At 70.4% G+C, this 56,630-nt stretch carries 53 protein-coding genes (2 of these 53 only partly in view); 37 read left to right on the top strand and 16 right to left on the bottom strand.

Annotated elements, in window-relative coordinates; translation table 11 throughout:
• The 3 genes from ASE68_RS20735 to ASE68_RS10365 form a co-directional block, all read left to right on the top strand.
• A protein-coding gene (locus ASE68_RS20735; RefSeq protein WP_235480819.1) for a hypothetical protein crosses the window boundary here: on the top strand, window positions 1–171 show its 3' portion. 540 nt of this gene lie to the left of the window's left edge; 171 of the gene's 711 nt are visible here — the last part of the coding sequence; the start codon falls outside the window, past its left edge; the stop codon is at window positions 169–171.
• Complete coding sequence (locus tag ASE68_RS20730; protein WP_235480818.1) at window positions 159–1,031, top strand: hypothetical protein; 873 nt, start codon at window positions 159–161, stop codon at window positions 1,029–1,031. Before ASE68_RS20735 ends, ASE68_RS20730 begins: the two co-directional genes overlap by 13 nt.
• Before the next feature lie 77 nt (window positions 1,032–1,108).
• Window positions 1,109–1,711, top strand: a complete 603-nt coding sequence (locus tag ASE68_RS10365) for a dihydrofolate reductase family protein (protein ID WP_235480817.1) — start codon at window positions 1,109–1,111, stop codon at window positions 1,709–1,711.
• 71 nt (window positions 1,712–1,782) lie between these two features.
• Here the strand turns inward: ASE68_RS10365 and ASE68_RS10360 are convergent, their stop codons facing one another.
• On the bottom strand, window positions 1,783–1,983 hold the full coding sequence (locus ASE68_RS10360) for a hypothetical protein (RefSeq protein WP_055858047.1): 201 nt from the start codon (window positions 1,981–1,983) through the stop codon (window positions 1,783–1,785).
• An 81-nt stretch (window positions 1,984–2,064) separates the two neighbouring features.
• On the bottom strand, window positions 2,065–2,892 hold the full coding sequence (locus ASE68_RS10355; protein ID WP_055858044.1) for a LuxR C-terminal-related transcriptional regulator: 828 nt from the start codon (window positions 2,890–2,892) through the stop codon (window positions 2,065–2,067).
• Between the two features lie 101 nt (window positions 2,893–2,993).
• On the opposite strand from ASE68_RS10355, the gene hxlB reads away from it, so the two are divergent.
• Both hxlB and hxlA read left to right on the top strand, forming a co-directional pair.
• Window positions 2,994–3,572: a 6-phospho-3-hexuloisomerase gene (gene hxlB / locus ASE68_RS10350; protein ID WP_055858042.1), complete on the top strand. Its 579-nt coding sequence runs from the start codon at window positions 2,994–2,996 to the stop codon at window positions 3,570–3,572.
• A 61-nt stretch (window positions 3,573–3,633) separates the two neighbouring features.
• On the top strand, window positions 3,634–4,257 hold the full coding sequence (hxlA, locus tag ASE68_RS10345; RefSeq protein WP_055858039.1) for a 3-hexulose-6-phosphate synthase: 624 nt from the start codon (window positions 3,634–3,636) through the stop codon (window positions 4,255–4,257).
• A 51-nt stretch (window positions 4,258–4,308) separates the two neighbouring features.
• Here the strand turns inward: hxlA and ASE68_RS10340 are convergent, their stop codons facing one another.
• Window positions 4,309–5,229 (bottom strand): LysR family transcriptional regulator, encoded by a 921-nt coding sequence (locus tag ASE68_RS10340; protein ID WP_055858036.1) that lies wholly within the window; start codon window positions 5,227–5,229, stop codon window positions 4,309–4,311.
• A gap of 92 nt (window positions 5,230–5,321) precedes the next feature.
• Window positions 5,322–6,389: a LacI family DNA-binding transcriptional regulator gene (locus tag ASE68_RS10335; RefSeq protein WP_082462354.1), complete on the bottom strand. Its 1,068-nt coding sequence runs from the start codon at window positions 6,387–6,389 to the stop codon at window positions 5,322–5,324.
• Window positions 6,390–6,579: 190 nt separating this feature from the next.
• Between ASE68_RS10335 and ASE68_RS10330 the strand changes: the two genes are divergently transcribed.
• The 5 genes from ASE68_RS10330 (at window position 6,580) to ASE68_RS10310 (ending at window position 14,647) form a co-directional block, all read left to right on the top strand.
• Window positions 6,580–7,887, top strand: a complete 1,308-nt coding sequence (locus ASE68_RS10330; protein WP_055858034.1) for an ABC transporter substrate-binding protein — start codon at window positions 6,580–6,582, stop codon at window positions 7,885–7,887.
• A gap of 72 nt (window positions 7,888–7,959) precedes the next feature.
• On the top strand, window positions 7,960–8,844 hold the full coding sequence (locus ASE68_RS10325; protein ID WP_055858032.1) for a carbohydrate ABC transporter permease: 885 nt from the start codon (window positions 7,960–7,962) through the stop codon (window positions 8,842–8,844).
• A 3-nt stretch (window positions 8,845–8,847) separates the two neighbouring features.
• On the top strand, window positions 8,848–9,714 hold the full coding sequence (locus ASE68_RS10320; RefSeq protein ID WP_055858030.1) for a carbohydrate ABC transporter permease: 867 nt from the start codon (window positions 8,848–8,850) through the stop codon (window positions 9,712–9,714).
• Window positions 9,711–12,362 carry a family 78 glycoside hydrolase catalytic domain gene (locus ASE68_RS10315; protein WP_082462163.1) on the top strand — a complete coding sequence of 884 codons (2,652 nt, stop codon included), beginning with the start codon at window positions 9,711–9,713 and terminating at the stop codon, window positions 12,360–12,362. The genes ASE68_RS10320 and ASE68_RS10315 overlap by 4 nt, the downstream gene beginning before the upstream one ends.
• Complete coding sequence (locus ASE68_RS10310; RefSeq protein WP_055858027.1) at window positions 12,359–14,647, top strand: glycoside hydrolase family 3 C-terminal domain-containing protein; 2,289 nt, start codon at window positions 12,359–12,361, stop codon at window positions 14,645–14,647. The genes ASE68_RS10315 and ASE68_RS10310 overlap by 4 nt, the downstream gene beginning before the upstream one ends.
• On the opposite strand, the gene ASE68_RS10305 is transcribed toward ASE68_RS10310, so the two are convergent.
• Window positions 14,559–15,452 carry an IclR family transcriptional regulator gene (locus tag ASE68_RS10305; RefSeq protein ID WP_082462352.1) on the bottom strand — a complete coding sequence of 298 codons (894 nt, stop codon included), beginning with the start codon at window positions 15,450–15,452 and terminating at the stop codon, window positions 14,559–14,561. The genes ASE68_RS10310 and ASE68_RS10305 overlap by 89 nt on opposite strands.
• Window positions 15,453–15,572: 120 nt before the next feature.
• On the opposite strand from ASE68_RS10305, the gene ASE68_RS10300 reads away from it, so the two are divergent.
• From ASE68_RS10300 to ASE68_RS10290, 3 genes are all read left to right on the top strand, one after another.
• Entirely contained in the window at window positions 15,573–16,544 is a 972-nt protein-coding gene (locus tag ASE68_RS10300; RefSeq protein WP_055858024.1) for a PDR/VanB family oxidoreductase, read from the top strand.
• Window positions 16,545–16,660: 116 nt separating this feature from the next.
• Window positions 16,661–17,875 (top strand): cytochrome P450, encoded by a 1,215-nt coding sequence (locus tag ASE68_RS10295; protein ID WP_055858022.1) that lies wholly within the window; start codon window positions 16,661–16,663, stop codon window positions 17,873–17,875.
• A 108-nt stretch (window positions 17,876–17,983) separates the two neighbouring features.
• On the top strand, window positions 17,984–19,228 hold the full coding sequence (locus ASE68_RS10290) for an MFS transporter (RefSeq protein WP_055858020.1): 1,245 nt from the start codon (window positions 17,984–17,986) through the stop codon (window positions 19,226–19,228).
• 92 nt (window positions 19,229–19,320) lie between these two features.
• On the opposite strand, the gene ASE68_RS10285 is transcribed toward ASE68_RS10290, so the two are convergent.
• Complete coding sequence (locus ASE68_RS10285; RefSeq protein ID WP_055858017.1) at window positions 19,321–20,355, bottom strand: VOC family protein; 1,035 nt, start codon at window positions 20,353–20,355, stop codon at window positions 19,321–19,323.
• 264 nt (window positions 20,356–20,619) lie between these two features.
• Between ASE68_RS10285 and ASE68_RS10280 the strand changes: the two genes are divergently transcribed.
• From ASE68_RS10280 to ASE68_RS10205, 16 genes are all read left to right on the top strand, one after another.
• Window positions 20,620–21,612, top strand: a complete 993-nt coding sequence (locus tag ASE68_RS10280; RefSeq protein ID WP_235480814.1) for a fumarylacetoacetate hydrolase family protein — start codon at window positions 20,620–20,622, stop codon at window positions 21,610–21,612.
• Entirely contained in the window at window positions 21,609–22,640 is a 1,032-nt protein-coding gene (locus ASE68_RS10275; RefSeq protein WP_055858016.1) for a cyclase family protein, read from the top strand. The genes ASE68_RS10280 and ASE68_RS10275 overlap by 4 nt, the downstream gene beginning before the upstream one ends.
• 97 nt (window positions 22,641–22,737) lie before the next feature.
• Complete coding sequence (locus ASE68_RS10270) at window positions 22,738–23,871, top strand: FAD-dependent monooxygenase (protein WP_055861115.1); 1,134 nt, start codon at window positions 22,738–22,740, stop codon at window positions 23,869–23,871.
• Entirely contained in the window at window positions 23,868–24,896 is a 1,029-nt protein-coding gene (locus ASE68_RS10265; protein ID WP_055858015.1) for an amidohydrolase family protein, read from the top strand. The genes ASE68_RS10270 and ASE68_RS10265 overlap by 4 nt, the downstream gene beginning before the upstream one ends.
• The gene (locus ASE68_RS10260) at window positions 24,893–25,939 is read left to right on the top strand and encodes a fumarylacetoacetate hydrolase family protein (protein ID WP_055858014.1); all 1,047 of its coding nucleotides are present in this window, start codon (window positions 24,893–24,895) and stop codon (window positions 25,937–25,939) included. Before ASE68_RS10265 ends, ASE68_RS10260 begins: the two co-directional genes overlap by 4 nt.
• Before the next feature lie 52 nt (window positions 25,940–25,991).
• Window positions 25,992–27,224, top strand: coding sequence for an MFS transporter (locus ASE68_RS10255; RefSeq protein WP_055858013.1), 1,233 nt, complete (start codon window positions 25,992–25,994; stop codon window positions 27,222–27,224).
• A 177-nt stretch (window positions 27,225–27,401) separates the two neighbouring features.
• Window positions 27,402–28,358 carry a LysR family transcriptional regulator gene (locus ASE68_RS10250; protein ID WP_055858012.1) on the top strand — a complete coding sequence of 319 codons (957 nt, stop codon included), beginning with the start codon at window positions 27,402–27,404 and terminating at the stop codon, window positions 28,356–28,358.
• Window positions 28,345–29,097 carry an IclR family transcriptional regulator gene (locus tag ASE68_RS10245; RefSeq protein ID WP_055861112.1) on the top strand — a complete coding sequence of 251 codons (753 nt, stop codon included), beginning with the start codon at window positions 28,345–28,347 and terminating at the stop codon, window positions 29,095–29,097. Before ASE68_RS10250 ends, ASE68_RS10245 begins: the two co-directional genes overlap by 14 nt.
• 127 nt (window positions 29,098–29,224) lie before the next feature.
• Entirely contained in the window at window positions 29,225–30,406 is a 1,182-nt protein-coding gene (locus tag ASE68_RS10240) for a 4-hydroxybenzoate 3-monooxygenase (RefSeq protein WP_055861108.1), read from the top strand.
• Window positions 30,407–30,408: 2 nt separating this feature from the next.
• Window positions 30,409–31,206, top strand: coding sequence for a protocatechuate 3,4-dioxygenase subunit beta (gene pcaH, locus ASE68_RS10235; RefSeq protein WP_055858010.1), 798 nt, complete (start codon window positions 30,409–30,411; stop codon window positions 31,204–31,206).
• Window positions 31,199–31,810 carry a protocatechuate 3,4-dioxygenase subunit alpha gene (gene pcaG, locus ASE68_RS10230; RefSeq protein ID WP_082462160.1) on the top strand — a complete coding sequence of 204 codons (612 nt, stop codon included), beginning with the start codon at window positions 31,199–31,201 and terminating at the stop codon, window positions 31,808–31,810. Before pcaH ends, pcaG begins: the two co-directional genes overlap by 8 nt.
• A 13-nt stretch (window positions 31,811–31,823) precedes the next feature.
• Window positions 31,824–33,005: a lyase family protein gene (locus ASE68_RS10225; RefSeq protein WP_055858008.1), complete on the top strand. Its 1,182-nt coding sequence runs from the start codon at window positions 31,824–31,826 to the stop codon at window positions 33,003–33,005.
• A complete protein-coding gene (gene pcaC / locus ASE68_RS20890) occupies window positions 33,002–34,246 on the top strand; it encodes a 4-carboxymuconolactone decarboxylase (protein WP_055858006.1) in 1,245 nt (414 codons plus the stop codon). The genes ASE68_RS10225 and pcaC overlap by 4 nt, the downstream gene beginning before the upstream one ends.
• Before the next feature lie 12 nt (window positions 34,247–34,258).
• Entirely contained in the window at window positions 34,259–35,074 is an 816-nt protein-coding gene (locus ASE68_RS10215; RefSeq protein ID WP_055858004.1) for a CoA transferase subunit A, read from the top strand.
• Complete coding sequence (locus ASE68_RS10210) at window positions 35,074–35,733, top strand: CoA transferase subunit B (RefSeq protein WP_055858002.1); 660 nt, start codon at window positions 35,074–35,076, stop codon at window positions 35,731–35,733. The genes ASE68_RS10215 and ASE68_RS10210 overlap by 1 nt, the downstream gene beginning before the upstream one ends.
• Window positions 35,730–36,941 carry an acetyl-CoA C-acetyltransferase gene (locus ASE68_RS10205; protein WP_200921695.1) on the top strand — a complete coding sequence of 404 codons (1,212 nt, stop codon included), beginning with the start codon at window positions 35,730–35,732 and terminating at the stop codon, window positions 36,939–36,941. The genes ASE68_RS10210 and ASE68_RS10205 overlap by 4 nt, the downstream gene beginning before the upstream one ends.
• A gap of 34 nt (window positions 36,942–36,975) precedes the next feature.
• Here the strand turns inward: ASE68_RS10205 and ASE68_RS10200 are convergent, their stop codons facing one another.
• Together ASE68_RS10200 and ASE68_RS10195 are read right to left on the bottom strand one after the other, a co-directional pair.
• Window positions 36,976–37,995: a diacylglycerol kinase family protein gene (locus ASE68_RS10200; protein WP_055857999.1), complete on the bottom strand. Its 1,020-nt coding sequence runs from the start codon at window positions 37,993–37,995 to the stop codon at window positions 36,976–36,978.
• Between the two features lie 110 nt (window positions 37,996–38,105).
• Window positions 38,106–39,242, bottom strand: a complete 1,137-nt coding sequence (locus ASE68_RS10195; protein ID WP_082462159.1) for a LacI family DNA-binding transcriptional regulator — start codon at window positions 39,240–39,242, stop codon at window positions 38,106–38,108.
• On the opposite strand from ASE68_RS10195, the gene ASE68_RS10190 reads away from it, so the two are divergent.
• The 5 genes from ASE68_RS10190 to ASE68_RS10170 all read left to right on the top strand — a co-directional run bounded on the left by ASE68_RS10190 (window position 39,229) and on the right by ASE68_RS10170 (window position 47,495).
• Window positions 39,229–41,619 (top strand): glycoside hydrolase family 2 TIM barrel-domain containing protein, encoded by a 2,391-nt coding sequence (locus ASE68_RS10190; RefSeq protein WP_235480813.1) that lies wholly within the window; start codon window positions 39,229–39,231, stop codon window positions 41,617–41,619. The two genes, ASE68_RS10195 and ASE68_RS10190, sit on opposite strands and share 14 nt — an antisense overlap.
• 54 nt (window positions 41,620–41,673) lie before the next feature.
• On the top strand, window positions 41,674–43,017 hold the full coding sequence (locus ASE68_RS10185; RefSeq protein WP_055857992.1) for an MFS transporter: 1,344 nt from the start codon (window positions 41,674–41,676) through the stop codon (window positions 43,015–43,017).
• Window positions 43,018–43,093: 76 nt separating this feature from the next.
• Complete coding sequence (locus ASE68_RS10180) at window positions 43,094–45,175, top strand: hypothetical protein (protein WP_055857990.1); 2,082 nt, start codon at window positions 43,094–43,096, stop codon at window positions 45,173–45,175.
• Window positions 45,166–46,422: a glycoside hydrolase family 1 protein gene (locus ASE68_RS10175; RefSeq protein ID WP_055857988.1), complete on the top strand. Its 1,257-nt coding sequence runs from the start codon at window positions 45,166–45,168 to the stop codon at window positions 46,420–46,422. Before ASE68_RS10180 ends, ASE68_RS10175 begins: the two co-directional genes overlap by 10 nt.
• Window positions 46,419–47,495, top strand: coding sequence for a family 43 glycosylhydrolase (locus ASE68_RS10170; protein WP_055857986.1), 1,077 nt, complete (start codon window positions 46,419–46,421; stop codon window positions 47,493–47,495). Before ASE68_RS10175 ends, ASE68_RS10170 begins: the two co-directional genes overlap by 4 nt.
• Before the next feature lie 41 nt (window positions 47,496–47,536).
• Here ASE68_RS10170 and ASE68_RS10165 read toward each other — a convergent pair whose 3' ends face one another.
• Window positions 47,537–48,490, bottom strand: coding sequence for a YncE family protein (locus tag ASE68_RS10165; RefSeq protein WP_055857984.1), 954 nt, complete (start codon window positions 48,488–48,490; stop codon window positions 47,537–47,539).
• Between the two features lie 188 nt (window positions 48,491–48,678).
• Complete coding sequence (locus ASE68_RS10160) at window positions 48,679–48,849, bottom strand: hypothetical protein (RefSeq protein WP_157421600.1); 171 nt, start codon at window positions 48,847–48,849, stop codon at window positions 48,679–48,681.
• Between the two features lie 149 nt (window positions 48,850–48,998).
• On the opposite strand from ASE68_RS10160, the gene ASE68_RS10155 reads away from it, so the two are divergent.
• A complete protein-coding gene (locus ASE68_RS10155) occupies window positions 48,999–49,184 on the top strand; it encodes a hypothetical protein (protein WP_055857980.1) in 186 nt (61 codons plus the stop codon).
• A gap of 42 nt (window positions 49,185–49,226) precedes the next feature.
• On the opposite strand, the gene ASE68_RS10150 is transcribed toward ASE68_RS10155, so the two are convergent.
• The 4 genes from ASE68_RS10150 to ASE68_RS10135 form a co-directional block, all read right to left on the bottom strand.
• Window positions 49,227–49,859, bottom strand: coding sequence for a YceI family protein (locus ASE68_RS10150; RefSeq protein ID WP_369800074.1), 633 nt, complete (start codon window positions 49,857–49,859; stop codon window positions 49,227–49,229).
• Between the two features lie 104 nt (window positions 49,860–49,963).
• Entirely contained in the window at window positions 49,964–51,421 is a 1,458-nt protein-coding gene (locus ASE68_RS10145; protein ID WP_055857976.1) for a flotillin family protein, read from the bottom strand.
• 103 nt (window positions 51,422–51,524) lie between these two features.
• The gene (locus tag ASE68_RS10140) at window positions 51,525–51,995 is read right to left on the bottom strand and encodes an NfeD family protein (RefSeq protein WP_055857974.1); all 471 of its coding nucleotides are present in this window, start codon (window positions 51,993–51,995) and stop codon (window positions 51,525–51,527) included.
• Window positions 51,996–52,140: 145 nt separating this feature from the next.
• Entirely contained in the window at window positions 52,141–52,902 is a 762-nt protein-coding gene (locus ASE68_RS10135) for a hypothetical protein (protein WP_055857972.1), read from the bottom strand.
• A 91-nt stretch (window positions 52,903–52,993) separates the two neighbouring features.
• Here ASE68_RS10135 and ASE68_RS10130 point away from each other — a divergent pair, with 91 nt between their 5' ends.
• The gene (locus tag ASE68_RS10130; protein ID WP_055857970.1) at window positions 52,994–54,838 is read left to right on the top strand and encodes a bifunctional 3'-5' exonuclease/DNA polymerase; all 1,845 of its coding nucleotides are present in this window, start codon (window positions 52,994–52,996) and stop codon (window positions 54,836–54,838) included.
• On the opposite strand, the gene ASE68_RS10125 is transcribed toward ASE68_RS10130, so the two are convergent.
• The gene (locus ASE68_RS10125; RefSeq protein ID WP_055857967.1) at window positions 54,817–55,530 is read right to left on the bottom strand and encodes a PadR family transcriptional regulator; all 714 of its coding nucleotides are present in this window, start codon (window positions 55,528–55,530) and stop codon (window positions 54,817–54,819) included. The two genes, ASE68_RS10130 and ASE68_RS10125, sit on opposite strands and share 22 nt — an antisense overlap.
• A gap of 217 nt (window positions 55,531–55,747) precedes the next feature.
• Between ASE68_RS10125 and ASE68_RS10120 the strand changes: the two genes are divergently transcribed.
• Window positions 55,748–56,269, top strand: coding sequence for a DUF3145 domain-containing protein (locus ASE68_RS10120; protein WP_055857965.1), 522 nt, complete (start codon window positions 55,748–55,750; stop codon window positions 56,267–56,269).
• 157 nt (window positions 56,270–56,426) lie between these two features.
• On the opposite strand, the gene ASE68_RS10115 is transcribed toward ASE68_RS10120, so the two are convergent.
• Window positions 56,427–56,630 carry the final stretch of a beta-ketoacyl synthase gene (locus tag ASE68_RS10115; RefSeq protein WP_055857963.1) on the bottom strand. Its footprint extends 1,032 nt past the window's final position, so 204 of the gene's 1,236 nt are visible here — the last part of the coding sequence; its start codon lies beyond the right edge, outside the window; it ends in the stop codon at window positions 56,427–56,429.

Below are 56,630 nucleotides of genomic sequence, written 5' to 3'. Positions count from 1 at the left end.
CTGATCCTGCTCGGGCCGATCATCATCGGGTTGCAGCGACTGCTGAGCGACAACTTCGACACCCTCCCGCAGATCGGCTCGGTCATCGGATGGACGCCGCTCGGGGCGATCTGGGCGGTTCCGGCCGACGTGGCGGCCGGCGAGTTCGGTCGTGCCGGGTGGAGTTCCTGATCGGCGTCGCGACGCTCGTCGTGTTCGCGATCGTCTGGCGCTGGAGCCTCGCCAAGGCGTTGGAGACACCTGCGCGCTCGACGCCGGCGAAGGCCTCGAACCGAGGGCTCGGGTTCTTCGGCGTCTTCCCCGGAACCCCGGCCGGTGCCGTCGCGGCGAGGGCGCTGACGTATTGGATCCGCGACCCCAGGTACGCGCAGTCGCTGATCACGCTGCCGCTCGTGCCGGTGTTCGTGCTCTTCTACTCCGGCACGAACGGCGACCTGACGCCGCTCAACTCGGTCGGTCCGATCATCGCCGTGCTGCTCTCGATGTCGATCTACACGGATGTCTCGTACGACAACACCGCGTTCGCGCTGCACCTGCAGAAGGGCGTGAGCGGACGCGACGACCGGATCGGCCGGGTGGTCGCGCTCGCGGTCTTCGCCGTGCCGCTGTCGTTGCTGACCGTGCTCGGCACGGTCTGGCTGACCGGCGCATGGACCGCGCTTCCCGGGCTGCTCGGCATCACCATCGGCGTGCTCCTCAGCGGATTCGCGCTGTCATCGCTGGTCTCGGGCATGTTCATCTTCGCCGTGCCCGCGCCGGGGGAGAGCCCGTTCAAGTCGAAGCCCGGAGGCGGCATGAGCCTGATGCTGTCGCTGCTCGTGACGTGGAGCATCCTCGCGATCCTCGTGCTGCCCGAGCTCGTCTTCGCGATCATCGGCTTCACGACCGGCCAGGTCGTCTACGGCTGGATCTCGCTCGTGCTCGGCATCGTGCTCGGAACGGTGCTGCTCGTCGTCGGCATCCGCGTCGGCGGGCGCACGCTCGATCGTCGGGGTCCCGAGCTCCTCGCGCAGTTGCAGCGGCAGAAGTAGCGGCGAGGCATCCGCTCGCCCCTGCCGGGAGTGCGATCGCACGGCGACGGTAGTATGCCGAGCATCGAACCGCCGACGTGCTCGCCGAGAGCACCGTGAGGAGCGTCATGGGCAAGGTCGCGTGGGGATTCACCTGTTCGATCGACGGCTTCATCGCCGGACCGGGACATGACATGAGCTGGTTGTCCGCCGGGGAACCGCTGGCCGAGGGCACCACGGAGCGCATGGCGCACGCCGTGGCGGTGATCATCTCGGGCAGGAGCGGCTACGACGCGGCGAAGGCGCAGCAGGGCGAGCGCGATGAGCTGACCTCCGAGGCGTACGGCGGCGCGTGGTCGGGGACCGAGTTCATCCTCACCCACCGGCCCGACGAGATCGCGGACGACCCGTCCATCGTCGCCCTGGACTGCGACGTCGTGGAGGCGGTGCGCCGCGCCAAGGAGATCGCCGGCGACCGGGATGTGCAGATCATCAGCGCCGACATCGCCCGTCAGGCTCTCGAACACGACCTCATCGACGAACTGCAGGTCTTCGTGGCCCCGGTGTTCCTCGGCGACGGCACTCGCATCTTCGACGTCCCGGGTGGGCGACGGTACGACTGGGAGCTCGTCGACATCTCCGAAGACGCGGAACGAAGCTTCGGGCGCACCTATCGGCCGAAGGGCGCTCGCAGGGACTGAAGGTCGTCTCGACCGCAGGCTCGCACGCGGCGCGTCGGCCGGCTTCGACTCGGAACCGCCTCGCGGCCTGCTCAGGACCCGGCGTCGACGAGGGTCGCGAACAATTCGTACACCATGTACGCCGGCCAGACGATGCCCTGGAAGAACGCCCCGATGAACTCCCAGAACGCATCGGCACGCTGGAAGAAGAACACCCAGGCGCCGATGATGCCGAGCCCGTAGATCGCACCCCCGCCGGCGAAGCAGCCGGCGTTCGAACTCCTGTCGGTCATCTGGACCTCCCGCGGCACACGATACGCCCGACAGCGCGCATCCGGCATCCGGCATCCGATTCGCCGAGCCGAGTGCGCAGGCTATCGTGCGAGCGCGGCCAGCTCGGATCGGCTGCGGGCGCCCGCCTTGCGCAGCAGGTTGGAGACGTGGAACTTCACGGTGTTCGTGCTGATGCCGAGCTGCGTCGCGATGGACTGGTTGCGTTCGCCCGCGACGAGGAGACGGAGCACCTCGCGCTCACGGGTCGAGAGCGGCACGGCATCGGCGAGCGGCTCCGGCTCGACGGGGGGATCGAGCGGGAGCCGGATGTCGAGCGAGGTGCCCCAGCCCGGCGTCGAGGAGACCGCCAGCGCACCGTCGAGGGCCGAGACCCGCTCGGCGATCGGACGCAGGCTGTCGTCGTGCGCGGTGAGTTCGCCCTTTCCGTCGTCGCGGATGCCGATCAGCAGGTTCAGCCCGTCGCAGTCCCACTGGATGCGCACGCGTCGCGTCTCACCCTGGTCGACGAACGCGAGCACCGCGCTGCGGACGATGGCCCGGGCCGCGTGCGCCACCTCGCCCGGCAACGCGCGGCCGGTCGCGGGGGGTTCCACGAACTGGACCTCGAGGTCGCCGTACCTGACCAGTGGATGAAGGTCGACCTTGAGCCGCGCGAACGCGCCGACGACCGGCTCCAGCAGGCTGCTCCGCTGCTGATCACTGGCCATGCGCAGGCCGACGAGGGCGGTCGTGGCGATCTCGGCGGCCATCGTTCGGGCGCCCCGGTCGTCGAGCCGGCTCGAGCGCAGGATCGCCAGGAGCGATTCGAGCGTGATGGCATGCCGATCCGCCTGCTCCGCGACCATGCTCGCGTGCTCCAATGCGAGAAGGCGGGATGCCGGTGAGGGGAGGTCCGTGTCGGGATTCATGTGGCTCAACCTACCCGTCATCAGAAAGCCGTCCTTTCGGGTAGGCGTCACTGCTCCGACGGGTGGGGGATCCCGAGGTGCTGCGCACCGACGATGGGGAGATGGATCTCACCGAGGCCGGCGTCGGCTCGTCCCTGGAGCGCGTGCGGCGTGAACTCGACACCCTCGTCGAGGGCATCATCCTCGACGATCCTCTTGCGCTGGAGGCCTTCGCGGCCCTCATCACCGCGTCGCCGCGAGTCTTCGTGCTGGGAGCCGGCCGTTCCGGACTCGCGTTGCGGATGACCGCGATGCGGCTGATGCACCTCGGCATGGATGTGCACGTGGTCGGCGAGGTGACGACGCCGGGGATCGGATCCGGCGACCTGCTCCTCACCGCCAGCGGCTCGGGCACCACGGCCGGAATCGTGCGCGCCGCGCAGACGGCGGTCTCATCTGGTGCACGCGTCGCCGCGATCACGACAGCACCGGAATCGCCGCTGGCCGAGCTGGCCACCCGGATCATCGTCCTTCCGGCCGCCGGCAAGCTCGATCGCACCCGGGCAGCCTCCTCCCAGTACGCCGGAAGCCTGTTCGAACAGGCGGTCGTGATCCTGGGGGATGCGATCTTCGACGCGCTCTGGGTGCGCTCCGGCGCGACCGCCGACGAGCTCTGGCCGAGACACGCGAACCTCGAGTGACGAACGAACCTCGAGTGACGAACAGGCCACCGACCACCACCCAACCCACAGAAGGAAACCGATGAAACTGCAGTTCGCCATGGACACCCTGACCACCGAGGCCGCTCTGGAACTCGCCGCCGCCGCGGCGCCGCATGTCGACATCCTCGAGCTCGGTACGCCGTTGATCAAGAGCGCGGGCCTCTCCGCCATCACCGCCGTGAAGTCGGCGCATCCCGACAAGGTCGTGTTCGCCGACCTGAAGACCATGGACGCCGGCGAGCTCGAGGCCGACATCGCCTTCGCCGCAGGCGCGGACCTCGTGACCGTGCTCGGGTCGGCCGGGGACAGCACCATCGTGGGGGCGGTCAAGGCCGCGAAGAAGCACGGCAAGGGCATCGTCGTCGACCTGATCGGCGTGGCGGACAAGCCCGCGCGGGCGAAGGAGGTCGTGGCACTCGGGGTCGAGTTCGTCGAGATGCACGCCGGGTTGGACGAGCAGGCCGAGGCGGGCTTCACGTTCTCGACCCTGCTCAGGGACGGGGAGGCATCCGGCGTCCCGTTCTCGGTCGCCGGCGGCATCAACGCCACCACCATCGCCGCCGTGCAGCAGTCGGGTGCTCGGGTCGCGGTTGCCGGAGGTGCGATCTACGGTGCTCCCGACGTGGGCGCGGCGGCAGCCGAACTACGCGCTGCGATCGTCTAGGTCGGTTCGAGCGAGGGGGAGTCCCTCAATGGACGGACTCCCCATTCCGCATCACACGCTGCCGGCCAGGTCGGCGGCGACGGTCTCGACCATCGCCCGCAACCACCGGTGCCCGGCATCCTCGTCATGCGTCGGGCTCCACCAGAACGCCTGCCGGATCAGTGGGAGCTCGAGCGGCGACGCGACCACCGTCACGTCCGGTCGGTCCATGAAGCGGGCCGCGAGGGATCCGGGCACGAACGCGACCCGATCGGTGCCCGCGACCATGTCGGGCAGGGTGAGGAAGCTTCGCGTGACGACCTCGGTCCGCGGGTACACGCCGAGCGTGTGGAGCTGACGTGTCGCGCTCGTCACAGCGGTGCGACCGCTGTACGTGACCGCCCATGGGCGGACGCCGAGCGCGTCGACGGTCAGCTCCGCGGCATCGGCGCCATCCTCTGGTGCCGAGACGATGCAGGCCCAGGGGTCGACGAACAGGTCGAGGTGCTCGGCATGCTCGAAGTAGCCGTGCGGCAGGAAGAGGCCATCGATCTCTCGAAGGGAGTCCGGCGCATTGTCGACGACGTCGTCCTGGACGTGTTCGAACCGCAACTGGGTGTCGGGCGCGGCCGCCGCGACGGCCCTGGCGAGCGGCGCACCGAAGACGGCGGCGACGTAGTCGGAGCAGACCAGCCTGAACTCGCGATGGCTCTCGGCGGGGCGGAATTCCGCCTGCGTGCCGAAGAGCTTGATGAGCGTGTTGGTCGCACCGCTGACCTCCGCGAGGAGTTCGGCCCCGAGGGTGCTGAGCACGTAGTGGTTGCCGGAACGGACCAGCAGTTCGTCGTTGAAGTGTCGGCGGAGCCGCGCGAGCGCAGCCGAGAGCGCAGGCTGGCTCATGAAGAGGCGTTCAGCCGCCCGGCTGACACCGCGCTCCTCGAGCAGCGCCTGCAGCGGAACGAGCAGGTTGAGATCGATCGAGGCGAGTTGCATCGGCCCGCGAGGACGTTCACCGCCGGCCTCGGTTCCGGCCGGTCGCCCTGTTCCATCCGTCACCATCGACGTGGTCCCTTCGTCGGCTCGACCTAACGCCCTGTGCTCCGTCGTACCACGAGCGAGGGTTCGAGTCGAACCGCACGATGCTCGTGGTCTCCGGAATCGATGTCATCGAGCAGCAGGCCGACCCCCGCGTAGCCGAGTTCGGTGCCCGGCTGGCTGATCGTGGAGATCGGGATCGGCGCATCCCATGCGGCCTGGTTGTTGTCGTACCCGATCACGCCGACGGATGCCGGCACCGAGAGCCCCGCGGTCTCGGTGAACGCCTGCACGATGCCGGCGGCGAGCAGGTCGGATGCGGCAACGACGCCGTCGATCTCGCCCGACGCGACCCGGGGCGCGAGACGTCGGCCGACCTGCCATCCGTCGGCCCGATTGATGCCGTCGGGCGAGAGCTCGTCGACGGGGCGCACGCCGGCGGCCGCGAGGGTGCGCCGGAAGCCCTCTCGTCGCTCGGCGACCGGCTGCAACGCGTTCGGACCGCCGACGAACACCAGCCTGGAACGTCCGGTGTCAAGGAGGTGCTGCGTCGCCAGGCGGCCGCCGGCTTCGTTGTCGAAGTACGCGCTGCAGAACGCCGCGGCGTCGGCATGGAAGTTGAGCAGCGTGAGGACGGTGGCGCGAGCGCGCCGAGTCGACAGGGCACGGTAGTGCGTCTCGTCGTTCAGGGTCAGCAGGGTGCCGAGCACGCGGGATTCGGTGAAGAGCTCGACGTAGCGGTCTTCGCGCTCGAGCCGGCCGTCGGCGTTCGCCACGAGCAACGACAGGCCACGCTCCTCGGCCGCCTGCTCCGCGCCGCGGGCGATGTCGACGAAGAGCGAGTTGCCGAGGTCGGAGAGGACCAGTCCGATCGACCTCGTGCGGCCGGCCGCGAGCGAGCGCGCGGCCCCGTTCGGCACGTAGCCGAGCATCGAGATGGCCCGCTCGACGCGGTCGATCGTCTCGGCGGCGACGCGTTCGCGGTGGTTCAGGACGTTCGACACGGTCGACTGGGAGACACCCGCGAGGGAGGCGACATCGGCGATGCCCGCGGTGCCGGTGCTCGTCGCGCCGGATGGCCTCTGGCCGCCGTGGCTCGTCGTCGAGGTGATCGTCATGAGCACAGCGTACGCGATCGTTGCAGCGTTCCAAACCGCGCGATGTCGGGGCTATCCATGCCCGTGATAGGAGGTATCAGGATGCCCATGCCCGAAATCACGCCTTCTCCGAGGCGGCGCCCTCGACATCCGCTTAGCATCCTCTTGCAGCGCTACAACTCGATGGCGCGGCCGCATTCAAGGAGGAACTGTGACCACAGCACGCAACCGAGCGCGACGATTCGTACCGCTCATCGCAGGACTGGGAGCCACCGCGCTCCTGCTGACCGCCTGTTCGGGCGACAGCGGCGGCGGCGAGACCACGGCGCCGACCGACCTCACGTACTTGTCGTTCGCCGAGAACACGAGCATCCAGGACACGCTGACCTCGCTCAGCACCGGCAGCTGCTCGACGGAGAACGAGGCGCTCCCGCTCGACATCACCACCCAGCCGCAGGCCAGCTACGACCAGCAGCTCCAGCTGCTCGCCGGCCAGAACGCCCTCCCGGTGCTCTTCGCCAGCGGCAACTCGCCGCAGGTCGCCAAGGACCTCAACGACGGCGGCAAGCTCGTCGATGTCGACGCGGCCCTCGAGGAGCTCGACCAGACCGACGCGATCATCCCCGCAGCCCGCTCCACCATCGAGGCCCTCTACGGCGGAGACGTCTACGTGCTCCCGACCGAGTTCAACGTCGAGGGCATCTGGTACAACAAGCAGCTCTTCGCCGAGAACGGCATCGACGAGCCGACCACCTGGGACGAGCTCACCGACGCTGCGGCGAAGCTGAGCGCGGCGGGCGTCACGGCGTTCTCCGCAGACGGTCAGGACGGCTGGCCGCTCACGCGTCTCGTGGGCAACTACCTGTTCCGCACCATCGGCCCGGATGCCCTGCAGAAGGTCATCGACGGCGAGGCCTCGCTCACCGACCCCGAATACGTCGAAGCGGCGGCGGCGGTCGCCGACCTCGGCAAGGCAGGCTACTTCGGCCCGTCGGTCGGCTCGATCGACTACATGACCGCGGTCAACCAGTTCCTCACGGGTGAAGCCGGCATGTTCTACATGGGCAGCTGGATCCTCGCGAACTTCAACGACCCCGCGCAGAACCAGATCGGTGCCGAGAACATCGGGTTCATGCCGTTCCCCGAGGTCGAGGGCGGCGCAGGCAGCCGTGACCAGCTCGCCGCCAACGTCGGCGTGCCGCTCGCGCTCTCCAAGGCGAGCTACTCCGACGACGTCTCCGCATGGCTCGGCTGCTTCGCCGAGAACTTCGGCTCGACCTCGCTCGGCGAGCAGGGCGTCATCACCGGCTTCGCCGTGAACGAGCCCGTCGAAGACCTGCCGCCGCTCACGCAGGCCGTGCAGGAGCGCATCGACGAGACGACCCAGAGCGTGCTCTGGTTCGAGGCGCTGTTCAACGCGAAGGCGGCCACGACGAGCCAGACCAACGCGTCGCAGCTGGTCACCGGTGCGATCACGCCCGAGAAGTTCATGGAGATGGTCCAGGCGGACCTGAAGTAACACCCCACCCGAAGAGGCCGAGGGTCGCGCCCCGCGCGACCCTCGGCCCACATCTCGACCGAAAGCAACTCTGTGAACCGCGTACTCGGCGACTGGCGCGCCATCCTTGTCCTGCTGGGCCCCGCCCTGCTCGTCTACACCCTCGTGATGCTGGTGCCGATCTTCTGGTCGCTCGGCTACACGGTGTTCGAGGGCAACCCGATCACGGGCTTCGAATTCGTCGGTCTCAACAACTTCGCAACCTTGTTCACGGACCCGAAGATCGCCGATGCCCTCGTCTTCACCCTCAAGTACGCGGTCGTCCTGACCATCGCGCAGGTCGGCTTCGGCTACCTGCTCGCCCTCATCTACGTGTTCTGGCTCCGCAAGGCGTCGAGCCTCATCCGCACCCTCGCGTTCTTCCCCGTCGTGCTGCCGACCGTCGCCGTGGCGCTGCTCTTCCAGGAGCTGTTCAAGATCGCCCCGCAGAACGGCCTCGTCAACGACCTGCTGAACCTCGTCGGCATCCAGTCGGTCGACTGGTTCGCGTCGCCCGACACCGCGTTCCTCGTGCTCATCCTCATGGACCTCTGGCGCTCGATGGGCTTCTACGCCGTGCTGCTCTACGCCGGCCTGGTCGACATCCCCGACGACCTGTTCGAGTCCGCGCGCCTCGACGGTGCATCCGGCTGGCGCCTCGTTCGGCACATCGTGATCCCGCTGTCGCTGCCCGTGCTGCTCTCCTCGATCATCTTCAGCGTCAACGGCACCCTCAAGGTCTTCGACTCGGTGCTCGCGCTCACCAACGGCGGTCCGGGCAACACGACCACGCCGCTCACGCTGTACATGTACCAGACGTCCTTCACATACGGCGAGTACGGGTACGGAAGCTCGATCGCGTTGCTGCTGACGATCATCTGCCTGCTCGTCACGATCTTCATCTTCCGTTCCTCGCGCCGCGATCTGACCAAGGGCTGAACCATGACCGCCACCTTCACCGATCGCTCGCCCCGCTTCATCCGGATCGTGCGACGCATCCCCGTCTGGATCATCGTCGGCATCCTCCTCGTCGTCGTGGTCTACCCGCTCTTCTGGCTGCTCACCGGCTCGCTGAAGACGCAGGAGGAGTTCCTGAACAACCCGACCTGGGCGCTGCCGGAGGACTGGACCAACTTCGACAACTACGTCGAGGCGTGGACCACCGGCAACCTCGCGGTCTACATCCGCAACAGCGTGCTCGCGGTCGTCCCGGCACTCTTCCTCACGATCGTCTTCGGCGTCGCGGCCGGCTTCGCGCTCGAGGTCATGGTCTGGAAGGGCCGTGGGCCGGTGCTGCTGGCATTCCTCGCGGGCATCATGATCCCGGGCCAGATGATCCTGCTCCCGCTCTTCACCATCTACTTCCGTGCCGGCCTCACCGGGACGCTCTGGCCGCTCATCATCACGTACACGGCGATCGGCCTACCGTTGACCGTGTTCATGATGGCCACCTACTTCCGCAGCGTTCCGCGTGAGATCTTCGAGGCCGCGACCCTCGACGGGGCCAACATCTTCCGGATGTTCTGGACCATCGGGTTCCCGCTCGTGCGGAACGCGATCTTCACCGTCGCCCTGGTGCAGTTCTTCTTCATCTGGAACGACCTGCTCATCGCCCTGACGTTCACGACCCGCGACGACCTGCGCACCATCCAGGTCGGTCTCCTGAACTTCACCGGGCAGTTCGGCCAGATCCAGTACGGACCCACGTTCGCGGCGATCGCCGTCAACGTCATCGGCACGCTCGCGATCTACCTCTTCCTCAACCAGCGCGTGATGAAGGGCCTCACGGCCGGCTCGGTGAAGGGATGACCGGGGTCGAGGGCCTCCGGCTCGAGCACGACGCCCCGACGCTCGGCATCGGCGTCGCGGCCCCGCGCCTGAGCTGGGCCGTCGGCGGTGAGCTCGCGCAGCGCGCGTACGAAGCCGAGGTGAGCTTCGTCGGCAGTGACGAGTCGACGACGATCTTCGTCGATTCCGCCGACACGCTCTTCCAACCATGGCCCGCGCGCCCGCTCCGGTCCCGCGAAGCCGCCGAGGTGCGCGTTCGCACCCATCTCGTCGGAGTCGAGGTACCCACCGCGTGGAGCCGGCCGGTTCGCGTCGAGGCCGGCCTTCTCGATGCCGCTGACTGGGTGGTCGAATGGGTCTCCCCGTCGCTGCATACGCCGCAAGACGGCGCACGACCGGCGACGCTTCTCCGTGCGGAGCTCGAGCTCGTCGGCCGGGTGCGCCGGGCACGGGTGTACGTGACGGCCCACGGGGTCTACGACCTCGAGGTGAACGGCACCGCGGCATCCGACGAGGTGCTCGCGCCCGGATGGTCCAGCTACCGTCACCGCCTCCGCTATCGCACGGTCGACATCACCGAGAGGTTGGCCGACGGGCGGAATGCGATCGGCGCGTGGCTCGCTGACGGCTGGTACCGCGGCCGGCTCGGGTTCAACGGCGGTCTCTGGGACAACTACGGCACGGATGTCTCGCTCCTGCTGCAGTTGGAGGTCGAGGACGATCTCGGTGCACGCGTCGTGCCGTTGCACTGGACGCAGTCGCCGGCGCCCATCGTCGCCACCGGGCTCTACGAGGGCGAACGCCACGACGCTCGCCTCGAGCAGGCCGGTTGGTCGGCACCCGGGTTCGACGCAGAGGAATGGAGCGCCACCGACATCCTGCCTCGACGCCGCTTCACCGCTGAACTCGAAGCTCCGACCGGCCCGCCGGTCCGCGTGATCGAGGCGATCCATCCGGTCGCCGCGGAACGACGCGACGACGGCCGCCTCCTGCTCGACTTCGGCCAGAACATCGCGGGCAAGCTCCGCCTCACCGTTGCGGGCCTGCCGGGGGAGTCCGTGACGCTTCGGCACGCGGAGGTGCTCGACGGGGGAGAGCTCGCTCTCCGCCCGCTCCGCTCGGCCACGTCCGAGGACGAGTATGTGTTCGCCACCGACGAGCCCGTGACCTGGACTCCGAGGTTCACGCTGCACGGATTCCGGTACGCCGAGATCACCGGATGGCCGGCCGACGCCGGCACCGACGGGATCGAGGCCCTCGTGGTCCACTCCGACATGCGCCGAACGGGCTGGTTCGAGACCGACCACGACCTGCTCGACCGCTTCCACGAGAACGTGGTCTGGAGCATGCGCGACAACTTCGTCGACCTGCCCACCGACTGCCCCCAGCGCGACGAACGGCTCGGCTGGAGCGGCGACATCCAGGTCTTCGCCCCCACCGCAGCACATCTGTTCGACGCCACCGGCGTGCTCGAGAACTGGCTCAGGGACCTCGCCGCCGAGCAGCGGGAGACCGGGTCGGTGCTCAACTTCCATCCCTGGATCGACTGCGGCTTCCCGGTGGACCCCGCTGCGGCTTGGGGCGATGCGGCGGTCATCGTGCCGTGGACGCTCTACCGCCGGACCGGGGACCTCGAACTCCTGCGCACGCATTTCGAGAGCATGGGGGCGTGGGTCGACCAGGTCTTCGCGCTCACGCACGAGACCGGCCATTGGAACGAGGGCTTCCAGCTCGGCGACTGGCTCGATCCCGCTGCGCCGCCCGAGCGCCCGGGCGACTCTCGAACCGACGCCACCCTGGTCGCGACGGCCTACCACGCGCGGACTGCGCGGCTGGTGCTGGCCGCCGCAGAACTGCTCGGCGATACGGCCGCCGCGGCGCGCTACGCCCGCATCGCCGACCTCGCGACGACGGCGTTCCGCACGAACTACGTCGCGCCCTCGGGCAGGGTCGTCAGCGACACGGTGACCGCCCTGTCGGTGGCGATCGCCTTCGAACTGCTCGAGGGCGACCAGTACCGCGAGGCGGGTGAGCGCCTCGCCGAACTCGTGGCCGAGGGCGACCACCTGATCGCCACCGGATTCGTCGGCACGCCGATCGTGTGCGATGCCCTCGCCTCGACCGGCCACCTCGACGACGCCTACCACCTGCTCCTCCGCACGGAGGCGCCGTCCTGGCTCTACGCGGTCACCATGGGCGCGACCACGGTCTGGGAGCGATGGGACAGCATGCTGCCCGACGGCAGCATCAACCCCGGCGAGATGACCTCGTTCAACCACTACGCCCTCGGGGCGGTGGCGGACTTCCTCCACCGGGTCGTCGGGGGACTGGCCGAAGTCGAGCCAGGCTATCGACGGGTGCGCATCGCACCGCGACCCGGCGGCGGTCTCGGACGCGCTTCGGTGCGCCACGACAGCCCGTTCGGCACGATCTCGTGCGAGTGGGCCCGGGAAGGCGGACGGATGATCGTCGACGTCCTGATCCCGGTCGGGGTCACGGCCGAGGTGGTCCTTCCGGATGGGACCGACCGCGTCGAGATCGTGGGGGCCGGCGCCCACCGGTTCGAGTTCGCCCATCGGGCACCCGAGGAGGACCCTTCGCGACCGCGAAGATGGAACATCCACAACCCCGAAGAGCGCGCACAGATGATCCTGGAGGGTTCGCGATGAACTCCGACGAGTTGGCGGACGCGAGGCCGACCGCAGGGGCGCTCGCCGCCGACCTCCTTCTCGAAGAGGCGGCGAGCCTGCTTTCGGGTGCCGACTTCGCATCGACGAAGGCCCTGCCGGAGCGCGGCATCCGCGCCGTGATGATGACCGACGGGTCCAACGGCGTCGCGATGAACCTGCCGGACTGGTCGGGCAAGGTGCCGGCCACCTGCTTCCCGACGTCGTCGGCGATGGCGTCGACGTGGGACCCCGAGCTCGTCGAGCGAGTCGCAGGCGCGATCGCCGACGAGGCGCGTGCCGCCGGTGCCGACGTGCTGTTGAGCCCCGGCATGAACCTCAAGCGTTCCCCCCTCGGCGGCCGCAACTTCGAGTACTTCTCCGAAGACCCCCTGCTCACGGCCCGCCTCGCAGCGGCGTTCGTCCGCGGTGTGCAGGCCGCGGGTGTCGGGGCTTGCGTCAAGCACTTCGTCGCGAACAACCAGGAGACCGACCGGATGCGCGTGAGCGCCGAGGTCTCCGAACGCGCCCTGCGGGAGCTCTATCTCGCCGCCTTCGAAGCGGTCGTCACCGAGGCGAAGCCCTGGCTCGTGATGGCGTCCTACAACCGGGTCAACGGCTCCTACGTGAGCGAAGACCGACGCCTGCTCACCGGCATCCTGCGCGACGAATGGGGCTTCGACGGGGTCGTGGTCTCCGACTGGGGCGCGGTCGAGGACCGGGTCCGTGCGGTCAGCGCCGGTCTCGACCTCGAGATGCCGTCGACCTCAGGGGCATCCGACGCGCAGGTCGTCGAGGCGGTGCGAGCGGGCGTGCTCGACGAGTCCGTCGTGCGTCGGTCCGCCGAACGGGTCATCGCACTCGGCGAACGGGTCTCGGCGCGAGTCGACGCGCGCCCGGTCGACCGCGAACGTGCCGCCGCGCTCGCCGTCGAGGCGGCGCGGAAGGCCGCCGTGCTCGTCAGGAACGAGCACGAGACGCTGCCCCTGGGCGGCGCCGCTCGGGTCGGCGTCATCGGCGCCCTCGCCGACGAGCCTCGGATCCAGGGCGCTGGAAGCGCCGGCGTCAATGCTCCCGCGGCCGGTTCGATCGTCGAGGCGCTCCGCCCGCTCGTCGGCGCCGTGGATCACGCGCCCGGGTACCTGCCCGATGCCGTGACGACGAGCGATGAACTGCTCGCCGAGGCGGTCCGCGTCGCCGCGGCATCCGACGTCGCCGTGGTCGTCGTCGGACTGCCCGAGACGGCGGAATCGGAGGGCTACGACCGCACCACGATCGACTTGCCCGAGGCGCAGGTCCGCCTGATCAGCCGGGTCGCCCTGGCTGCTCCGCGCACGGTGGTCGTCGTGATCGCCGGCGGCGTGGTCTCCCTCGAGCCATGGCGACCCTCCGTCGACGCGATCCTCCTCGCGGGCCTTGCGGGACAGGGCGTCTCCACCGCGCTCGCAGACCTGCTCGTCGGGGCTGCAGCCCCCTCCGGGCGGCTCGCGGAGACGATGCCCCTCGCACTCGCGGACACCCCGAGCTACCTGAGCTTTCCCGGCGAAGGCGGCCGCAGCGTGTACGGCGAGGGCGTCTTCGTCGGATACCGCGGTCACGACGTCGCCGGGTCGCCGGTCGCGTACCCCTTCGGCCACGGCCTGACCTACACGACCTTCGAATTCGAGGATGCGATGGTCACGCCCGACGGCTCCGGATGGGTGGCGACCGCGACCGTTCGCAACACCGGCGAGCGGGCCGGTCGTGCCGTGGTGCAGGTGTACGTCTCACCGCCGGCGTCGCCGGTGCGCCGACCCGTTCACAAGCTCGCCGCGTTCGCGGCCGTTGAACTCGAGCCGGGGGCGACCGGATCCGTTTCGGTTCGCGTCGACCGTCGTTCCGTGGAGCGATGGGATGAGGTGGGCGGCGGATGGGTCGTCGACGGGGGCGCACACGGGTTCGACTTCGCGGCGTCGTCACGCGACATCCGCCGCACCGTGCTCGTCGAGATCGCCGGAACGGAGGTCGCCGCGCCGCTCACCCGGCACTCGACCCTGGTCGAATGGCTCGACCACCCCGTCGCCGGCGTGCTGCTGCTCGACGAGCTTCGCACGGCGGATCCGACCGGCGCGACGATCGGCATGCTGACGAATCCGACGGCGGTGCTCATGATCGGCGGGCTTCCGATCCACCGGCTCGCGGTCGACGCCGGCAACGCCCTCAGCGAGGAGTTGCTCGAGCGGGTACGGTCCGCGACCGTCGGTTCGTCGGACCGGCCAGGTACTGCATCGACTCGTCCGACGAGCTGACGAGCGCGCGGTAGCGTCCGCCGGGGCTCGCCTCGGGGTGGGTCTGCGGCAGCGCTGCCGCGCGGAGTGCTGCCGAGATGCGCTCGGCGGCCGACTGCAGCGACTCGACGAGCGGCATCCATGGTGCGTCGTCGTTCGGCACGACCGCGCCGACGGACGCGACGGTCTCGCCGGCTGCGCCCGTGACCGGCACCGCGATGCCGCGGGCGCTCGGGTGGATGTACCCGTCGGCGACGGCGAAGCGCTGCGTGCGAACGCGGTGGAGGACACGGCGCAGCTCCGCGGCATCCACGATGGTTGCGTCGGTGAGGGAGCGCAGGGGGCCGGCCAGCACCTCGTCGCGGGTGGCGGCATCGGCGTCGGCCAGCAGCACGAGGCCCGCGGCCGAGGCATGCAGGGGGAGGCGTCCGCCGATGATCGTCGCGTTCACGACGGCGTCGCGGCTCGACAGCCGTTCGAGGAAGAGCACGTCGCCGCCGCTCAGGATGCCGAGCTGCACGTGCTGTCCGAGCGCGCCATGCACCGCTTGGAGATGCGGCATGGCGATCTCGCGCAGTCCCAGGGCGCCCGGCGTCCGACAGGCGAGCTCCCAGAGGCGCACCCCGAGGCGATAGCTGCGGTCGGCGCCGCGTTCGACGAGCCGCTGCTCCTCGAGGTCGGCGAGCAGCGCGTGCGTGGTGCCGATCGGCAGCCCGCTGCGTCTCGAGAGTTCGGAGAGGCTGAGGAACGGGGAGTCGATGCTGAACGCGTCGAGCAGCTGCAGCTGGCGACTCAGCGTCGATCGGCCTGCGGATGCGCGTGCCATCATGCCTCCTTCGTGCGTCGAGCCTAGTTGGTTTTCGATTGATTCGAAATCGCCCACAATCGAGCTCGCACCCGACCTACCGTGTCCCTACCGATCGTCGACGAAGACAGGGAGGCAGCGATGACGCTGATCGAGACCGGGGACGACGTGCTGGTGGTCGCCGCGAAGACGAAGGTCGCCGACGGTGTCGTCTCCCTCGTGCTGCAACGTCGCGATGGAGGTCGCCTCCCCGACTGGACCCCCGGTGCACATCTCGACCTCGTGCTGCCCGATGGCACCACTCGCCAGTACTCCCTGCACGGCGACCCCCGTGAGGCCTCCATCTACCGCATCGCCGTCCTCCGCGAGGCCGGCGGCAGCGGTGGATCGCGCTACGTCCATGACGAGCTCCGTGAGGGCGACGCGGTCGGGTTCGGCGGCCCGCGCAACAACTTCCGCCTGACCCCCGCACCCGCGTTCGCGTTCGTCGCCGGTGGCATCGGCATCACGCCGTTGCTCCCGATGCTGCGCGCGGCGACGCTGCTCGGCTCCGACTGGCGGCTGCTCTACATCGGCCGCTCGCGTGCCCGGATGGCCTTCCTCGACGAACTCGCGCGGTACGGCGAGCGGGTCACGATTCGTGCCTCCGACGAGCACGGGCCCACCGACATCCGTTCATGGCTCGAGACGGGGCCGGATGCCGCAGCGATGCCGCAGACGAAGGTCTACGCGTGCGGTCCCGCACGCCTGACCGAGGCCGTCTCGCAGCTCGCCGCCGAGCGGAGGCCCGGATGGACCAGGGTCGAGCGCTTCGCGGCGGCCGACCGAGGTGAGCCGGCACGCACGACGCCGTTCGAGGTGGAGGTCGCCGGCTCCGGGCGGAGCATCCGCGTGGCGCCGGGTGTTGCGGTCGCCGACGCGCTGCGGAGCGCCGGTTTCGACCTGCTCACGTCGTGCTCGCGCGGCGTCTGCGGCACGTGCGAGACGAGCATCGTGGCCGGCGTGCCCGACCACCGCGACTCGATCCTCGACGACGCGGAGCGCGCAGACGGCACCTGCTTCTTCCCGTGCGTCTCGAGGGCGAAGAGCGACCGCCTCGTGATCTCCCTCTGACGCGCCGCGCCTCCGATGGTCGACCGGGACGACTGGCCGACCCGACGACCGACCACCGCGACATCCGACCCGACGACCGACCCACCGCGACATCCGCCTCGACGAAGAGAGCCCTGATGACCACCCGTACGCCACCGCCCGCCACGGCGATTCCCACCACCGACGAGGACCCGTTCAGCCGGGAGGTCCTCGCCGACCCGCTTCCCTTCCAGCATCGTCTTCGCGAAGCGGGGGAGGTGGTGCTCCTCGAGCGCTACGGCGTCTACGCGATGGGTCGTTACGAGACCGTGCGCGAGGCGCTCCTCGACTGGCAGGGGTTCGAGTCCTCGGCCGGCGTCGGCATCACCGACTTCCGAAGCGAGGCGCCGTGGCGGCCGCCGAGCCTGCTCCTCGAGGCCGACCCTCCGCATCACGATGCGCCGCGGTCGGTGCTCGAGAAGATCCTGGGCCCGCGCGAACTCCGGGAGCTGGCTCCCCGCTGGCAGGCCGACGCGGATGAGCTCGTCGACGAGGTGCTCGCGCGAGGCACGGAGTTCGACGCCGTCGAGGCGTTCGCAGAGGCCTTCCCGCTCCGCGTGTTCCCCGACGCCGTCGGGATCCCCGCCGAGGGCCGGGAACACCTGCTGCCCTACGGCGACCACCTGTTCAACAGCTTCGGGCCCGAGAACTTCCTCGTGCGGCACGGAGCGCCGCAGATCGGCGAGCACTCGGCCTGGGTGAACGAGCAGTGCGCGCGCGATCGCCTCAGTCCCGGCGGCTTCGGTTCTGCGATCTGGGCCGCCGCCGACCGCGGCGACCTGACCGCCGACCAGGCCCCGCTCATCGTGCGGTCGCTGCTCTCGGCCGGCGTTGACACCACGGTGCACGCCATCGGCGCGGTGCTCCACGCGTTCGCGACGCATCCGGACGCGTGGGCGCAGCTCCGCGCCCAGCCGGCGCTGGCGCGCGTGGCCTTCGACGAGGCGATCAGGCTCGAGGCGCCCGTGCAGACGTTCTTCCGGACGACCACGCGGGACATCGAACTCGGGGGAGTGCGGATCCCGGCCCGCCGCAAGATCCTGATGTTCCTGGGTTCGGCCAACTCCGACCCGAGGCGTTGGGAGGCCCCCGAGCGGTTCGACCTCTCCCGCGACCCCTCCGGCCACGTCGGGTTCGGCATGGGCATCCACCAGTGCGTCGGCCAGCACGTCGCGCGGCTCGAAGCGGTGTCCCTCATCACAGCGCTGGCGCGACGGGTCGCGTCGGTCCAGCTCATCGGAACCCCGGAGCGCCACCTGAACAATACGCTCCGGGCGTGGAAGCGCATGCCGATGCGCGTCGTGCTCGCATGAGCGACGACCGTGGAGCGGAGGTCGACGGGACTCCCGCCGAGTACGAGGCGCCGGCCGGATGAGTCAGGCGATCTCCGTCCTGGAGCGCACCCGCGCCGGTGCGACGTGATGGGCCACCGCGCCGCTGAACGACGAACGGACCCCACTCACCGTCGTGCAGGAGCCTCGCAGGCCGCCCCGCTCCTCGCGGGCAGTTGCATGCCGGTTCTGGGATCCGTGCTGATCACCCCGGTGCTGCCGCAGCTCTCGGAGCACTTCGGGGACGTGCCGGCTTCGGAGGTCCTCGTTCCCATGATCGTGGCCCTCCCGGCCCTGATGATCGCGGTCTTCGCGCCGTTCGCCGGGCAGATCGTCGATCGATTCGGCCGGAAGCCGCTCCTGTTCTGGGCGCTGATCGCCTACGCCGTGGTGGGAACGGTGCCCGCCTGGGTCGACGACTTGTCCGTGATCCTCGCCACGCGCGTGCTCGTCGGGATCTGCGAGGCGGCCATCATGACGGCCTGCACGACGCTGCTCGTGGACTACTTCCCCGGGGAGCGACGTCGCAACCGGTACCTCGCGCTGCAGACCGTGGTGACGACGCTCGCGGCGACGGCGTTCATCCTGCTCGGCGGTGCGCTCGGCTGGGCGGGCTGGCAGACGCCGTTCTGGGTGTACGCGGTGAGCCTGATCATCGCCTCGGTCATGTCGACGCTCCTCTGGGAGCCCACGGATGCCGATGCGGACGCCCGCATGATCGACGCCCACTCGACGACCCCCGGACGCTTCCGCGTCCGCGGCCGGATCCCGTGGGAACGGATCGGGGTTCCGCTCCTGGTCAGCGTCTTCGGCGGATTCACGTTCTACGTGATGGTGCTCGAGGTCGGCTATCTCGTGGTCGGAACCGGAGTCGCCGTCGACGACACGCACGTGATCGGCTGGGTCGCAGCGGTGTGTTCGCTCGCGACCGTCCTCGGCGGGCTGTCGTTCCCTCGCGTGTCCCGGTTGCCGCGGGGCGTCGTCCTTCCTGCGGCGTTCGTCATCCAGGCCGTGGGCATGCTGGTCGTCTGGCTCGTCCCGTCGGGCGGGGTCATCGTCGGAGCCGTCCTGGCGTCGTTCGGATCCGGGCTGCTCCTCCCGGGGCTGATCACCTGGGTCGTCGCCGCGGCGAACTTCGGCGATCGCGGTCGCATCACGGGCCTGTGGACCGCCGCCTTCTTCTTCGGCCAGTTCCTCACACCGGTCGGCATGGCCGCGTTGACGACGGGCGTCGGTTCGTTGACCGCTGCGGTCGGACTCGTGGGCATCGGCGCCGTCGTGATCGCCTTCGCGGTCGCCGCCGCCCTGCTCCCGTCGGCGTCCGAACCCGCCTGACCCCGGTTCGCCTCGTGCAACGGACGAGGCCGCCCGAGCCCGGTCTCCCGGGTCGGGCGGCCTCGCAGCGCCGGCGACGGATCAGCCGTGGATCAGCCGCGGCCCTGCTTCGCGTACGGGTTCGCGAGCGCGTCGGCGATGATCGCCTCGGCCGTGTCGGGGTGCAGGCCCTCCTCCGTGGCCGACGGGGCGGCATCCGGCGGGAAGGACTCGGTCATCGACATCGGCATGGCGCCGTTGCGATAGAGGTTGTTGGAGCCCTGCGAGGGCTTCCAGTCGTTCGGCTCCCAGTCCGGCACGTAGTTGCGGTAGCCGCCGGTGTTGACCTCGACGCGCATGCCGCTCGGGTCGCGGAAGTAGAGGAAGTTCTGCTCGCCGATGCCGTGGATCGAGGGGCCGTACTCCATGGCGACGCCGTTCTCCATGAGCACGTCGGCGGCCTGGAGCAGGTCTTCGCGGGTGTCCACCCAGTATGCGTAGTGGTTCACGCGGCCGGTGCGCTGCGACGTGTCGAGCACGACGCCGAGGTCGTGCGACTTCTCGTTGGTCGTGATGACGCCGAAGACGGTGACGGGTGCTTCGTCGAGCACCGTGTACGCCATGATGCGGAAACCGAGCACGTCGCGGTACCACTCGGCGAATCCACGCACGTCGCGCGCTGCGACGGTCACGTGGTCGAGCGATCGCGGACCGACGGCGTGGCGCGTGCGGCGCTCGGGGCGGTCGGGGAAGACCGAGGCGAACTCGCCCTCGCCCTGGTACTTGTCGACGTCCCAGAACAGCTTCATGGTGTGGCCGTACGGGCCCGTGAACGTGTACGAGCGTCCGTGGCCGAAGCCCGAGTCGTGCCAGACGCCCGTGATGCCGGCAGCCTCGATGCGGCGGGCGGCCTCATCGAGGGCCTCGTCGCTCGTGGTGCGCCAGGCCATCTCGACGAGCGCCGGCTCGGCGCCGTGCGAGATCACGAGGCTGTAGTCGTAGTAGTCGCCCCACGAGCGCAGGTAGGTCTTGCCGCCTTCGCTCGCGATCGCGCGGACACCCACGAGCCGCTCGTAGAAGGAGACGGATGCCGCGGGGTCGGGCGCCGCGATCTCGACATGCGCGAGGTGGGAGAGGAGTTTGATCATCGTTGATCCTTCGGTCGTTCGGTTGGGTCGAGCGCGCGGGGCGCCACACGACCACACTGCGTGGCATCGAGGTATCCGGGAAGGTGAATCTGCGGATACCACGCATCGACGGCATTGATACTCCAGCTGGACACCCGCCAGCGACGCGACTATCAGGCGGAGTGATGCGACGTATCAGTGATCTCCGCTTTGCTGATGCGCGCAGACGCTATTGGATCGAGCACACCGGATGCACCGAAGCATCCGGCGAACGGAGATCCACACGTGACGACGTCGTCAGGCCTGACCGCCCCCTTCGCGCTCGCCCGATTCGCATCCGACACCGGCCCCGTGCCCGGACTCGTCGTCGGCGATCGCATCCGCCCGCTCTCCTCATCGGAGCTCGGCGCACCCTCCCTCAATGACTTCCTCGCGCAGGGCGATGCCGCATGGGACCGACTGGCCGTGCTCGCCACGACCGCCGACGGCAGCACGGATGCCTCGTGGGTCCCGCTCGGGAGCGTCACCCTGCTCGCCCCCGTCGAGCCCCGCCAGGTGCTCCAGACCGGTGCGAACTACCGCACGCACGTCATCGACCTGGTCGTCGCCGGCCGCGCGAAGCAGGACCCGCGCCCCATCGAGGAGCTGCGCGAGTGGGCGGCCGACCTCATGGACCGCCGGGCACGCGAGGGCATCCCGTACTTCTTCATCGGCCTGCCCGCATGCGTGGTCGGCGCAGACGAGATCCTCGAACTGCCCGCCTACAGCGACCAGCACGACTGGGAACTCGAGCTCGCGGTCGTCATCGGCGCGCCGGCGTTCCGCGTCGCCCGTGAGGACGCGCTCGAGCACGTCGCCGGCTACACGATCGTCAACGACGTCACGACGCGCGACCTCGTGTTCCGCCAGGACATGAAAGACATCGGCACCGACTGGTACCGGGCCAAGAACGCGCCCGGCTTCCTGCCGACCGGTCCGTTCCTGGTCCCGGCACGCCACGTCGCCGACCCCGGCACCCTGCACCTCACGCTCACCGTCAACGGCGAGACGATGCAGGATGCCGAGACCTCCGACCTCCTCTTCGGCATCCCCGCGCTCATCGCCGCCGCATCCGAGACGATGCCGCTCCTGCCGGGCGACCTGCTCCTGACCGGCAGCCCCGCCGGCAACGGCGTCGTCCACGGGCGGATGCTGCGCGACGGCGACGTGATGGTCGGCACGATCGAGGGCCTCGGATCGCAGGTCGTGCGTACCGCAGCAGCACGGGTGCCGGCATGAGCACGACCACCGGGAACCCGCGTGCGCTCACCGAGGACCCGGCCGAGCTGGACCGCGGCGAGCCCTTGACGCACATCGCGGCGGCCGCCGAGGCCTACCGCAACTGGGGTCGATGGGGCGAGGACGACCGTCTCGGCACCCTCAACTTCATCGACGACGATGCCAGGGCCCGGGCCGCCGCACTCGTGCAGCGCGGGGCATCCTTCTCTCTGTCGCAGCCGTTCGACATGAACGGCCCGCAGCAGGGATGGCGCCGCCGCACGAACCCCGTGCACACCATGCTCGACACGGGCACCGATGCCGAGTTCGTCGGCCAGGGGTTCCCGCACGGTCTCGGCGGCGCGGACGACGTCATCGCGATGCCGCTGCAGTGCTCGACCCAGTGGGACGGCCTCGGCCACATCTTCGATCGCGGCGTGGCCTGGAACGGCCGCCCGGCCGGCCGGGTGGTCACGAGCGAGGGCGACCTCGTCACGGGCATCGAGCACGCGGCATCCGCCATCGTCGGCCGCGGCGTGCTGCTCGACGTGGGCCGATTCCTCGGGCCGCGACTGGGCGGGCCGGGCACCGACGAGCTGCCCGACGGCTATGCGATCACCGTCGACGACCTGGAGGCGTGCATCGCCGCGCAGGGACCGACGTCTCGCGTCGGCCGCGGCGACCTCCTGCTCGTGCGCACCGGTCGCTACACCCGCGCACGGCGGGAGGGGTGGAACGGCTACGCCGGAGGCCCGAGCGCCGGGCTCTCGTTCACGACCGCCGGCTGGATCCACCGCACCGAAGTGGCCGCCGTCGCGACCGACACGTGGGGGTTCGAGGTGCGGCCCAACGAGTTCGACGAGGCGTTCCAGCCGCTCCACCAGATCGTGATCCCGAACATCGGCCTGACCGTGGGGGAGATGTGGGACCTCGACGCCCTCGCCGAGGACTGCGCCGCCGACGGCCGCTACGAGTTCCTCCTCACCGCCCCGCCGCTGCCGATCACCGGCGCGGTCGGATCGCCCGTGAACCCCATCGCCCTCAAGTAGTCCGCACAACCCCCGCCCGACCGCGCACGGCCCGCGCCGCCCGCGCACCAACCCGCAGCACGACCGAGCACCACCGCAGAACCACAAGGAGTCAATGATGACCGCAGTCTCTCGAGTCGCCATCGCCGGGGGAGGGGTCGCCGGCATCGCCGCCGCGATCCTCCTCGCCGAGGGTGGCGTGCACGTCGACGTGTTCGAGCAGAAGCCCGACCCGGGGGCGCTCGGCTCCGGCATCACGTTGCAGGGCAACGCCCTGCGCATCTTCGGCCGTCTCGGCATCTGGCCCGCCGTGCAGGAGGAGTCCTACTCGTTCGACGTGCTCGGCATCCGCGCGCCCGGACCCGAGGCCCCGGTGCTCGCGCAGATCCCCGACCAGCGCACCGGCGGCGACGACTTCCCGGCCACCGCGGGCATGTACCGACCGGACCTCGCCCGTATCCTGACCGAACGCGCCCGTGAGGTCGGGGCGGGCATCCACCTCGGGGCGACCGTCACCTCGTTCGAGCAGGACGACGACGGCGTCGACGTCGCGCTCTCCGACGGCAGCACCGGTCGATACGACCTGCTGATCGGCGCCGACGGCCTGCACTCGACGATCCGGTCGATGCTCGGCATCCAGACCCAGCCCCACCGGACCGGCATGGGCATCTGGCGCGCGTTCGTGCCCCGCCCCGATTCGGTCACGCACACCGACCTCTACTACGGCGGCCCCGCCTTCATCGCCGGCTACTGCCCGACCGGCGAGGACACGATGTACGCCTACCTCGTCGAGGCGGCGCAGGACCACGGCGACCTCGATGAGAACGAGCGCATCGAACTCATGCGCGACCTGTCGCAGGGGTACGGCGGGCCGTGGAATGAGATCCGATCCTCGCTGACCGCATCCGCTCGCGTGAACTACACCTGGTTCACCGCTCATCTCGTGCCGGATGCCTGGAACCGCGGTCGTGTGGTCATCATCGGCGACGCCGCCCACAGCTGCCCGCCCACGATCGCCCAGGGTGCCGCGCAGGCAGCGGAGGACGCCCTCGTGCTCGCCGAGCTGCTCCTGGATCGTGATGCCGTCGACGCCGCGCTGTGGGCCGAGTTCCACGCCCGACGGCTGCCGCGCGCCAAGGCCGTCGTCGACGCATCCGTGCAGGTGGGGCAGTGGATGCTCGAGCACGATCGCGACGCCGACGTGCCGGGCCTCATGTACCGCATCGGCTCCCTCGTGAGCGAGCCGGCATGAGCGCGAACGATCCCGTCGTCGACGTGCACGCGCACGTGCTGCTGCCGGCGCTGCAGGCCGTCGTGCAGGCCGGTGACCCAGAGGGATTCGCGGCCGCGGCCGACCTCGAGACCCGGCGCAACGGACCCGAATCGCAGGCCGCATCCGGTGCGATGATCCGCGAGCGATTCGCGAAGCTGACCGATCTCGGGGCCCGTCTCGCCGCGATGGACGCCACGGGCGTCGACGTGCAGGTCGTCTCGCCGTCGCCCTCCCACTACTACCCGTGGGCGGATGCCGAGCTCGCCGATCGGGTCGCGCGGGCGGCGTCGCTGGCGACCGCCGAGCTCGTGGCCTCCGCGCCCGAGCGCCTCCTCGGGCTCGGACTCGTGCCGTTGCAGCATCCGTCGCTGCTCGTCGGTGCGCTCGAGTACGCCGTGCTCGACCTCGGACTCGTCGGCGTCGAGATCTCGTCGGGCGCCGGCGACGTCGAGCTGTCCGACGAGCGGCTGGAGCCGTTCTGGTCGCGGGCGGAGGAGCTCGACGCGGTCGTCTTCCTGCACCCGTTCGGCTGCACGCTCGACGAGCGGCTCGACCGCTACTACCTCGCCAACACGGTCGGCCAGCCCACCGAGAACGCGGTCGCGCTCTCGCATCTGATCTTCTCGGGCGTGCTCGACCGGCATCCGCGCCTGCGGATCGTGGCCGCGCACGGCGGCGGATACCTGCCCGCGTACATCGGCCGCAGCGACCACGCGTGGCGGGCCCGGCCCGAGGTGCACGGATGCCGCGAGCTGCCGTCGAGCTACCTGCGACGACTCTGGTTCGACTCGCTCGTGCACGATGCGACGGGCCTCCGCATCCTCGTGGACGCGGCCGGGGCCGACCGGGTCGTGCTCGGCAGCGACTTCCCGTTCGACATGGGCGTCGAAGATCCCGTCGCGAGCGTCCGCGAGGCGGGACTCGACGCGTCGACCGAGCAGGGGATCCTGTCCGGCAACATCCGGTCGCTCATCCCGGCCCTGGACCGGGCGGTGACCCGATGAGGATCGCCCGTTGGGAGCACGACGGCACCGTCGGCGAGGGGTTCGTCGTCGGCGATCAGGTCGTGCGATTCCCAGATCAGCTCACGGTCGCCGACGTGCTGCACATGGGCCTCGCCGAGGTTCCGTGGATCGCGGATGCCGCGGCCGGTGCCGCCGAGTCCGAACCGGCGAGGCGTCTCCCGCTTGCGGACGTGCGGCTCCTGCCGCCGGTCGTACCGCCGAGCGTCCGCGACTTCGTCGCATTCGAGGAGCACGTCGAGGGCGTCGTGCGCTCGGTGTCCGGCGGGCAGGGCGTGGATGCCGAATGGTACGAGTTCCCGACCTTCTACTTCACGAATCCGCACTCGCTCATCGCCACCGGCGACACGGTGCGGCCGCCGCAGACCGAGCGGCTCGACTTCGAGCTCGAGGTCGCCGCCGTTATCGGGGGAGTCCACGGCAGCGACGGCACGACCCGCGATGGCACGAACCTCGACCCCGCCGAGGCCGGCGACCACATCTTCGGCTACACGATCTTCAACGACTGGTCGGCCCGCGACATCCAGGGCCGAGAGATGAAGGTGCGGCTCGGCCCGTGCAAGGGCAAGGACTTCGCCACGACCCTCGGCCCGTGGATCGTCACCGCCGACGAGTTCGCCGACCGCCACGACGACGAGGGGTTCCTGCCGATCGGCATGGAGGTGCTCGTCAACGGCGTGCGGATCGGCCACGACCTGCTCTCGAACATGGGCTGGCCGTTCGCGGAACTCGTCGCGTACGCCTCGCGCAACTCCCGCGTCGCACCCGGCGACGTGCTCGGCTCCGGCACGGCCGGCAACGGCGGATGCCTCGGCGAGCTGTGGGGCCGCGCAGGCGAGCTCCTCCCGCCGCCGCTCGTCGAGGGCGACGAGGTCGTCATGCGCGTCGAGGGCATCGGCGAGATCCGCAACCTCGTCGGTGCCGCCGTCCCGGCCCCGCACATCGGACCCGCCCGCACCCGCCCCCGCTCCAGACCGGCCACGCCGGTCGCCACCGCGTTCGCCGCGCCGGCCGTCACACGCTGAACAGGCCCAACGCACGCACCACCCCCAACCCACCACCGTTCGAGGAGATTCAATGACGAATACCCGCCAGGCGACGCAGCCCGTCGCCGCCCGCACCGCCGGTTTCTGGCAGGCGGTGCTGTTGCTCGCCGGCAGCTGCATGCCCGTGCTCGGATCGGTGCTCATCACGCCGATCCTGCCCCAGCTCTCCGAGGTGTTCGGCGACCAGCCGGGCTCCGAGGTGCTCGTGCCCATGATCGTCGCGATCCCGGCGCTCATCATCGCGATCTTCGCGCCGTTCGCCGGCCAGATCGTCGACCGCCTCGGCCGCAAGAACCTGCTCCTGGTCACGATGTTCGCCTACGCGCTCGTCGGCACCGCCCCGGCCTGGCTCGAGGACCTGCAGCTGATCCTCTTCAGCCGCGTGCTCGTCGGCGTCTGCGAGGCGGCGATCATGACCGTCTGCACGACGCTGATCGTCGACTACTTCCATGAGGAGAAGCGCCGCACCAGGTACCTCGGCCTGCAGACCGTCGTGACCACGCTGGCCGCGACGGTGTTCATCGTGGTCGGCGGCGCCCTCGGCGTCGCCGGATGGCACACGCCGTTCTGGGTGTACGCGATCAGCCTCGTCATCGCCGTGCCGATGATCTTCCTGCTGTGGGAACCGAGCCGCGACGACCGCACCGATGCCCATGTCTCGACCGGCGAGAAGGTGCGCGTGCCGTGGAGGCTGCTCGCCGCGCCCCTCGTGGTGACGCTCTTCGGCGGGTTCACGTTCTACGTGATCATCATCGAGGCGAGCTACCTCGTAGTCGGCACGGGCGTCGCGGCGACCGACACCGCCACCATCGGCCTGGTCGCCGCGCTCGCATCGCTGGCCACGGCTGCCGGTGCGTTCACGTTCGCCCGCATCGCGAAGCTGCAGCCCCGCGTGCAGCTGCCCGTCGCGTTCGGCCTGCAGGCGATCGGCATGCTCGTGATCTGGCTCGGCGGCGGCCTCCCGGCCGTCATCGTCGGTGCGATCATCGCGTCTGCGGGCTCTGGCCTGCTGCTGCCGACCCTGGTCACCTGGGCCCTCTCGAAGATCGCGTTCGAGGAGCGCGGGCGCTCGACCGGCTGGTGGCAGACCTCGTTCTACCTCGGGCAGTTCCTCACCCCGATCATCATGGGCGGGATCGCCGCCGCGGTCGGCGGCCTGTCGGTCGCGGTCGGCGTGGTCGGCATCGCCGCGGCGATCGTCGCGATCCTGCTCGGCGTGCTGCTGCGTCGTCGGGTCGCGACGGGCGAGCCGGCCTCGGCCTGACGCCTCGCCTGCAGCCGTCCTGACGGTCGCCCGGCATTCGCATCGCCTCGGTGCGGATGCCGGGCGTCGTCGTTCGTCGTCATCGACGAGTCCGATCCGCTCCGGGCCTGACATCGTGTCGATTGATAAGCTCGGATCCCGAACAGCCCGTTCCTCCCGATCCGAAAGCACGATGCCGTGTCCGATCGCTCCCTCTCGCGCCTCGACCTGAACCTTCTGGTCTCGCTCGATGCACTGCTCACCGAACGCAGCGTCACCCGCGCCGCCGAGCGTCTTCGGCTCAGCCAGCCGGCGCTCAGCGCCTCGCTCGCGAGGCTCCGCGCCCACTTCAACGATCCGATCCTCGCCCGGCAGGGCAACACCTACGAGCTCACGCCGCTCGCGTCCCGCCTCGCGGAACACACCGGCTCGGCGCTCGACGCCGCTCGCCGCGTGTTCGAATCGCAGGCCGAATGGGACCCGAGCGAGTCGACGAGGGAGTTCGCCGTCTACGGGTCCGACTACGCATTCGCGACGATCGGACGGAGGGTCTCCATCCTGGCCGCCGAGCGGGCGCCCGGCGTCCGCTTCCGGTTCCTGCTGCACAACCCGCAGATCGTCGACGACGCGGCGACCAGGTTGCGCAGCGCCGACGGCATGCTCATGCCGCACGGCTTCCTCGACGGGCTGCCGTACACCGACCTCTGGACCGACGGCTGGGTCATCGTCGCGGCCGACGACAACCCGGCCGCCGACCACCCGCTGAGCATGGACGACCTCGCCGCGTTGCCGTGGGTCTTCACCTACCAGTCGAGGTCGGCCTTCACCTCGGCCACCCGGCAGATCCAGCAACTCGGTATCGAGCCTCGCGTCGAGGTCGTCGTCGAGAGCTTCCTCAGCCTGCCCGGATTCGTCGCCGGCACGCGTCGGCTCGGTCTGGTGCAGGCCGGCCTCGCCGATCACGTGCGCGCGATGCCAGGGCTCCGTGTGCTCGAGCCCCCGTTCGAGGCGACCGAGATCCACAACGCCCTCTGGTGGCATCCGGTGCATCGCCGCGACCCCGAGCACGAGTGGATGCGGGGGCTGTTCGCCGAGGCCGGGGCCGCACTCGCGGCGACGGGCGAGCCGGATGGCGTCGCGCATGCCCCGCGGTGACGACGACCGCCGGGTCGCCGAGAAGCTGTTCGCGATCGCCGACGCGTTCGAGCGCGGCGACGAGCTGACGCTCAGCGAGATCGCCGAGCGCGCTCGACTGCCGTTGTCGACCGCCCATCGCCTGCTCGGCGAGTGGGTCGAGTGGGGCGGCATCACGCGCTCGGGCGACGGGCGGTACCGGGTCGGCATCAAGCTCTGGCGGCTGGCGGTTCGCCAGCCCTCGTCGCGCCGGCTCCGCATCGCGGCCAAGCCGTACCTCGAGGACCTCTTCGAGTCGACCGGGGAGCACGTGCACCTCGCGGTGCGCGAGGGGCTCGGGGCGGTCTACCTCGAGCGGATGTCGGGGGCGAACGCGGTGCCGTCGATCACCGAGGTCGGCTCACGGCTGCCGCTGCATGCGACCGGGGTCGGACAGGCGCTGCTCGCGTTCGCGCCGCCCGGCGTCTTCGAGGACGTCATCGCCGCGGGTCCGCGCCGGTTCCTGCCGGGCACGATCGTCGAGGAGGCGGCACTGCGCGAGCGGATGTCGCGCATCCGCACGACGGGGGTCGCGACCTCCGTCGAGGCGCTCACCAAGGGCGCGTTCTCGGTCGCGGCTCCGATCCGGGACGCCACCGGCGACGTGGTCGCGGCCGTCTCGATCATCGCGCACGTCGAGCGGCGCGAGGAGCCGCAGTTCCTGCTCGGCGTGCGCATCGCGGGCCGGGGCATCTCGGCGGCACTCGGGTACCGCCCGTAGGCGATCGACGCCGTCGGGGGCCGAGGACGACTCCGGCGGCTTCCATCAGATGGAATCGGGGATGCGCGGCGGAGGCGCCGCGGCGCACGATGGTGCCACCCTTCCATCGACGCGAGAGGACGCAGCGTTGCGAACCCAGGTGGTCATCATCGGAGCCGGACCCGCCGGCCTCCTGCTCGGGCACATCCTGCACCGGGCCGGCATCGCCTTCACGATCCTCGAGGCCCGCTCGCGCGAGTACGTGCTCGGGCGGATCCGCGCCGGCGTGCTCGAGCAGGGGTCGGTCGACGCCCTCGCCGAGCTCGGCCTCGACGCCGACCTGCGCGAGCGCGGCCTGACGCACCAGGGCATCCACCTGCAGTTCGAGGGCGCCCGCCACCATGTCGACTTCGTCGACCTCGTCGGCCGCACCGTGACCATCTACGGGCAGCAGGCACTCGTGCGCCACCTGCTCGCCGAACACGACCGGCTCGGCAGCGACATCCGCTTCGAGGTCTCGGATGTGAGCCCGATCGGCCTCGACGGGTCGAGCCCGAGCGTGCACTTCACGGATGCCGGTGCGGCGACGTCGATTGACGGCGAGGTCGTCGTCGGGGCCGACGGGTTCCACGGCGTCTGCCGTCCGGCGATCCCCGGCATCCGCTCGTTCGAGCGGTCCTTCCCGTTCGGATGGCTCGGCATCCTCGCCGACGTGCCGCCGTCGACCGACGACCTCATCTACGCGCTGCACGCCGACGGGTTCGCGATGCACTCGATGCGCTCGCTCGAGGTGTCGCGCCTCTACCTGCAGGTCGACCACGACGCGTCGATCGACGACTGGTCGGACGCCCGCATCTGGGACGCGCTGCAGACCCGGCTCGGCGTCGACGGCTGGACCCTGCACGAGGGCGAGGTGCTCGAGAAGTCGATCACCCCGATGCGCTCCTTCGTCGCCTCGACGATGGCGCACGGCCGACTGTTCCTCGTCGGCGATGCCGCGCACATCGTGCCGCCGACCGGGGCGAAGGGCCTCAACTCGGCCATCGCCGACGTCGTGCTGCTCGGTCGAGCGCTCGTCGCCGCACTGCAGGACAGTGACGAGTCGGGCCTCCGCGGGTACAGCGACGCGGCCCTGGCCCGCCAGTGGAAGGTGCAGCAATTCTCCGAGTGGATGACCGACCTCCTCCACGTGCACGATGCGCCGGACGCCTCGGCGCGCGAGTTCGCGTACCGCAGCCAGGTCGGCCGCCTCGAGTACGTCACCGGGTCGCGCGCCGCGCGGCAGAGCCTCGCCGAGCAGTACGCCGGCCTTCCCTTCATCACGGAGTGACCATGCCACGCCTCGCATCCCAACCCGACCTGTCGCAGCGCACGATCAGCGACGAGATCACCGACCGTCATGCGCTCGAGCAGGATGCCGCGGCATCCGCCGGTCGCGGGCTCGCCGCCCACCCCCGACGCGACTTCGCGCCGTACCGGTCGACCCTGCTGCGGCATCCGACGCATGAGCTCGTGCGCGCCGACCCCGAGGAGATCGAGCTGGTCTCGCCGGCGTTCGGCCACACGGACGTCGCGGCCGAGGAGGCCGACCTCACGATCCAGCACGCCGGGGAACCGCTCGGCGAGCGCATCATCGTCACGGGCCGGGTGCTCGACGGCGAGGGCAGGCCGGTGCGCAATCAGCTCGTGGAGATCTGGCAGGCGAACGCGTCGGGCCGCTACGTGCACAAGCGCGACCAGCACCCGGCCCCGCTCGACCCGAACTTCACGGGCGTCGGTCGCATCATCACGGGCGACGACGGCTCGTACCGCCTGACCACGATCAAGCCGGGCGCCTACCCGTGGAAGAACCACCGCAACGCGTGGCGGCCCGCGCACATCCACTTCTCGTTCTTCGGCTCGGCGTTCACGCAGCGCCTGATCACGCAGATGTACTTTCCAGGCGACCCGCTGTTCGCCCTCGATCCGATCTACCAGTCGATCGTCGACCCGGCCGCGCGCGAGCGCCTCGTCGCCGCGTACGACCACGACATCAGCGAGCCGGAGTGGGCGATCGGCTACCGCTGGGACGTCGTGCTCACCGGCCCGAGGTCGACCTGGATGGAACCGGAGGACGCCGACCATGCCTGAGCAGACCGACTCGACTGAGCAGACCGACCGGACCGAGCAGCACCGACCTCTCGGCCAGACGCCGTCGCAGACCGTCGGCCCCTTCTTCGGGTACGCGCTGCCGTACGACGGCGGGCCCGACGTGCGCGCACCCTGGCAACCCGATGCGATCCGCCTGCACGGCACCGTGTTCGACGGGGCGGGCGACCCGATCCCCGACGCGATCGTCGAGATCTGGGGTGCGGATGCCACCGGCCGGCCCTCGACCGAACGCGGGTCGTTCACTCGCGACCAGCACGGCTTCACCGGCTTCGGCCGTGCCGCCGTCGACCGCGACGGCCACTACTCCTTCACGACGATCAAGCCCGGAGCGATGCGCGACGGATCGGCGCCGTACCTGCTGGTGACGCTCTTCGCCCGCGGCGTGCTGCAGCACCTCTTCACCCGCGCGTACTTCGGCGACGAGCCGACGGCCAACGCGGGCGATCCGCTGCTGGCCCGCCTCGACGCCGATCGTCGGGGCACGCTCGTGGCCGAGCCCGACGGCCAGGGCTCGTACCGCTTCGACCTGCGGCTGCAGGGCGACGGCGAGACCGTGTTCCTCGACTACGGAACCGAACTGTGATGGAGTCGTGGCGATGACGGACTGGGGACTGCTGGATCCTGGCGCAGCCGACACGACGGGCACCGACGACGATGCCGTGCTCGCGGCGATGGTCGACGTCGAACGTGCGCTGCTGAGGGTGTGGGGGAGCGAGCTCGACGAGTTCCTCGATGCACAGGCCGACGCGCTCGACGTCGACTCGCTCGATCGCGAGCTGCTCGTCGCGGGGGTGGCGCGCGACGCCGTTCCGGTGGTCGCGCTCGTTCCGGCGCTGCGGGCGCAGCTCGTGGCCGCCGGGCTCCTGGCCGATCGCCTGCACCTCGGCGCGACGAGCCAGGACGTGGTCGACACGGCGCTCATGCTCATCGCGCGCGACGCCCTTCGCGCGGCGCGGGCGTCGCTGGCCGAGGCGGGTGCGCGTCTCGCCGCCCTCGCCGACGCCGAGCGGCACAGCCCGCGCATCGGTCGTACCATCGCGCGCCACGGTGAGGCGAGCACGCTCGGCGCACTCGCCGCCGGCTGGCTCGACGGCGTCGCCTCGGCGATCGAGACGGTCGATGCAGTCACGTTCCCGGTGCAGTTCGGCGGTGCGGTCGGCACCGGCACGGCAGCGGATGCCGCGGCCGGGCGCCCGGGCGCCGCCGACGCCGTTCGCGCTGGGCTCGCCGCCGAGCTCGGGCTCGCCGATCCCGGCCGCGCCTGGCACGCCGAGCGCACGCCGGCGCTGGCCGTCGCCTCGGCGGCGACGAGCGTCATCGCCGCCCTCGGTCGCATCGCGGGCGACGTGACGCTGCTCTCGCGCGAGGAGTTCGGCGAGGTGCGCCTGGCCGGCGGCGGCGGCTCGTCCGCGATGCCGCACAAGCGCAATCCGGTCGATGCCGTCGCGATCACGGCGGCGGCCGTCGAGGCTCCCGGCCTGCTGCAGGTCGTCGCCTCGGCCGCGCTCGCGGGCGACGAGCGCGCGGCGGGCCGCTGGCACGCGGAGTGGGCGTCGCTGCGCCGACTCGTGCGCCTGGCCCGATCCGCCTCGACCGCCGCCGCCCGACTCGTCGCGGGCCTCGAGTTCGACCGCGAACGCGCGGCCCGCATCCTGGACGACGCCGGGCCCACGGGCGAGCGGCCCGACCGCGCCGTGCTCGACGCGGCATCCGATCGCATCGTCGACCGGGCCGTCGCCCGATTCGCCGCCGTCTCCGAAGGGGGCTCGCGCCCATGACCGTCCCTCGCCTGCTCGGTTCGTTCGCGCCCGGCACCGCTCCGGCGGCCTCGAACCCGCTCCTCGTGCTGCTTCCGTCGCTCGGCACGACGACCGCACTCTGGGACGGCGTCGTCGCGGCCCTGCGAGCGGACCCGCGCACCGCGGATCTCCGGATCCTCCGCATCGACCTGCCGGGGCACGGGGCGAGCCCGGCCGTGGCCGCCCCGTTCTCGGTGGCCGAGCTCGCCACTGGCGTCCTCGCCGTCGTCGACGAGGCGGGCGGCGGCGGCTTCCACGTGGCCGGCGTCTCACTCGGCGGCGCGGTGGCGCTCGAGCTCGCGGTCGGCCACCCCGACCGGGTGCTCGGACTCGTGATCAGCTGCAGCGGCGCCCGCATCGGCACCCGCGACGGCTGGGTCGAACGCGCGGCCGCCGTGCGCGCCAGCGGCACCGCATCGCTCGTGACCGGCAGTGCATCCCGGTGGTTCGCCCCCGGCTTCCTCGGTCGCGAGGCGGGCGGGCCGGGTGCGGGTGCGCTCTCCGCGCTCGTCGACATCGACGACGAGTCGTACGCCCGCTGCGCCGAGGCGCTCGGCGACTTCGACCGCACGCCAGATCTCGCGAGGCTCGACGTGCCGACCCTCGCGCTCAGCGGTGAGCACGACGCCGTGACGACCCCGGCCTCGATGCAGGACCTCGCCGACGACATCCGCGGCGCCCGCCACATCGCGCTCGACGGGGCATCCCACCTCGCCGTGCTCGAGGAGCCGCAGGCCGCGGCCGAGCTGATCGCCGAGCACCTCGCCGCGATCGAGCGGTCGGCCGAGGCATCCGTCGCGCATGAACGCGGCATGCACGTGCGGCGGGCCGTGCTCGGCGACGCGCATGTCGACCGCGCCGTGGCGGCCACGACCCCCGAGACCGCGGCGTTCCAGGACTTCATCACCCGCTACGCATGGGGCGAGATCTGGGATCGGCCGGGCCTCAGCCGCCGCGAGCGCTCGATCGCGACGCTCGCGAGCCTCACGACCGGCGGCCACGAGCAAGAGATCGCGATGCACGTGCGCGCCGCGCTCCGCAACGGCCTCACGCGTGACGAGATCGCGGAGGTCCTGCTGCACACCTCGCTCTACGCGGGGCTGCCCGCGGCGAACTCCGCCCTCGCGATCGCCCGCTCGGTCTTCGCGGAGAGCGATGCCGCAGCCGCAGCGACGGATGGCGCAGCCGCCGACCCCACGACCCCCTCCCCGAACGACTGAACCCGGAGCACCATGGACAAGACCTTCGCGACGGCCGCCGATGCGGTCGCCGACATCCCTGCTGGCGCGTCACTCGCGGTCGGAGGCTTCGGCCTGTCGGGCGTGCCGATCGCGACCATCCGCGCCCTGCTCGCCCGCGGGGTCGGCGACCTCGAGGTCGTCTCGAACAACTGCGGCGTCGACGGCTGGGGCCTCGGCGAGCTGCTCGCCGCCGGCCGCATCCGCAAGGTGACGGCGAGCTACATCGGCGAGAACCGGGAGTTCGCGCGCCAGTACCTCGGCGGCGAGGTCGAGGTCGAGCTCACGCCCCAGGGCACGCTCGCCGAACGGCTGCGGGCGGGCGGGGTCGGCATCCCCGCCTTCTACACCGCCACGGGCGCCGGCACCGCGGTCTCCGACGGCGGCATGCCGCTGCGGTACGCCGCCGACGGAACCGTCGCGCTGGCCTCCGACCCGAAGGAGCTGCGCCCGTTCGACGCGTTCGGCCGCACCCGCGAGTACGTGCTCGAGCGGGCGATCAGCACCGACTACGGGCTCGTGCGCGCCGCGGTCGGCGACCGCCACGGCAACCTCCGGTTCGAGAAGTCGACCCGCAACTTCAACCCGCTCGCCGGCATGGCCGGCCGCATCACGATCGCCGAGGTCGACGAGCTCGTCGAACCGGGCGTGCTCGGCCCCGACGACATCCACCTCCCCGGCATCTACGTCGACCGGGTCGTCGTGCTCACCGCCGAGCAGGCGGGCGAGCTGCCGATCGAGAAGACGACCGTGCGGACCCGGCCCGGGACATCCGGTACCGACCGTGACGAGACCGAGGAGGCCCGCTGATGCCGCTCACTCGCGACGAGATGGCGGCCCGCGCCGCCCGCGAACTCGAGGACGGCACCTACGTGAACCTCGGCATCGGGCTGCCGACGCTCATCCCGAACCACCTGCCGGAGGGCATCGAGGTCGTGCTGCACTCCGAGAACGGCATCCTCGGCGTCGGCCCGTACCCGTGGGAGGGCGAGGAGGACCCCAAGCTCATCAATGCCGGCAAGGAGACCGTGACCGTGCTGCCCGGGGCGGCGTACTTCGACTCCGCCGCGAGCTTCGGCATGATCCGCGGCGGCCGCATCACGACCGCGGTGCTCGGCGCGATGCAGGTCTCCCAGGGCGGCGACATCGCCAACTGGGCCGTGCCGGGCAAGATGGTCAAGGGCATGGGCGGTGCCATGGACCTCGTGAACGGCGCAGAACGCGTCATCGTCGTCATGGAGCACGTCGCCAAGGACGGCTCGGCCAAGCTCGTGGAGCAGTGCACGCTGCCGCTCACCGGCAAGGCGTGCGTGGACCGCATCATCACCGACCTCGCGGTGTTCGACGTCACCGGCGACGGGTTCGTGCTCGTCGAGCTCGCCCCCGGCGTGGGCATCGATCAGGTGACGGATGCCACGGGCGCACCGTTCGCCGTCAGTGAGGGGCTCGCCGTGGAAGCCGCCCGATGACCGAGCTGCGCGACGTCGTCATCTGCGCGCCCCTGCGCACCCCGGTGGGACGCATGGGCGGCGCGCTGGCCCCCGTCACCGCCCTCGAGCTCGCGACCACCGTGCTGCGGGCCCTCGTCGAACGCACCGGCATCGACCCGGCCGCGGTCGACGGCGTGATCGGCGCCCAGGGCTACCCGACCATGGAGGCGCCGGCGCTCGGGCGCGTGGCGGCGCTCGACGCCGGATTCCCCGTCGAGACGACCGGCTACCAGCTCGATCGCCGCTGCGGATCCGGCCTCCAGGCCGTGCTGAACGCGGCCATGGAGGTGCAGACCGGCGTCGCCGACACCGTCATCGCGCTCGGCGTCGAGTCGATGTCCAACGCGCCGCTCTACACGGTCGAGGGCCGTCGGGGAGTGACCGGGGCCGGCCTGATGCTGCACGACGCGCTCGCGCGCGGCCGCGAGACGGTCGGCGGTGCGCGATTCCCGACGCCAGACGGCAACGTCGGTTCGGCGGAGCTGCTGCGCGCCGAGTACCGCATCTCCCGCGAGGCGCAGGACGCGTTCGCGCTCCGTTCCCATCAGCGGGCCGTCGCCGCGCAGGAGTCCGGGGCCTTCGATGCCGAGCTCGTGCCCGTCGCGGTGCCCGGCCGGCGCGGTACCGTGATCGTCGACCGCGACGAGCACCCACGCGCCGACAGCACCCTCGAGGCGCTCGGTGCGCTTCGTCCGATCCTGCGCCGCGACCCCGACGCGACCGTGACCGCCGGCAACTCGAGCGGACAGAACGACGCCGCGGCGGCGTGCATCGTCACGACGCCGGCCCGCGCCGCCGACCTCGGCCTCGAGCCCATGCTCCGGCTCGTCTCCTGGGCCGTGGCGGGCAACGACCCGCTGCGCTTCGGAGTGGCCCCCGTGCCGGCGACGAATCGCGCGCTCGCGCGCGCCGGCATCCGCCTCGACGACCTCGACGTGATCGAGCTCAACGAAGCCTTCGCCGTGCAGGTGCTCGCCTGCCTCGCCGACTGGGGGATCGACGCCGAGGACCCGCGCCTGAACCCGCGCGGCAGTGGCATCTCGATCGGGCACCCCATCGGCGCGACCGGCATTCGCATGCTCGCGACCCTCGCGCACGAACTCGTCGACCTCGATCGCGAGCTCGCGGTCGAGACGATGTGCATCGGGGGAGGGCAGGCCCTCGCGGCGGTGTTCGCGCGGGCCTGAGCCGACGTTCGGCTCCGTGCCGGGGGAGTCGCGGTCAGGCGTCGTCGGCGCCCGATCGCCCGCCCTGCGGCTCGGCGGCTGCGTCCACGGCGTCGGCTGCGCTCTGCGGCATCCGCACGAGCAGGCCTCCCGGGTCGACGCTCGCCCGCATGGCCGTCGCCTCGCCGAAGGCGTCGCCGTCGAGTTCGATCTTCTCCGGCCGCCCGAACGTCGCGTCGATCGTCTCGCTCGTCTCGTAGTGGAGGGGTCGGATGGGCTTGGCATCGCCGAGCAGCCGGCGACCGGTGCTCGTGCGCCGGAGGATGCCGTTCTCCCAGGCCACGCGCACCCAGATGCGCAGCCAGCCGAGCGCCCCCTCGGGGCGGAGCATCACGATGTCGAGCATCCCGTCATCGATGACGGCGTCGGGCAGCAGCATCATGTTGGCCGGCAGGGTGCCGCAGTTGCCGACGATGAACGTGTGCACGGTCGCACGGTGGGTGCTGCCCGATGCGAGCCGGTACCGCACGTGGAGTTCATTGCCGTCGCGCAGCGAGGTCGCGATCGACTGCACGTAGGCGAGCCAGCCGGCGCGCTTCTTGAGCGCGGGGTCGGTGTTCTCGATCATCTGGGCGTCGATGCCCAGGCCGGCCATGACGAGGAATGCGCGCCGCTCGAGGTCGCCGTTCGGCCGGCGCAGGCGGATGAGGCCGACGTCGATCGGCCGGTCGGCCCCGGTGAAGACGGCGTCCACGGACCGCTCGAGGTCACCGAGCCCGAGACCGAGGTTGCGGGCGAGGAGGTTGCCGGTGCCGGAGGGGAGCAGGGCGAGCGGAATTCCGGAGCCGCGCAGGCCCTCGGCCACCGCGCGCACGGTTCCGTCGCCCCCGGCGGCGACCACCACGTCGACCTTCTCGCCCGTTGCCGTCGTGGCCTGGCCCTCGCCGGGGTCGGCCTCCGTGGTCTCCAGCCAGAGCGAGCCATCCCAGCCGTGTCGTGCCTCGGCCGACGCGAACGCGGCCTTCACGGCGTCGAGGTCGATCTTGATCGGGTTGTAGATGACGGCTGCGCGCATGCGGCAACACTAGACGCACGGCGGACTCGTCATCCGTTCCGCACCGATTCGCACCGCGGAGGGGTGCGGAATCGGCGCGGCGGCCCGGCTATCGCGGTCGTGGCCGTCGATCAGGCCGTTCCGCGCGGCACCAGCGCGAACTTCACGTCCATGGGTTCGCGATCGTCGATCGATTCGCCCAGCCCCTGGAGGGCTGCGGTGATGAGGTTGTACGCCGCCGCGCGCTGGTCGTACCCGACCGTTGAGAGCGGCGGGATCGTGACCGCCGAGAGGGGAGTGTGGTCCATGCCGACGAGCCCGACGTCGGCGGGCACGCTCCAGCCGCGGATGGTGGCCGCCGACAGGAGTGCGGTGGCGACGTCGTCGTTGTAGCAGACGACGCCGGCCCCGGGGAGTCCGAGGGAGTCGATGGCCTCGAGCGCGTCGTGGGGATCGATGCCGAGGCGCACGATCACCGGATCGGGCAACCCGCGTTCCGCGCACACCCGTCGCACACCCTCTTCTCGGCCCTCGCCGAAGGGGTCGAGTCGGGCGTCCTGGAGATGCGCGAACGCGACTCGGGTGTAGCCGCGGTCGGCAAGGTAGCGGGCTTGCAGCGCACCGATCTCGACGTTGGGATCGATGCGGTCCTTCGACGAGGACTCGGGATCGAAGGCCATGACGCCGCGGCTCCTCAGGAGGTCGAGCTCCGCTTGCGAGAACGGCGTGAGGGAGATGACCGCACGCGGCTTCATGCCGGTGACCACGCGATCCAGTGGAGCCGTGGATTCGGTCGCGAGGTGCAGCAGCAACGTCAGCCCGCGTGAGGCCAGCTCTTCGGTCGCCGCCTGGAAAATGTCCTGCAGGTTGCCGCCGAAGGTGGTGTACGGAATGACGGCGATCACGATGTCGCTGGATCCCTTGGCGAGCGTGCGTCCGGCCGCTGACGGCTGGTAGCCGAGTTCGGTCGCGGCCCGGGTGACGCGCTCGCGCGTCTCGGTGGCGAATCGCTGGCCGCGCCCGTTCAGGATCTGGCTGACCGTCGCGCGGGAGACTCCCGCGCGTCGTGCCACGTCCTCGCTCGTTGCAATCACGCCTTCAGCATATCGGCGTGAGTTGACGCGCGTTACTTCTTGTGGTTTCCTACTCAGGTAACGCGCGATACCAACTCGCCGACCATCCTCACAACGACGTACTGGAGCCCGCCGCATGACTCGTGAGATCTTCAACACCGGGTGGAGTTTCCGACCCAAGGTGACCGCCTTCATGGAGCTCGGCGGCTCATCGACCTCGGCCTGGGCTGAGGTGACGCTCCCGCACGATGCGCTGATCGGAGCTGAGCGTCGGGCGGATGCTCCTCGCGGCGAGACCAGCGGCTACTTCCAGGGCGGCGCCTTCGAGTACCGGAAGACCTTCCATGCGGATGCGGAGCTGCGCGGAAGCCGGATCCTGCTCGAATTCGATGGGGTGTACCGCGACGCTGCCGTCTTCGTCAACGGCAACCTCGCCGGCCAGCGGGCGTTCGGGTACTCGCGGTTCTTCGTGCAGATCGACCCGTTCCTGCAGTTCGGGGCCGACAACGAGATCCGGGTCGAGTGCCGCACGCACCTCGACAGCCGGTGGTACGCCGGCGCCGGCATCTACCGCGACGTGCACCTCGTCGTGAAGAACCCCGTGCACATCGGCACTGACGGCGTGGTCGTGACGACGCCCGACATCGAGTCCGACCGAGCCGTGGTGGAGGTCGCGGTGGAGGTCCAGAACTCGAGCGCCCTGACCTCGGTCCTCGAGCTGACCGCTGACATCGCCGGACCGGACGGCGCATCCGTCGCCATCGCGCGCTCGCCGATCACGCTCCTTCCCGGCACGCGAGGCACCGCCCGCCTGCGTGCGTATGTCGCCGCACCCTCCCTCTGGAGCGTCGACGCGCCGAACCTCTATGCGGCCCACCTTGCGCTTCGCGAGGGAGAGGTCGTCGCCGACGAGCAGTCCGTGGCGTTCGGCATCCGGTCGCTCCAGCTCGACCCGCAGCGGGGACTGCGCATCAACGGCGTGAGCACGAAGCTGCGCGGCGCGTGCATCCACTCGGACAACGGCCCGCTGGGCGCGGTCTCGATGCGTGCCGCCGAGGAGCGCAAGGTCGCCCGACTCAAGGAGGCCGGCTTCAATGCCATCCGCAGTGCCCACAACCCCATGAGCACCGCCCTCCTCGAGGCGTGCGACAGGCTCGGGATGCTCATCATGGACGAGACCTTCGACATGTGGACCCAGGGCAAGAGCGACTTCGACTACGCGTTCGACTTCCCCGAGTGGTGGGAGCGCGACGTCGAGGCGATGGTCGCCAGGGACATCAACCACCCCAGCGTGATCTTCTACTCGATCGGCAACGAGATCCCCGAGACGGGCAGCCCGATCGGTTCGACGTGGGGCCGACGGCTCGCCGAGAAGGTGCGCTCCCTGGACAGCACCCGGTACGTGACCAACGGCATCAACGGCTTCGTGTCGATGATCGACACGATCGTGCCGCAGATGCAGGCCCGACGGGATGCCGCGGCGGCGGCGCCCGAGGGCGGCGTGAACACCATGATGGCCGGGTTCGGCCAGATGATGAGCCACATCCAGACCTCCGCACCGGCGACGCAGCGCACCGAGGAGTCCTACGCCGTGCTCGACGTGGCGGGCATGAACTACGCCGAGGCCCGCTACGAGCTCGACCGCGAGCTGTTCCCCGACCGCATCATCGTGGGCACGGAGACCTGGCCGACCTCCATCGTCGGCAACTGGCAACTCGTCAAGGACAACGGCCACGTCATCGGCGACTTCACCTGGACCGGTTGGGACTACCTGGGCGAGACCGGCATCGGTGCGACCCGGTACTCGGACTCCGGCCAGTCCGGGTTCTCGGGCGGATTCCCCGAACTGACGGCGTGGTGCGGCGACCTCGACATCGTCGGCAACCGCCGACCCGTGTCGTACTTCCGCGAGATCGTGTTCGGCCTGCGCTCCGACCCGTTCATCGCCGTCCACCCGCCCGAGAACCACGGTCGCGAGATCGCCGTGGCGACGCCGTGGGCGTGGGGCGACGCGATCGCGAGCTGGACCTGGTCGGGCGCGGACGGTCGGCCCGTCACCGTCGACGTCTACAGCGATGCCGACGAGATCGAACTGATGCTCGACGGCGTGACGATCGGTCGGGCACGTGTCGAGGACTTCCGGGCGGCGATCGAGACGACCTACCGCCCGGGCACGCTGACGGCCGTGGCCTACGTGGAGGGCGTTGAATCAGGGCGCGTGGAGCTCACGACAGCCGGCACCTCACTCGCGCTGGAGGCGCGGCCCGACCGGCCGGTCCTCCGCGCAGACGGAACCGACCTCGGCTACCTCGCCCTCGCGCTCACCGATGGAAACGGCGTCGTGCGCAACGGCGTCGACCGCTCTGTCACGGTCACCGTCGACGGACCCGCAATCCTCCAGGCGCTCGGCAGCGGCAATCCGGTGACGACCGAGTCGTTCCGGTCCGCCACGCACACCACCTTCGACGGACGTGCCCTCGCGATCATCCGCCCCACCGGAGCCGGCGAGATCACCGTCACGGCGATGGCCGACGGCTGCCCGCCCGCCGTCACCACCCTCAACGCGAACTGACCCGCACGCACCCACCCGCAAGCACCCCCTGCAACACTGACAAAGGAGTCCACGATGAACACCACAGACGACCAGCCGCCCGTACCCTCGAACGGCGCCTTCCCGCTCGGGAGCGCCTCCACCGCCGAGGACATCGAGCAGCTCGATACCGCCGCCGGCGGAGGCGCAGACCGCCCCAAGGTCAGCGCAGCCTTCATCACCCTTCTCGCGCTCGGCCTGTTCGGCACCTACCTCGCCTTCGTGACGCCGATCGCGATCTCCTTGGCGATCCGGGTCAATGCGCTCGCCCCCGACAACGCCGAGTACCTGGGGGTCGTGCTCGGATTCGGTTCGCTGGCCGCGCTGCTGACCAGCCCGCTGGCCGGGCAGCTCTCCGACCGCACTCGCTCCCGCTGGGGACGCCGCCGGCCGTGGCTCGTCGGCGGCATCCTCGTCGGTCTCATCGGCCTCGCGGTCATGGCCGCCTCGCCGGCGGTGCTCGGTCTCGGCATCGGCTGGGTCATCGCGCAGATCGGCCTCAACTCGACGGTGAACACCTTCGGCACCATCCAGGCCGACAAGCTGCCCGAGAATCAGCGCGGCAAGGTCGGAGCCATCACCGGTTTCGCCACGATGGTCGCCCCGGTCTTCGGTGCCGTCTTCGGTGGCACCGTCGCCAACCAGCCCTTCCTCCTCTTCCTCATCCCCGGCGCCATCGGCCTGGCCGTCGTGCTGATCTTCGTCGCGTACTACAAGGACGCCGACAGCCGGAACATCACCTTCGACTCGCCGTTGACCGCCAAGGTGCTCATCTCGAAGTACGTCTTCAACCCCAAGCAGTACCCGGACTTCGCCTGGAACTGGCTCGGCCGCTTCCTGTTCTTCTTCGGCCTCACCCTCAACACGAGCTACACCGCCTTCTTCTTCGCCGAGCGCCTGAGCATCCCGGTCGACGAGATCGGCGGCACGGTGGCCACGGTCGGCGGCATCGGCATCCTCGGCACGATCGCCGGCGTGTTCCTCGGCGGGTTCCTCTCCGACAAGCTGCGGCGCCGCAAGCCCTTCGTGCTGGGTTCCGGCATCCTGTTCGGCATCGGCGCTCTCGTGATGGTCGCTGCCCCCGACCTCACGCTCCTCCTCGTCGGATCGCTGTTGTGCAACATCAGCATCGGCGTCTTCTCCGCCGTCGACCAGGCCCTCTTCCTCGACGTGCTCCCCGAGCGCGACACCGAGGCCGGCCGCTTCGTCAACATCATCCAGCTCGCGAACGTGCTCGCCCAGGCCATCGCGCCCTTCGTTGCCGCAGCAGCTCTGGCGCTGATCCCGACCGGCGACCGATACGCGGCGATCTACGTCGCCGCAGCCGTCTTCACCGTCGTGGGCGGCCTCGTGATCCTGAAGGTCAAGGCCGTTCGCTGACCACGTTGCGGCCGGGTTCGCCTCCGGCCCGGCCGCACGCATCGTTCAGACGCGTCGAACCCCGAGAAAGGCCGCCATGCCCCACGCCGATCGCCCGATCGACCGCCGAGCCGTCGTGCAGCGCCACGACGTGATGCTCACGGCGCCCGACCCCGAGTCCGTGCTCACCGTGGGCAACGGTGACTTCGCCTTCACGGCCGACATCACCGGAATGCAGACCTTCACGGCATTCCACGACCAGGCCGCTGCGATCATGCAGGGGCGTGCCGCGATCAACACGGCGACCATGAGCACCTGGGGCTGGCACGAGATGCCGAACCCCGACGGGTTCGTGCTCGAGGACGCGATGTCGGAGCACAGCACCACGCGTGGAGTCGTGCGCTACCCCGACCGGCACGACATGGAAGGCGCGATGCGCGGCCAGGTCTCCGACGAGAACCGTCCGGGCGCCTGGCTCAATGCGAACCCCCAACGTCTCGACCTCGGCCGTGTCGGCTTCTCGTTCCACGACGCGAACGGGTCGCGGGTCGACGTCGGACCCGACGCCCTGACCGACACCGTGCAGCACCTCGATCTGTGGTCGGGCACGATCACCAGCCGGTTCCGCTACGACGACGAGACCGTCGCGGTCACGACCGTGGGGGCCCCGGATGACTCGACGGTCGCATTCCGCATCGAATCCCCGCTCCTCGGCGACGGCCGACTGCGCATCACGCTGCGGTTCCCCTACGCGCATCCGGGCTTCTTCCAGACGTCGGACTGGCAGCACCCCGACCGCCACACCTCGACCATCGCGACCGATGGGTCGCGTTCCACGATCTCGCGGCAGCTCGACGCCACGGCCTACCTCGTGGCCGTCGAATCCAGCACCGGATCGATCACCCAGACGGCGCCGCACGACTTCGAGCTGCTCACGGATGCCGAATCACTCGACGTCGTCGTGCGCTTCGCCCAGAACGATGGGGGAGCGCTCCCATCATTCGACGCCGTCGCACAGGCGGCAGCCTCGTCGTGGGAGCGATTCTGGCGCTCCGGAGCGGCGATCGACTTCCAGGGCACGGCAGACGAGCGGGCGCGCGAACTCGAACGCCGGGTCGTGCTCTCGCAGTACCTCACCGCCGTGAACTCGGCCGGGGTGATGCCGCCGGCGGAAACGGGACTGACGACGAACTCCTGGTCGGGCAAGGCGCACCTCGAGATGCACTTCTGGCACGCGGCCCACTTCGCGACCTGGGGTCGACCGGAACTGCTCGAACGCAGTCTCGGCTGGTACCTCTCGATCCTTCCGCGGGCGCGCGCGACTGCAGAAGGTCAGGGATACCCGGGAGCCCGGTGGCCCAAGCAGGTCGGTCCGGACGGCCGCGAGAGCCCGGACCCGATCGGCTCGTTCCTCGTCTGGCAGCAGCCCCACGTGCTGTACCTGCTCGAACTGGTCTGGCGCGCGTCCGGTCCCGACAATCGCAGCGCGCTGGCACTCGAGTTCGGGGAGCTGGTGGAGGAGACGGCAACGTTCATGGCCGCCTTCACCGCCGAGCGCGACGGCGCGTTCCACCTGTCGCCGCCGATCATGCCGGCGCAGGAGTTCTACGACGTGACGACGACGGAGGACCCGACCTATGAGCTCGCCTCATGGTGGTGGGGGCTCGAGATCGCCCAGCTCTGGAGGGAGCGCGCCGGGCTGCTGCGGCAGCCCGAGTGGTCGACGGTGCAGGCTGGGCTCGCTCGACCCCATGTCGAGGACGGCCACTACACGGCGATCGCCACCGAGCCGTACCTGCGTCGCGACGACCACCCCGCCCTCCTCGCGGCGCTCGGCGTCCTGCCGCCCACTCCGATCATCGATCCCGCGATCATGACGGCGACCCTCCTCGACGTGCTCGGCAATTGGGAGTGGCACACGGCGTGGGGCTGGGATTTCCCGGTCATCGCGATGACGGCCTCACGCCTGGGCCGCCCCGATCTCGCGATCGACGCCCTGCTGCGCGACGAGGTCAAGAACCAGTTCACCCTCGTCGGACACAACGCCCAGATGGGGTCCATCCTCCCCATCTACCTCCCCGGCAACGGCTCACTCCTCGCAGCAGTCTCCCTGCTGGCCACCACCGGCTTCCCGGATACCTGGGATGTCGCCACCGAAGGGTTCGTTCCATGGCCGTGAACACCGACAGCCCCTTTCCCACGGGCTTCCTCTGGGGAGCGTCGTGCGCCCCGCACCAGAACGAGGGCAACAACCTCAACAGTGACATGTGGGCCCTGGAGCAGCTGCCCGGCTCGTCGTTCGCCGAGCGGAGCGGCGATGCCGTCGACTTCTACCACCGGTGGAAAGAGGACATCGACCTGCTGAAATCGCTCGGCCTGAACGCCTTCCGCTTCGGCATCGAGTGGGCTCGGGTCGAACCGGTGCGAGGCGAGTTCTCGGCCGCCGAGCTCGCCCACTACCGGCGCATCATCGACTACTGCCTCGCGCGCGGCGTCGAGCCCGTCGTGACCCTCCACCACTTCTCAAGCCCGTTGTGGTTCGCCCAGGCGGGTGGATGGGGCTCGGCTGAGGCGGTCGACCGCTTCGGCGAGTACGTCGAGGCGGTCTGCCCGATCCTCGACGGCGTCACGTGGGTGGCGACGATCAACGAGCCGAACATGTTCGCCGTCATGTACCAGATGTCGATTCCCCTGCAGTACCCGGACCCGGCGGCGGTGCTCGCCCACATGGGGGCGGCGCGGTCGGCGGTCGACGGTGAAGCCGGTCTCAACGCCTTCTCGATGCCCGAACCGAAGGACGAGGCCGCGCAGACCATGCTGCGCGCCCACGCCCGAGCCCGCGACATCCTGCGGACGCGAACGTCGGCCAAGGTCGGGTGGACCGTCGCCGTTCAGAGCCTCGTCGCCCGTGAGGGGTACGAAGCCGACCTCGACCACTATCAGCGGGTCTGGGAGGACACCTACCTCGAGGCTTCTCGCGATGACGACTGGGTGGGTGTGCAGTCCTACACGAGCCAGCTCGTCGGACCAGACGGACTGGAGGGTGCTCCCGAGGGTGCCGAACTCACCCAGACCGCCTGGGCCTACCGGCCCGACGCGCTCGAGATCGCGCTGCGTCGCGCATGGGCGGTCACCGGTGGCATCCCCATGATCGTGACGGAGAACGGCATCGCCACGAGTGACGACCAACGGCGCATCGACTACACCACCGGCGCCCTCAACGGCGTGGCGCAGACCCTGGCGGACGGACTCGACGTGCGCGGATACCTGCACTGGACCTTCATCGACAACTTCGAGTGGGTGCACGGCTACGCCATCACCTTCGGTCTCGTCGCCGTGGACCGCATCACCTTCGAACGAACGCCGAAGGAAAGTGCGAGCTGGCTCGGCCGTGTCGCAGAGACGAACGGAGCGCACCTGTCATGACCAACGATGCGATCCGACCGGGCCAGCCATGGCTCGACACGAATGGCGAACGGATCCAGGCTCATGGAGGGTCCCTGTTCTTCGAGAACGACACCTTCTACTGGTACGGCGAGAACAAGGAGCACACGACGCCGGGCAGTGGCAATTGGCATTGGGGTGTGCGCGCATACTCCTCGACCGACCTCTACAACTGGGACGATCTCGGCTTGATCATCCCGCCTGTGCTCGACGACCCTTCATCTCCTCTGCACCCCGCGCAGAAGATGGACCGCCCGCACGTCATCTTCAACGAACGCACCGGCACGTACGTGTGCTGGCTCAAGGTCATGGGGGAGGGCGCCCACGACACCCAGGCCTCGACCGTGCTCACCTCGGACTCACTCCTCGGCCCCTACGAGATCGTGCGTGCCGGCCTGACACCGCTGGGGATGAGCGCGGGGGACTTTGACCTGGTCGTCGACCCCGAGACCAAGAAGGCGTACTCCTTCTTCGAGAAGGTGCACACCGACCTCGTCGTCGCTGACCTGACCGACGACTACACGGATGTCAGCGGCGAGCACTCCCTCCACCTCCCGCACCCCAGCCCACCGTTCACCCGTGAGGCTCCTGCACATTTCGAGCGGGACGGCGTGCACTACCTCGTCACGTCGGGGTCGACCGGATACTTCCCGAACTACTCGGAGGTCGCTTCGGCTCCCGACTACCACGGGCCATGGACTGTGCTCGGCGACCCGCATCCCGACGACCTTTCGCGCACGTCGTTCCGGTCGCAGATCAGCTGCGTGTTCAAGCACCCGCACAAGCGCGACCTCTACATCGCACTGGCCGACCGATGGCTGCCGCAGTTGCCAGACGAAATGCCCAACGTCTACGACAGCGTCGCGAGCATGGCCGAGGGTGCTGCTCGCCCGGAGATGACGCCCGAGCAAGCGGCGAGCATGGGTGCGGTGATGGCTGCCGGTAGGGGCGAGAACACCGCGATCGCGGACTACGTCTGGCTCCCCATCCGGTTCGATGCGGGTGTACCGCGCATCGACTGGCGCGACGAGTGGCGCATCGAGGACTTCGACTAACCATCCCACTCCTGTGGCGGAGCGACTCCGATGATGAGGCCTCAGGCGGGCCGGTCATCCGGGGCAGGACGGCGGCTCCAGGCGATGCCATCGGGTCGGCGGCCCGTCGGGATCCGGCGCAGGAGCCGCCCAGAACGGATGTCGACCTCGACGACGCACCCGGCGGCGTCGCACGCTGAGTACGCGCGGACGCCATCGGGATGCAGCACGATCGCCTGCGGTTGGTCGGGCGTCGCGATGCGATGCACCACCTCGGACGACGCGAGGTCGACCACCGCGATCTCCGATGCCTGCCGGAGCGCGACGACGAGGCGGGAGCCATCGGCGGTGACCGCCGTGCCGAAGCCGATCGACGGCAGGTCGATCCAGCCGACGCATTCGAGACGGTCCGTGTCGACGACGGCGAGGCGAGGCGAGTTCTGGTCGGCCGTGTACGCGAGTCGCCCACCGGGTTCGAGGCAGATGCGATTTACCGTGTCGGCGGCCTCCACGACACCGAGGAGCCTGCCGGAGGGGATGTCGATGACGCTGACGCTGCCCGAACCCACGTTCGCGGTCACGAGGCGATCGCCGTCGAGGCTGATCGCGAAGGTGTGCGACTCGGCTCGGCCCGTCGGCAGCCGCGCGACGACCCGGAGGGTTCGCCGGTCGATCACGGTGAGGCTCTCGTCGAGTTCGGTGGAGACGATCACGCGGCCGCTCGCGAGCAGGCTCGCCTGGTGCGGGCGGCTCGGGAAGTCCAGATCGATCCCGGCGACCCTCTCGAGCGTCACGAGGTCGATGACGTCGACCCTGCGCCCGTCGGATCCCGGCGAGCCGACGGGCGCATCGGAGTACACGGGCAGGTAGGCGAGCCGCCCGTCGGCGGTCGCGACGACCTCATGCGGCGTGAAACCCGACGCGACCACGGTTCCCACGGTCGCGGCGGACTCGAGGTCGATCACCTCGAGTGTGCGGTCGTCCTTGCAGACGACGAGCAGTCGTCCGTCGTTCATGGGGCCTCCGCTCCAAGTGAAGGCCACGGCGCGGGTCGTGTCCATGCTTCGGCGTCGCTCGGCTTACTGCGTGGAACGGGCTTTGCCGGGCGGCTTCGGGCGAGCCTAGATTCTCAGCAGCCCCGGGCGCGATCGCGCTTGGCGCACCCGAGGTCAGCTCGAACGATCACTCGAACGATCAAAGGAGATCACATGAAATCGCTCATACGCTCCGGAGCCGCCCTCGTCGAGATCCACGACCGGAAGGCGCCGGGCTCCGCGCGTCCCAGCCGGAGAGAGGGGAAGTAGTCGGCGAGGGCGCGTTCGGCCTCGTCAGGATCGCGCAGCGCCAGCGAGGCGCGCGAGAGTCCGGTCGACATGCTCTCCTCCGTCCCGCCGGCTCGTTCGAACGGCATCGGACCGCCCGATCGCTCGATGCAGGGCGCCGCGTAGAATCGAACCTCCGACCTCGGCGCGGTCTCGCGTGGAGCCCGCCGACCTGTCAGATCGAATTCGAGGAGCCAGCACCATGAGCAGAACCGTGTGGACCGTGCTCGGCGTCATCGCCGCCGTCATCATCGCGTGGGTGCTCGTCGATGTCGTGTTCAGCATGGTGTGGTTCATCGTCAAGGCGGTCATCGTGCTGATCGTCGCCGCCGTCGTGTTCTTCGTCCTGCGGGCGCTGGTGCGTCCGTCGGGTCGCGACTCGGTGTGACGTCGACACTGTACGCGAGGGACTCGTCGCGTACAGCCCGGCTCAGGCCGTCGGCTGCGCGTCTGCCTCGCGTTTGATGGCCGAGAGCTCGAACTCGAGCGTGATCTTCTCGGACACGAGCACGCCGCCGGTGTCGAGTGGCACGTTCCACTCGAGGCCGAACTCACGGCGATCGATGCGACGTGTTCCCTGGAACCCGGCACGGAGTGCCCCGGTCGCGTCGGTATGCGCGCCGACGAATTCGATCGGGATGGTGATGGCCTTCGTCACGTCTCGGATCGTCAGATCGCCGGATACGACGAGCGCGTTGTCGCCGACCTCTTCGATGCGGGAACTGCGGAAGACGATCTCGGGCCACTCCTTGACGTTGAAGAAGTCGCCGCTCCGCAGATGTTCGTCGCGCTGCGTATTGCGAGTGTCGACGCTGTCGACGCGGCAGACGATTTCCGCGAACGAGGCGTCGGGGTCATCGAGATCGGCGTGCAGCCGACCGGTCACGTCGGTGAAGGCGCCGCGAACCGTTGCCACCATCGCGTGCTTCGCCGAAAAGCCGATGCGCGAATGGTCGGGATCGAGGTCCCAGTCACCGCTCAGATCCGGAGTCGGGTTTGTCATGATCTCTCCAGGGTTGTTGACGAACTCGTCAAGTCTCTCATCCATCCGATGCCGCTCCACCCATCCGGGTCATGCCTCAGCTGACCGGGCGCGGACGCAACGAGCGCAGGTACGACGAAGCGCCGGATGCTGGGCATCCGGCGCTTCGACTTCGAGCGGGGCTGCTACTTGGTCGCGTCGGCCTGCTTCACGAGCTGACCGCCCGCAAGACCGGACAGGATCGCACTGACGTCGAGGCCCGTGAGCGACTTGACGACCTCGGTGCCCTCGCCGAGCACCTGGCCGACGGTCTTCGTGACCGCGCTCGCGCCGTCGGTGGAGACGACCGTGAGCGTGTCGATGTTCGAGATGGGCTCCGCCGCGGCACGGACGATCTCGGGCAGGCGCGAGATGATCTCCTGCGCGAGCGCGGCCTCGCCGTACTTCTGCAGCGCAAGGGCCTTCGCGTCGGTGGCGGATGCCTCGGCGAGGCCCTCGGCCTCGATGGCGGAGGCGCGGGCGTCGCCTTCGGCGCGCACACCGGCCGCGAGGGCGACCTTGCGGTCGCGCTCGGCCTCACCGGCGAAGCGCACCGACGTGGCTGCGGCCTCGGCGTCCTGCACGGCGGCGACCTTGTTCGCCTCGGCGATCTTGGTGCGCTTGAACGCCTCGGCCTCGGTGCTCGCGTTGGCGGCGTCGCGCTTGGCGGTGGCTCGCTGCACCTCGGCGTAGGCCTCGGCCTCGGCGGGCTTGCGGATCTCGATGTCGAGGCGCTCCTGCGTGACGAGGGCCTGCTCCTGCAGTGCGTCGCGCTCCTGCACGGCGACGAGCTTGTCCTGCTCGGCGGTCGCGAGCTGGCCTGCGGCCTGGGCCTCCGCGTTGGCGCGGTCGGTCTCGGCCTTGATGCCGGCCTGCTTGAGGCTCAGCGCCTTCTGGCGCTCGGCGATCTGCTCGGCGGCCTCGATGCGGGCGAACTCGCTGGCACGGGCGGCCTCGGCCTCGCTGACCTCGGCGACCTGGCGGGCGCGCGCGGCCTCGGCGCGGCCGAGGTTGGCGAGGTAGTCGCTGCCCGGCGTGGAGATGTCGGAGATGTTCAGCAGGTCGACCTGCAGGCCCTGCTCGACGAGGTCGGTCTTGGTCTCGGCGACGACCCGGTCGGAGAGGCTCTTGCGGTCGGAGATGATCTGCTCGATCGTCATGTCGCCGACGATCGAACGCAGCGAGCCCTCGAGCGACTCCTTGATGATCTCGGTGAGCAGCTCCTGCTGCGAGAGGAACCGCTGCGCAGCGCGGCGCACGCCGTCTTCGGTGCCGCTGACCTTGAAGTTGATCGACGCCTTGATCGCGATCTTGATGCGGTTCTTGTCGACGCCCTCGACGGTGATGCCGATCTGGCGCTGCTCGAGCGAGATCGAGAAGCCCTGCTGCAGGATCGGCCAGACGAAGGTGCGCCCGCCGATCACGACGCGCTGCCCGGTGTTCGTCTCGGCGTCGTTGCGCCCGGCGCCGCGGCCGACGATGACGAGCGCCTCGTTCGGCGGCACGCGGCGGATGCGCCGCGCGATGAAGACGAGCAGGGAGAGCAGGGCGATGACGATCGCGATGATCGAGATCACCTGGATCGTGGTCGTGTCCAGTGGCAAGGTGGTGCCTTTCGGGTTCGCGGGTTGGGCGGGGTCGTCGTGGGCCGCGTGCGCTGCTGCGCAGGCGGGCGGGCTCCGATGCGCGAGGCGTCGGGCGGGCGGGTCAGTTCGCGGCGACCTTGACACGGGTGCCGACGTGCTCGACGACGACGACGCGCGACCCCTCGGCGATGGGCTCGTCGGAGTAGGCGAGTCGTCGCTCGATCTCGCCGGGGCCGTCGAGGCTCACCTCGCCGCCGGAGGTGGAGACATCCGATCGTGCGACGCCGGACAGCCCGATCGCCGAGGCGGGCACTCCGTCGGAGGAGTTCGTGAGGTTGCGCACGACGAGCGCCGAGAGCGCGTAGGCGACGAGGCCGAGCACGATCGCGAGCACGTAGGCCCACGCGAGGTCGAGCCCGGTGGTCGCGATGAGCGTGCCGGAGGCGCCGAAGACGACGAGGCCCACCGAGAGCGCGGTGCCCGAGATCGCCCCGTCGCCGATGTCGAAGTGGTCGAGGATGTCTCCGAGCACCAACGAGATGAGGAGCAGCACGAGGCCCACTCCGCCGACGATGAGAAACGGGAGGAGCATGCCTCTGGCCCTTCTGCGCGCGCGAGACCGCACGGGAGCGCACGGGTTCGCCAACTCTACCGGTTCGTCGAGCGGGGAGCCGGGCCTGTGCACAGGCGCAGCAGGCGTCGCAAGGCCACCCCCGCCGGCGTCGGCGTCGGCCACCTCAGGATGCAGCCGAGGCGGCGACGGCGATCGCATCGACGGCGGCGCCGCCCCTGAGCTGCCGCATGCGATCGACGACCGCCTCGACGACCGCCGGCGTCAGCGCCCGGCACACGATGCTGTTCGCGCCGAGCGACTCGAGGCCGCCGGCACGGATGCGGATCACCTCCCAGCCGACCTCGGCCAGGGCTTCGTCCTTCTCGAGGTCGGACGCCTCCTTGAGCCCGAGATGGGCCCGCCGCGAGCGCCCGGGGTCGTCGTACTCGATCGCGATGCGCAGTTGCGGAACGAGGATGTCGGGCCACACCTCGCTGCGCCCGAAGAAGGTGCGGGCGATGTGCACCGCGTTCACGCGATGGTGCAGGCGGATGCGTTCGCCGAGCATCGCCCGGAGCCGCTGCTCGGTCATCGAGGTGCGGGTGCGGAGCCCGGGCTTCATGAAGGCGAGGCCGGCCTCGCGGAGGGCGGCGGGCGCGGCAGCATTCGCGCGGCACTTGGCGCACCCGGTGCCGGTGAGCATCTCATTGACCGTTGCGGCGAAGCGGTCGTGGCCGCGGGGGCAGAGCCACTGGTACTCGGCGCCGAGGCGGGTCTCCGCGGCGAGCGCGGCGCGCTGCGGGGGAGCGACCTTTCGCAGCAGCTCGCCGCGCGAACGGTGCGTCTCGGTGATGAGCATGCAGAGGGGGCACGGGCGCCGCAGGGCGAGCGCGGTGGGATCGGCGGGGTCGGCGCCGTGTCCGCAGTGGAATCTCACGGCGACCACGGGCGCTCCTTCTGGCTCTGCATGTGCCGATCCTGCCGATCCCCACCGACATCCGTCGGCCGCTGTCGGTGCGCGGCAGGAGAATGGGAGCATGCAGATCGCCGTTGGCATCGGCGACGGCGGTCGCGTGCAGTTCCTCGATCCCGATCGTCCGGGGCGGCCCGTCGCCGCGGTCGAACCCTCGGCCTCCGCAGAGACGTTCCGGCGCCTCGAACTCGAGCACGCACCGCGGTGGGTCTGGGCCGACGTGCGCCAGTGGTATCCCGCGCTGCTCGCGAGCGGCGTGCGGCTCGCGAGGTGCCACGACCTGCGACTCTGCGGCGCGATCCTCGACCATTCCACGTTCACCGCCGACGTCCGCGCGCGTGGTGACCACCCGAGGCCGGGCTGGCTGCCTGCGGGCCCGACGATGGCCGAGGCCGCCGGGCAGCCGCTCGTGCCGCATGCGCCGCAGCACGAGACGCTGTTCGACCTCGTCGGCTTCGACGACCCCATCGCGCTCGAGGCGCATGAGAGTGCCGAGCGCGCGGTCGAGCGAGCGGATGCCGCGGGCGGCCGCCCGTCTGCGACATCCGTCGTCGACGAGTACCGTCGGCAGCTCGCGCTGGTCGAAGCCGGCAGCGCCCCGGCCGCCCTGCGCCTGCTGGTCGCCGCCGAATCGGCCGGAGCCCTCATCGGCGCCGAGATGCGTGCGGCGGGCCTGCCGTGGAGCCGGCGGGTGCACGAGTCCGTGCTCGATGCCGAGCTCGGCGGGCGCCCGTCGCCCGGCCGCAAGCCCGTGCGCATGGAGGAGGTCGCCGCGGTCGTCCGCACCGAGCTCGGGGCGCCGACGCTCAACCTCGACTCGCAGGTCGACGTGCTGCGCGCGCTCCGCGGTGCGGGCGTGCCGACCTCGTCGACCTCTCGCTGGGAGCTCCGCGAGCACGACCATCCCGCCATCGAGCCGCTCATCGCCTACAAGAAGCTCGCACGACTGCTGAGCGCCAACGGCTGGGCCTGGCTCGACGAGTGGGTGGCCGACGACCGCTTCCGCCCCGAGTACGTTCCGGGCGGCACCGCGACCGGCCGGTGGGCGACGTCGGGCGGCGGGGCGCTGCAGCTGCCGAAGCTCGTGCGAAGCGCGGTCGTCGCCGACCCCGGCTGGACCCTCGTCGTCGCCGACGCCGCCCAGCTCGAGCCGCGGGTGCTCACGGGCATGTCCCACGACGAGGCCATGGAACGCGCCGGGCACGGCCGCGACCTGTACCGCGGCCTCGTCGACTCCGGCGTCGTCGCCACGAGAGACGAGGCGAAGATCGCGATCCTCGGGGCCATGTACGGCGCGACCACGGGCGACAGCGGTCGGCTCGTGCCGCGCCTCGCGCGGGCGTACCCCCGGGCGATGCGCCTCGTCGACGCGGCCGCCCGCGACGGCGAGCGCGGACTCCAGGTCACGACCCTGCTCGGTCGATCGTCGCCGCTGCCGCCGGCCGAGTGGCGCGCCACGCAGGCGACCGCCAGCCAGCCCGAGGCGACCTCGTCCGACGAGCGTCGCGCGCGGTCGTCGGCTCGCGACTGGGGGCGGTTCACGCGCAATTTCGTCGTGCAGGGCAGTGCGGCCGAGTGGGCGCTGTGCTGGATGGCCGACCTTCGAGCGAGGCTGCACGCGATCGGCGCTGCGGGCCTCGGGTCGTCGACGCCTGCCGGTGCCGACGCCGAGCCGACGGGTCGGCGGCCCGCAGCGGCATCCGGGCCCGTCTTCGACCGGGCGCCGCACCTCGTGTACTTCCTGCACGACGAGATCATCGTGCACACCCCGATCGAGCTCGCCGACGCGGTCGCCGACGCCGTGCGCGGCTCCGCCGTCACGGCCGGGCGACTGCTCTTCGGCGCGTTCCCGATCGAGTTCCCGCTCGATCTCGCGGTCGTCGACAGCTACGCGTCGGCGGATGCCTGATCGGCCGCTTCGAGGGCGGGGGCCGCAGGCGCCGCAGTGGTGCTGCCGGGGCGTCGACCGCGCCGCGGGCGAGTGGTGCTCGGCTCGAAGGCGAGTGCGCCGTTCTCGGTGAGCGGTGCGGCTGCGGCGAGCCAGGCGAGCGCAGCCTCGGCACGCGCCGCATCGGCGGATGCCGCGAGGCGCGCGAGTCCGGCCATCGCCGTGGATCCCGGCACCGCGCCCGCAGCACCGGCGCCACCCTCCGTCACGCCGTGCGCGCCGCCCTCGGCATCGCCGCCCGAGGCCGCCGCGACCTCATCGGCCCGTCCGTGCGCGAGGTCCCGGCGTTCGCTCCACCGGCGCTCCTCACCGGTGATCACGGATGCCGCGTCGACTCCTGGCAGCGATGCCGCGATGAGCACGCGGTCGACGGTCTCGTCCCACGGGTCGGCGCCCGCGGCATCCGCACCGCCGAACCAGGCCTCGGCCGCGATTCGGCCCGCGGTGGTGAGCCGGTGCAGGGGGAGGCCGTCCTCGGTGGTGCCGGCCGGCTCGAGCAGCTTCTGCTTCGTCAGCCGCTCGATGGTCGCGTAGGTCTGGCCGACGTTCACGACGCGCCGCCCGCCGGTGCGCTCGGTGAGCCCCCCGTGCAGGGCGAACCCGTAGGCGGGGCCCGTGGTCAGCAGGGCGAGCAATGCATCGCGCACGGCCATGGCGCCTCCTTCGGCGAACGGATCGAGAACGTTTCACCGAGCATACGGTTTCGACGCCGTGTCTGGACGAACGCCACCACGCGCGGCGCGAACCTTGTCAGGACGCCGGATCCGGGGCATAATCGCCCGTGACGGTCACACGTCGATAATCGAATACCAGCCATCCGTGGCTCCCGAGGTCGTAGGGGAAGACGCACCTCGAGAAACGGAGTCGGAGATGGCAGAGACGTTGTCGCGGGTCGTGCGCCCCGCACAGGGAGTGCTGTTCGTGCACTCTGCACCGCGCGCGCTATGCCCGCATGTCGAGTGGGCCGCTGGTCGTGCCCTCGGCACCGCGGTGAACTTCGACTGGAGCGAGCAGCCCGTCTATCGCGGACTCCTGCGCGCCGAGTTCCATTGGGAGGGCGACGCCGGCTCAGGCGCGAAGATCGCCTCGGCGCTCCGCGGGTGGGAGCAGCTCCGCTACGAGGTGAGCGAAGACCCGACCCCCGGTACCGACGGTGCCCGATGGATGCACACGCCCGAGCTCGGGGTCTACTTCGCGCAGACCGATGTCGCGGGCAACACCGTCATCGGCGAAGACCGCATCCGCTACGCGATGGAGATCGCCGGTTCCGACCCGGTCGAGCTGCACCGCGAACTCCGACTCGCTCTCGGGCAGGCGTGGGACGACGAACTCGAGCCGTTCCGCCACGCGAGCGACCTCGCCCCCGTCGTCTGGCTGCACCAGGTGGGGTGAGCAGGGCCTCGGCCCGCGTGCTGGCGTCCCGCGATCGTCGGAGAGTCGCTCCCGGTGAACGCACGGACGAAACCCGCGGGCCGTCGACGAGGAAGCCCCCGGTGCCGATGGCGCCGGGGGCTTCATCACGAGCGGATGCCGCGGCATCCGTCGTCGACTACATCGAGCGGAAGACCGCGACCGCGTTGTGGCCGCCGAACCCGAACGAGTTCGAGATCGCCACCTGGGGGCCGTCGCCGAGCGGCTGCGGCTCGCCCGAGACGCGCAGCGGGATCGCGGGGTCCTGGGTGGTGAGGTTGATCGTCGGGGGAGCGAGGCGGCTCTCGAGCGCGAGCACCGTGAAGACGGCCTCGAGCGCGCC

The organism is Agromyces sp. Leaf222, assembly GCF_001421565.1.
Taxonomy (GTDB): Bacteria; Actinomycetota; Actinomycetes; order Actinomycetales; family Microbacteriaceae; genus Agromyces.
The sequence above is the reverse complement of the archived record's forward strand: the minus strand, read 5'-3'. Positions and strand labels throughout refer to the sequence as shown.

What these genes read in the sequence shown, in the direction of transcription:
- ASE68_RS10360 (WP_055858047.1), bottom strand. Translation starts at nt 1,983, where the DNA reads ATGACCGACAGGAGTTCGAACGCCGGCTGCTTCGCCGGCGGGGGTGCG.
- ASE68_RS10355 (WP_055858044.1), bottom strand. Translation starts at nt 2,892, where the DNA reads ATGAATCCCGACACGGACCTCCCCTCACCGGCATCCCGCCTTCTCGCA.
- hxlB (WP_055858042.1), top strand. Translation starts at nt 2,994, where the DNA reads ATGGATCTCACCGAGGCCGGCGTCGGCTCGTCCCTGGAGCGCGTGCGG.
- hxlA (WP_055858039.1), top strand. Translation starts at nt 3,634, where the DNA reads ATGAAACTGCAGTTCGCCATGGACACCCTGACCACCGAGGCCGCTCTG.
- ASE68_RS10340 (WP_055858036.1), bottom strand. Translation starts at nt 5,229, where the DNA reads ATGCAACTCGCCTCGATCGATCTCAACCTGCTCGTTCCGCTGCAGGCG.
- ASE68_RS10335 (WP_082462354.1), bottom strand. Translation starts at nt 6,389, where the DNA reads ATGACGATCACCTCGACGACGAGCCACGGCGGCCAGAGGCCATCCGGC.
- ASE68_RS10320 (WP_055858030.1), top strand. Translation starts at nt 8,848, where the DNA reads ATGACCGCCACCTTCACCGATCGCTCGCCCCGCTTCATCCGGATCGTG.
- ASE68_RS10315 (WP_082462163.1), top strand. Translation starts at nt 9,711, where the DNA reads ATGACCGGGGTCGAGGGCCTCCGGCTCGAGCACGACGCCCCGACGCTC.
- ASE68_RS10310 (WP_055858027.1), top strand. Translation starts at nt 12,359, where the DNA reads ATGAACTCCGACGAGTTGGCGGACGCGAGGCCGACCGCAGGGGCGCTC.
- ASE68_RS10305 (WP_082462352.1), bottom strand. Translation starts at nt 15,452, where the DNA reads ATGGCACGCGCATCCGCAGGCCGATCGACGCTGAGTCGCCAGCTGCAG.
- ASE68_RS10300 (WP_055858024.1), top strand. Translation starts at nt 15,573, where the DNA reads ATGACGCTGATCGAGACCGGGGACGACGTGCTGGTGGTCGCCGCGAAG.
- ASE68_RS10295 (WP_055858022.1), top strand. Translation starts at nt 16,661, where the DNA reads ATGACCACCCGTACGCCACCGCCCGCCACGGCGATTCCCACCACCGAC.
- ASE68_RS10290 (WP_055858020.1), top strand. Translation starts at nt 17,984, where the DNA reads ATGGGCCACCGCGCCGCTGAACGACGAACGGACCCCACTCACCGTCGT.
- ASE68_RS10285 (WP_055858017.1), bottom strand. Translation starts at nt 20,355, where the DNA reads ATGATCAAACTCCTCTCCCACCTCGCGCATGTCGAGATCGCGGCGCCC.
- ASE68_RS10275 (WP_055858016.1), top strand. Translation starts at nt 21,609, where the DNA reads ATGAGCACGACCACCGGGAACCCGCGTGCGCTCACCGAGGACCCGGCC.
- ASE68_RS10270 (WP_055861115.1), top strand. Translation starts at nt 22,738, where the DNA reads ATGACCGCAGTCTCTCGAGTCGCCATCGCCGGGGGAGGGGTCGCCGGC.
- ASE68_RS10265 (WP_055858015.1), top strand. Translation starts at nt 23,868, where the DNA reads ATGAGCGCGAACGATCCCGTCGTCGACGTGCACGCGCACGTGCTGCTG.
- ASE68_RS10260 (WP_055858014.1), top strand. Translation starts at nt 24,893, where the DNA reads ATGAGGATCGCCCGTTGGGAGCACGACGGCACCGTCGGCGAGGGGTTC.
- ASE68_RS10255 (WP_055858013.1), top strand. Translation starts at nt 25,992, where the DNA reads ATGACGAATACCCGCCAGGCGACGCAGCCCGTCGCCGCCCGCACCGCC.
- ASE68_RS10245 (WP_055861112.1), top strand. Translation starts at nt 28,345, where the DNA reads ATGCCCCGCGGTGACGACGACCGCCGGGTCGCCGAGAAGCTGTTCGCG.
- pcaH (WP_055858010.1), top strand. Translation starts at nt 30,409, where the DNA reads ATGCCACGCCTCGCATCCCAACCCGACCTGTCGCAGCGCACGATCAGC.
- pcaG (WP_082462160.1), top strand. Translation starts at nt 31,199, where the DNA reads ATGCCTGAGCAGACCGACTCGACTGAGCAGACCGACCGGACCGAGCAG.
- ASE68_RS10225 (WP_055858008.1), top strand. Translation starts at nt 31,824, where the DNA reads ATGACGGACTGGGGACTGCTGGATCCTGGCGCAGCCGACACGACGGGC.
- pcaC (WP_055858006.1), top strand. Translation starts at nt 33,002, where the DNA reads ATGACCGTCCCTCGCCTGCTCGGTTCGTTCGCGCCCGGCACCGCTCCG.
- ASE68_RS10215 (WP_055858004.1), top strand. Translation starts at nt 34,259, where the DNA reads ATGGACAAGACCTTCGCGACGGCCGCCGATGCGGTCGCCGACATCCCT.
- ASE68_RS10210 (WP_055858002.1), top strand. Translation starts at nt 35,074, where the DNA reads ATGCCGCTCACTCGCGACGAGATGGCGGCCCGCGCCGCCCGCGAACTC.
- ASE68_RS10205 (WP_200921695.1), top strand. Translation starts at nt 35,730, where the DNA reads ATGACCGAGCTGCGCGACGTCGTCATCTGCGCGCCCCTGCGCACCCCG.
- ASE68_RS10200 (WP_055857999.1), bottom strand. Translation starts at nt 37,995, where the DNA reads ATGCGCGCAGCCGTCATCTACAACCCGATCAAGATCGACCTCGACGCC.
- ASE68_RS10195 (WP_082462159.1), bottom strand. Translation starts at nt 39,242, where the DNA reads ATGAAGGCGGTCACCTTGGGTCGGAAACTCCACCCGGTGTTGAAGATC.
- ASE68_RS10185 (WP_055857992.1), top strand. Translation starts at nt 41,674, where the DNA reads ATGAACACCACAGACGACCAGCCGCCCGTACCCTCGAACGGCGCCTTC.
- ASE68_RS10180 (WP_055857990.1), top strand. Translation starts at nt 43,094, where the DNA reads ATGCCCCACGCCGATCGCCCGATCGACCGCCGAGCCGTCGTGCAGCGC.
- ASE68_RS10175 (WP_055857988.1), top strand. Translation starts at nt 45,166, where the DNA reads ATGGCCGTGAACACCGACAGCCCCTTTCCCACGGGCTTCCTCTGGGGA.
- ASE68_RS10170 (WP_055857986.1), top strand. Translation starts at nt 46,419, where the DNA reads ATGACCAACGATGCGATCCGACCGGGCCAGCCATGGCTCGACACGAAT.
- ASE68_RS10165 (WP_055857984.1), bottom strand. Translation starts at nt 48,490, where the DNA reads ATGAACGACGGACGACTGCTCGTCGTCTGCAAGGACGACCGCACACTC.
- ASE68_RS10160 (WP_157421600.1), bottom strand. Translation starts at nt 48,849, where the DNA reads ATGTCGACCGGACTCTCGCGCGCCTCGCTGGCGCTGCGCGATCCTGAC.
- ASE68_RS10155 (WP_055857980.1), top strand. Translation starts at nt 48,999, where the DNA reads ATGAGCAGAACCGTGTGGACCGTGCTCGGCGTCATCGCCGCCGTCATC.
- ASE68_RS10140 (WP_055857974.1), bottom strand. Translation starts at nt 51,995, where the DNA reads ATGCTCCTCCCGTTTCTCATCGTCGGCGGAGTGGGCCTCGTGCTGCTC.
- ASE68_RS10130 (WP_055857970.1), top strand. Translation starts at nt 52,994, where the DNA reads ATGCAGATCGCCGTTGGCATCGGCGACGGCGGTCGCGTGCAGTTCCTC.
- ASE68_RS10125 (WP_055857967.1), bottom strand. Translation starts at nt 55,530, where the DNA reads ATGGCCGTGCGCGATGCATTGCTCGCCCTGCTGACCACGGGCCCCGCC.
- ASE68_RS10120 (WP_055857965.1), top strand. Translation starts at nt 55,748, where the DNA reads ATGGCAGAGACGTTGTCGCGGGTCGTGCGCCCCGCACAGGGAGTGCTG.